Source organism: Tatumella sp. JGM118, from assembly GCF_018257515.1.
In the GTDB taxonomy this organism is placed as follows: domain Bacteria; phylum Pseudomonadota; class Gammaproteobacteria; order Enterobacterales; family Enterobacteriaceae; genus Tatumella; species Tatumella terrea.
This window is the reverse complement of sequence record NZ_JAERJR010000001.1, coordinates 403,700-461,370: the sequence shown is the minus strand read 5'-3', so window position 1 is coordinate 461,370 and position 57,671 is coordinate 403,700. Positions and strand designations below refer to the sequence as shown.

At 53.8% G+C, this 57,671-nt stretch carries 51 protein-coding genes, 1 tRNA gene and 1 other RNA gene (1 of these 53 cut by a window edge); 17 read left to right on the top strand and 36 right to left on the bottom strand.

Features of this window, described 5'->3' with window-relative positions; genetic code table 11:
- The 3 genes from prc to JK223_RS02105 form a co-directional block, all read right to left on the bottom strand.
- Positions 1 to 78: the start of a carboxy terminal-processing peptidase gene (gene prc / locus JK223_RS02115; RefSeq protein ID WP_212712556.1), read on the bottom strand. It extends 1,962 nt beyond the left edge of the window; the window shows 78 of its 2,040 coding nt (coding positions 1-78); the start codon lies at positions 76 to 78; its stop codon lies beyond the left edge, outside the window.
- A gap of 19 nt (positions 79 to 97) precedes the next feature.
- Complete coding sequence (gene proQ / locus JK223_RS02110) at positions 98 to 778, bottom strand: RNA chaperone ProQ (protein ID WP_212712555.1); 681 nt, start codon at positions 776 to 778, stop codon at positions 98 to 100.
- Between the two features lie 95 nt (positions 779 to 873).
- Positions 874 to 1,374 (bottom strand): GAF domain-containing protein, encoded by a 501-nt coding sequence (locus tag JK223_RS02105; protein WP_212712554.1) that lies wholly within the window; start codon positions 1,372 to 1,374, stop codon positions 874 to 876.
- A 221-nt stretch (positions 1,375 to 1,595) separates the two neighbouring features.
- Between JK223_RS02105 and yebS the strand changes: the two genes are divergently transcribed.
- The 3 genes from yebS (at position 1,596) to rsmF (ending at position 6,943) form a co-directional block, all read left to right on the top strand.
- The gene (gene yebS / locus JK223_RS02100; protein WP_212712553.1) at positions 1,596 to 2,840 is read left to right on the top strand and encodes a membrane integrity lipid transport subunit YebS; all 1,245 of its coding nucleotides are present in this window, start codon (positions 1,596 to 1,598) and stop codon (positions 2,838 to 2,840) included.
- Positions 2,809 to 5,436 (top strand): PqiB family protein, encoded by a 2,628-nt coding sequence (locus JK223_RS02095; RefSeq protein ID WP_212712552.1) that lies wholly within the window; start codon positions 2,809 to 2,811, stop codon positions 5,434 to 5,436. The genes yebS and JK223_RS02095 overlap by 32 nt, the downstream gene beginning before the upstream one ends.
- Positions 5,437 to 5,515: 79 nt before the next feature.
- On the top strand, positions 5,516 to 6,943 hold the full coding sequence (gene rsmF, locus JK223_RS02090) for a 16S rRNA (cytosine(1407)-C(5))-methyltransferase RsmF (RefSeq protein WP_212712551.1): 1,428 nt from the start codon (positions 5,516 to 5,518) through the stop codon (positions 6,941 to 6,943).
- A gap of 183 nt (positions 6,944 to 7,126) precedes the next feature.
- On the opposite strand, the gene JK223_RS02085 is transcribed toward rsmF, so the two are convergent.
- Positions 7,127 to 7,465: a DUF2511 domain-containing protein gene (locus tag JK223_RS02085; RefSeq protein WP_212712550.1), complete on the bottom strand. Its 339-nt coding sequence runs from the start codon at positions 7,463 to 7,465 to the stop codon at positions 7,127 to 7,129.
- A gap of 38 nt (positions 7,466 to 7,503) precedes the next feature.
- Positions 7,504 to 8,376, bottom strand: a complete 873-nt coding sequence (copD, locus tag JK223_RS02080; RefSeq protein WP_212712549.1) for a copper homeostasis membrane protein CopD — start codon at positions 8,374 to 8,376, stop codon at positions 7,504 to 7,506.
- A 232-nt stretch (positions 8,377 to 8,608) separates the two neighbouring features.
- Here copD and JK223_RS02075 point away from each other — a divergent pair, with 232 nt between their 5' ends.
- Together JK223_RS02075 and exoX are read left to right on the top strand one after the other, a co-directional pair.
- Entirely contained in the window at positions 8,609 to 8,842 is a 234-nt protein-coding gene (locus tag JK223_RS02075) for a DNA polymerase III subunit theta (RefSeq protein ID WP_212712548.1), read from the top strand.
- Positions 8,842 to 9,516, top strand: coding sequence for an exodeoxyribonuclease X (gene exoX / locus JK223_RS02070; RefSeq protein ID WP_212712547.1), 675 nt, complete (start codon positions 8,842 to 8,844; stop codon positions 9,514 to 9,516). The genes JK223_RS02075 and exoX overlap by 1 nt, the downstream gene beginning before the upstream one ends.
- Before the next feature lie 4 nt (positions 9,517 to 9,520).
- Here the strand turns inward: exoX and JK223_RS02065 are convergent, their stop codons facing one another.
- A complete protein-coding gene (locus JK223_RS02065) occupies positions 9,521 to 11,578 on the bottom strand; it encodes a S9 family peptidase (protein WP_212712546.1) in 2,058 nt (685 codons plus the stop codon).
- Between the two features lie 277 nt (positions 11,579 to 11,855).
- Between JK223_RS02065 and purT the strand changes: the two genes are divergently transcribed.
- Entirely contained in the window at positions 11,856 to 13,034 is a 1,179-nt protein-coding gene (purT, locus tag JK223_RS02060) for a formate-dependent phosphoribosylglycinamide formyltransferase (RefSeq protein ID WP_212712545.1), read from the top strand.
- A gap of 126 nt (positions 13,035 to 13,160) precedes the next feature.
- Here purT and JK223_RS02055 read toward each other — a convergent pair whose 3' ends face one another.
- Both JK223_RS02055 and zwf read right to left on the bottom strand, forming a co-directional pair.
- Positions 13,161 to 13,736: an Ail/Lom family outer membrane beta-barrel protein gene (locus JK223_RS02055; protein ID WP_212712544.1), complete on the bottom strand. Its 576-nt coding sequence runs from the start codon at positions 13,734 to 13,736 to the stop codon at positions 13,161 to 13,163.
- A gap of 487 nt (positions 13,737 to 14,223) precedes the next feature.
- Positions 14,224 to 15,699, bottom strand: coding sequence for a glucose-6-phosphate dehydrogenase (gene zwf / locus JK223_RS02050; RefSeq protein ID WP_212712543.1), 1,476 nt, complete (start codon positions 15,697 to 15,699; stop codon positions 14,224 to 14,226).
- Positions 15,700 to 16,261: 562 nt separating this feature from the next.
- Here zwf and pyk point away from each other — a divergent pair.
- The gene (gene pyk, locus JK223_RS02045) at positions 16,262 to 17,704 is read left to right on the top strand and encodes a pyruvate kinase (RefSeq protein ID WP_212712542.1); all 1,443 of its coding nucleotides are present in this window, start codon (positions 16,262 to 16,264) and stop codon (positions 17,702 to 17,704) included.
- Between the two features lie 76 nt (positions 17,705 to 17,780).
- Here pyk and lpxM read toward each other — a convergent pair whose 3' ends face one another.
- The 3 genes from lpxM to znuA form a co-directional block, all read right to left on the bottom strand.
- Positions 17,781 to 18,743 (bottom strand): lauroyl-Kdo(2)-lipid IV(A) myristoyltransferase, encoded by a 963-nt coding sequence (lpxM, locus tag JK223_RS02040; protein ID WP_212712541.1) that lies wholly within the window; start codon positions 18,741 to 18,743, stop codon positions 17,781 to 17,783.
- A gap of 119 nt (positions 18,744 to 18,862) precedes the next feature.
- Positions 18,863 to 20,197, bottom strand: a complete 1,335-nt coding sequence (gene mepM / locus JK223_RS02035) for a murein DD-endopeptidase MepM (RefSeq protein ID WP_212712540.1) — start codon at positions 20,195 to 20,197, stop codon at positions 18,863 to 18,865.
- A gap of 15 nt (positions 20,198 to 20,212) precedes the next feature.
- Positions 20,213 to 21,181: a zinc ABC transporter substrate-binding protein ZnuA gene (znuA, locus tag JK223_RS02030; RefSeq protein ID WP_212712539.1), complete on the bottom strand. Its 969-nt coding sequence runs from the start codon at positions 21,179 to 21,181 to the stop codon at positions 20,213 to 20,215.
- Between the two features lie 77 nt (positions 21,182 to 21,258).
- On the opposite strand from znuA, the gene znuC reads away from it, so the two are divergent.
- The gene (gene znuC, locus JK223_RS02025; RefSeq protein ID WP_212712538.1) at positions 21,259 to 22,011 is read left to right on the top strand and encodes a zinc ABC transporter ATP-binding protein ZnuC; all 753 of its coding nucleotides are present in this window, start codon (positions 21,259 to 21,261) and stop codon (positions 22,009 to 22,011) included.
- Complete coding sequence (gene znuB / locus JK223_RS02020) at positions 22,011 to 22,796, top strand: zinc ABC transporter permease subunit ZnuB (protein ID WP_212712537.1); 786 nt, start codon at positions 22,011 to 22,013, stop codon at positions 22,794 to 22,796. The genes znuC and znuB overlap by 1 nt, the downstream gene beginning before the upstream one ends.
- Positions 22,797 to 22,824: 28 nt before the next feature.
- Here the strand turns inward: znuB and ruvB are convergent, their stop codons facing one another.
- The 6 genes from ruvB to aspS form a co-directional block, all read right to left on the bottom strand.
- On the bottom strand, positions 22,825 to 23,832 hold the full coding sequence (gene ruvB / locus JK223_RS02015; protein WP_212712536.1) for a Holliday junction branch migration DNA helicase RuvB: 1,008 nt from the start codon (positions 23,830 to 23,832) through the stop codon (positions 22,825 to 22,827).
- A gap of 8 nt (positions 23,833 to 23,840) precedes the next feature.
- On the bottom strand, positions 23,841 to 24,458 hold the full coding sequence (gene ruvA, locus JK223_RS02010; protein WP_212712535.1) for a Holliday junction branch migration protein RuvA: 618 nt from the start codon (positions 24,456 to 24,458) through the stop codon (positions 23,841 to 23,843).
- 93 nt (positions 24,459 to 24,551) lie between these two features.
- The gene (gene ruvC, locus JK223_RS02005; protein ID WP_212712534.1) at positions 24,552 to 25,073 is read right to left on the bottom strand and encodes a crossover junction endodeoxyribonuclease RuvC; all 522 of its coding nucleotides are present in this window, start codon (positions 25,071 to 25,073) and stop codon (positions 24,552 to 24,554) included.
- A gap of 33 nt (positions 25,074 to 25,106) precedes the next feature.
- Positions 25,107 to 25,850, bottom strand: coding sequence for a YebC/PmpR family DNA-binding transcriptional regulator (locus JK223_RS02000; RefSeq protein ID WP_212712533.1), 744 nt, complete (start codon positions 25,848 to 25,850; stop codon positions 25,107 to 25,109).
- 78 nt (positions 25,851 to 25,928) lie between these two features.
- Positions 25,929 to 26,375 (bottom strand): dihydroneopterin triphosphate diphosphatase, encoded by a 447-nt coding sequence (gene nudB, locus JK223_RS01995; protein ID WP_212712532.1) that lies wholly within the window; start codon positions 26,373 to 26,375, stop codon positions 25,929 to 25,931.
- Complete coding sequence (gene aspS, locus JK223_RS01990) at positions 26,375 to 28,165, bottom strand: aspartate--tRNA ligase (RefSeq protein ID WP_212712531.1); 1,791 nt, start codon at positions 28,163 to 28,165, stop codon at positions 26,375 to 26,377. The genes nudB and aspS overlap by 1 nt, the downstream gene beginning before the upstream one ends.
- A gap of 239 nt (positions 28,166 to 28,404) precedes the next feature.
- Between aspS and JK223_RS01985 the strand changes: the two genes are divergently transcribed.
- The 3 genes from JK223_RS01985 (at position 28,405) to cmoB (ending at position 31,070) form a co-directional block, all read left to right on the top strand.
- Positions 28,405 to 29,226, top strand: a complete 822-nt coding sequence (locus tag JK223_RS01985) for a DUF72 domain-containing protein (protein WP_212712530.1) — start codon at positions 28,405 to 28,407, stop codon at positions 29,224 to 29,226.
- 150 nt (positions 29,227 to 29,376) lie between these two features.
- Positions 29,377 to 30,105, top strand: coding sequence for a carboxy-S-adenosyl-L-methionine synthase CmoA (gene cmoA, locus JK223_RS01980; RefSeq protein WP_212712529.1), 729 nt, complete (start codon positions 29,377 to 29,379; stop codon positions 30,103 to 30,105).
- Positions 30,102 to 31,070, top strand: coding sequence for a tRNA 5-methoxyuridine(34)/uridine 5-oxyacetic acid(34) synthase CmoB (cmoB, locus tag JK223_RS01975; RefSeq protein WP_212712528.1), 969 nt, complete (start codon positions 30,102 to 30,104; stop codon positions 31,068 to 31,070). The genes cmoA and cmoB overlap by 4 nt, the downstream gene beginning before the upstream one ends.
- 1,144 nt (positions 31,071 to 32,214) lie before the next feature.
- Here cmoB and cutC read toward each other — a convergent pair.
- Entirely contained in the window at positions 32,215 to 32,955 is a 741-nt protein-coding gene (gene cutC, locus JK223_RS01970) for a copper homeostasis protein CutC (RefSeq protein WP_212712527.1), read from the bottom strand.
- A gap of 94 nt (positions 32,956 to 33,049) precedes the next feature.
- On the opposite strand from cutC, the gene JK223_RS01965 reads away from it, so the two are divergent.
- Positions 33,050 to 34,198 carry a MalY/PatB family protein gene (locus JK223_RS01965; RefSeq protein WP_212712526.1) on the top strand — a complete coding sequence of 383 codons (1,149 nt, stop codon included), beginning with the start codon at positions 33,050 to 33,052 and terminating at the stop codon, positions 34,196 to 34,198.
- Between the two features lies 1 nt (position 34,199).
- Here the strand turns inward: JK223_RS01965 and JK223_RS01960 are convergent, their stop codons facing one another.
- Positions 34,200 to 34,769 (bottom strand): VOC family protein, encoded by a 570-nt coding sequence (locus tag JK223_RS01960; protein WP_212712525.1) that lies wholly within the window; start codon positions 34,767 to 34,769, stop codon positions 34,200 to 34,202.
- 270 nt (positions 34,770 to 35,039) lie between these two features.
- On the opposite strand from JK223_RS01960, the gene argS reads away from it, so the two are divergent.
- Positions 35,040 to 36,770 carry an arginine--tRNA ligase gene (argS, locus tag JK223_RS01955; protein WP_212712524.1) on the top strand — a complete coding sequence of 577 codons (1,731 nt, stop codon included), beginning with the start codon at positions 35,040 to 35,042 and terminating at the stop codon, positions 36,768 to 36,770.
- On the opposite strand, the gene JK223_RS01950 is transcribed toward argS, so the two are convergent.
- The 16 genes from JK223_RS01950 to otsB form a co-directional block, all read right to left on the bottom strand.
- The gene (locus tag JK223_RS01950) at positions 36,748 to 37,227 is read right to left on the bottom strand and encodes a flagellar protein FlhE (RefSeq protein ID WP_212712523.1); all 480 of its coding nucleotides are present in this window, start codon (positions 37,225 to 37,227) and stop codon (positions 36,748 to 36,750) included. The genes argS and JK223_RS01950 overlap by 23 nt on opposite strands.
- 3 nt (positions 37,228 to 37,230) lie before the next feature.
- Positions 37,231 to 39,309, bottom strand: a complete 2,079-nt coding sequence (gene flhA / locus JK223_RS01945) for a flagellar biosynthesis protein FlhA (protein WP_212712522.1) — start codon at positions 39,307 to 39,309, stop codon at positions 37,231 to 37,233.
- Positions 39,302 to 40,441, bottom strand: coding sequence for a flagellar biosynthesis protein FlhB (flhB, locus tag JK223_RS01940; RefSeq protein WP_212712521.1), 1,140 nt, complete (start codon positions 40,439 to 40,441; stop codon positions 39,302 to 39,304). Before flhB ends, flhA begins: the two co-directional genes overlap by 8 nt.
- A 561-nt stretch (positions 40,442 to 41,002) precedes the next feature.
- Entirely contained in the window at positions 41,003 to 41,644 is a 642-nt protein-coding gene (gene cheZ, locus JK223_RS01935) for a protein phosphatase CheZ (protein ID WP_212712520.1), read from the bottom strand.
- 9 nt (positions 41,645 to 41,653) lie between these two features.
- Positions 41,654 to 42,043, bottom strand: coding sequence for a chemotaxis response regulator CheY (gene cheY, locus JK223_RS01930; protein ID WP_212712519.1), 390 nt, complete (start codon positions 42,041 to 42,043; stop codon positions 41,654 to 41,656).
- A 28-nt stretch (positions 42,044 to 42,071) separates the two neighbouring features.
- Positions 42,072 to 43,121 (bottom strand): chemotaxis response regulator protein-glutamate methylesterase, encoded by a 1,050-nt coding sequence (locus JK223_RS01925; protein ID WP_212712518.1) that lies wholly within the window; start codon positions 43,119 to 43,121, stop codon positions 42,072 to 42,074.
- Positions 43,121 to 43,990 carry a protein-glutamate O-methyltransferase CheR gene (gene cheR, locus JK223_RS01920; protein ID WP_212712517.1) on the bottom strand — a complete coding sequence of 290 codons (870 nt, stop codon included), beginning with the start codon at positions 43,988 to 43,990 and terminating at the stop codon, positions 43,121 to 43,123. Before cheR ends, JK223_RS01925 begins: the two co-directional genes overlap by 1 nt.
- A gap of 129 nt (positions 43,991 to 44,119) precedes the next feature.
- A complete protein-coding gene (locus tag JK223_RS01915; RefSeq protein ID WP_212712516.1) occupies positions 44,120 to 45,787 on the bottom strand; it encodes a methyl-accepting chemotaxis protein in 1,668 nt (555 codons plus the stop codon).
- A gap of 133 nt (positions 45,788 to 45,920) precedes the next feature.
- Entirely contained in the window at positions 45,921 to 46,400 is a 480-nt protein-coding gene (cheW, locus tag JK223_RS01910) for a chemotaxis protein CheW (RefSeq protein WP_343870749.1), read from the bottom strand.
- 28 nt (positions 46,401 to 46,428) lie between these two features.
- On the bottom strand, positions 46,429 to 48,387 hold the full coding sequence (gene cheA, locus JK223_RS01905; protein ID WP_212712514.1) for a chemotaxis protein CheA: 1,959 nt from the start codon (positions 48,385 to 48,387) through the stop codon (positions 46,429 to 46,431).
- Positions 48,388 to 48,398: 11 nt separating this feature from the next.
- The gene (motB, locus tag JK223_RS17100) at positions 48,399 to 49,778 is read right to left on the bottom strand and encodes a flagellar motor protein MotB (protein ID WP_212712513.1); all 1,380 of its coding nucleotides are present in this window, start codon (positions 49,776 to 49,778) and stop codon (positions 48,399 to 48,401) included.
- Positions 49,775 to 50,659, bottom strand: coding sequence for a flagellar motor stator protein MotA (gene motA, locus JK223_RS01895; RefSeq protein ID WP_212712512.1), 885 nt, complete (start codon positions 50,657 to 50,659; stop codon positions 49,775 to 49,777). The genes motB and motA overlap by 4 nt, the downstream gene beginning before the upstream one ends.
- A gap of 120 nt (positions 50,660 to 50,779) precedes the next feature.
- Positions 50,780 to 51,343 (bottom strand): flagellar transcriptional regulator FlhC, encoded by a 564-nt coding sequence (flhC, locus tag JK223_RS01890; protein ID WP_212712511.1) that lies wholly within the window; start codon positions 51,341 to 51,343, stop codon positions 50,780 to 50,782.
- Between the two features lie 29 nt (positions 51,344 to 51,372).
- Positions 51,373 to 51,690 carry a flagellar transcriptional regulator FlhD gene (gene flhD, locus JK223_RS01885; protein ID WP_212712510.1) on the bottom strand — a complete coding sequence of 106 codons (318 nt, stop codon included), beginning with the start codon at positions 51,688 to 51,690 and terminating at the stop codon, positions 51,373 to 51,375.
- A 798-nt stretch (positions 51,691 to 52,488) separates the two neighbouring features.
- Positions 52,489 to 53,868, bottom strand: coding sequence for an alpha,alpha-trehalose-phosphate synthase (otsA, locus tag JK223_RS01880; RefSeq protein WP_212712509.1), 1,380 nt, complete (start codon positions 53,866 to 53,868; stop codon positions 52,489 to 52,491).
- Between the two features lie 12 nt (positions 53,869 to 53,880).
- Complete coding sequence (gene otsB / locus JK223_RS01875) at positions 53,881 to 54,645, bottom strand: trehalose-phosphatase (RefSeq protein WP_212712508.1); 765 nt, start codon at positions 54,643 to 54,645, stop codon at positions 53,881 to 53,883.
- A gap of 482 nt (positions 54,646 to 55,127) precedes the next feature.
- Between otsB and msrA the strand changes: the two genes are divergently transcribed.
- The 3 genes from msrA to JK223_RS01860 all read left to right on the top strand — a co-directional run bounded on the left by msrA (position 55,128) and on the right by JK223_RS01860 (position 56,097).
- Positions 55,128 to 55,661 carry a peptide-methionine (S)-S-oxide reductase MsrA gene (gene msrA, locus JK223_RS01870; RefSeq protein WP_212712507.1) on the top strand — a complete coding sequence of 178 codons (534 nt, stop codon included), beginning with the start codon at positions 55,128 to 55,130 and terminating at the stop codon, positions 55,659 to 55,661.
- A gap of 170 nt (positions 55,662 to 55,831) precedes the next feature.
- Positions 55,832 to 55,919 (top strand) — tRNA-Ser (locus JK223_RS01865).
- A gap of 52 nt (positions 55,920 to 55,971) precedes the next feature.
- A non-coding RNA gene (locus JK223_RS01860) (RtT sRNA) lies at positions 55,972 to 56,097 on the top strand.
- A gap of 611 nt (positions 56,098 to 56,708) precedes the next feature.
- Here JK223_RS01860 and JK223_RS01855 read toward each other — a convergent pair.
- Entirely contained in the window at positions 56,709 to 57,641 is a 933-nt protein-coding gene (locus tag JK223_RS01855) for an alpha/beta hydrolase (RefSeq protein ID WP_212712506.1), read from the bottom strand.
- Between the last annotated feature and the right edge of the window lie 30 nt (positions 57,642 to 57,671).

Genomic DNA, 57,671 nt, shown 5'->3' with positions numbered 1-57,671 from the left:
GCGGGTAATGGTATCTGACGCGAAGGTCTGGCCTGCAAAAAGCAGGCCAGCAATCATACTTAACTTAAAGGTGTTCATGCCCTGGTCATTCTCCGTTTCAGAACTGCAAGTGTTCTGCGCGTACTATCATTGCCATGCCGGATGCAAGCTGAACCCGAACACCCTCTTTTGATACTTCAAGGACAGTGGCATCCATTGCGTTTTGCCCGGCCTTGACTTTAATAGGCTGGCCTGCGTGCAGTGCAGAAGTATCTGTTACCGGTTTCAGCGGTGCTGCAGCCGGTTTGGCTGAACGAGGGGTAGCAGATTTCTTAGCATTATCGCGAGGTTTGCGTGGCGCATCTGCCGATGGGGTCGCACGGGATGCTGCTTTACGTGGCTTACGGGGTTCGCTGTCGGTTTCACCATTTTCCGTTTTACGGGCACGCTGCTGTGCGCGGTGGGCCTGTACACGGGCTTTGGCTTCTTCCAGCTGTTTACGTGCGTGCTCGACATGTTGCTCATCAAGCTCACCGCAGGCGTTGCCATCCAGGTCAACGCGTTTCGCACCGGCTTTGATACCGTGCAGGTAACGCCAGCTGGAGGTATATAAGCGCAGTGCTGAACGCAGCCGGGTTTTACTGATCTGCGATTCTGCCGGTACACGTTCAACAATATCCTGAAAAATACCGATTTTCAGGGGCTTCGCTTCACCTTCAATGCAGAAACATTGCGGGAAACTCTCGGCCAGGAAGGCGATGACTTCTTTACTGCTATTCAACTTAGGTTGATTTTCCATGAAATTTCCTGATTACAACGGTTTTGCCGACCAACGCGGACATGAACAGGCGTCATTATAATGACAACGTTGCTAAATGCTATGCATCCTGTCAATTAGCTGCCGTTCTGTTGCAAAAATCTTTCGATTTCTGTCCCGGGCAGTGCCGCTGACAGGCTTTCGGCCAGCTGACACAGCCCTTTTTCGTCTTCCGCATCGAAGCGGTCATATTCCGTACTATCGATATCCAGTACCCCAATCACCCGGCCATTCACGGTGACCGGCAAGACGATTTCAGAATTACTGGCTGCATCGCAGGCAATATGACCGGCAAATGCATGGACATCTGCCACCCGTTGAACCGCATTTTCGGCCACAGCCGTGCCGCAGACCCCCCGGCCGACAGGAATACGCACGCAGGCAATTTTCCCCTGGAACGGTCCGAGTACCAGTGTGTCAGGTTCACTCAGCAAATAAAATCCGGCCCAGTTAACCCCTGACAACCGCTCAAACAGTAAGGCACTGCAGTTTCCCAGCAGGGCCAGGAATGATGTTTCACCGGAGGTCAACGCGTTGAAATCCCGGTTAAGCTCATCATAAAATGCTTGTTTGCTCATAGACCAACCATATACATTAACAAAGTATTACTTTCTTCCGTATGTTTCTGAATAGCACAAAAACATACACAGGCATAATGAATCAATAGCAGAGTTACTATACTCTTAGCAATCCGTTGTCCGGGAAATCTCTTCACTATCGTCCGCAGTAATATAGCAGACTACCCCTGGGATAATTCAGGATTTTTAACAACTCCACCGGATAACCATAAATTTCGTTTATGAAAATTAACACAATCAGGCCGGCATTATCCCCTGTCGCCGCCCACCGGTGCCCTCAATGTGATCTGGTTTTCAACCTGTCACCGTTAAATGCGCACGAAAGTGCTTACTGCCCCCGGTGTCTGGCTAAAATTGTCAGCGGCAATGCCTGGCCCCTCTCCCGTCTGGTGATCCTGGCCATTGCGATGATGATCCTGATGCCATGTGCTTTCAGCTGGCCATTGATCAGTATCCGTTTGCTGGGCATGAATATCAATGCCAGTGTGCTCGGGGGCATTTATCAGATGGTCTCTGCCGGCAATGTCCTCACCGCGGCAATGGTCACTTTCGGTGCGATTGGCGCCCCCGTCACCCTGGTGCTGGCCATTCTCTATCTGCGTATCGGTCACTGGCTTGGCATGAATCTGCGGCCGGTCTTACTGATGCTGGAAAAACTGAAAGAATGGGTGATGCTGGATATTTATCTGGTCGGGATCGCCGTTGCCGCCATCAAGGTGCAGGATTACGCCGCCCTGAATGCCGGCTACGGGTTGGCTGCTTTTATTACACTGACCGTACTGAGCCTGCTGACCCTGATCAATCTGAACCCTCAGTCGCTGTGGCAAACGTTTTACCCGCAAACGCCCGTCACTGCCGCCCCGGATAAGATAAGCGTCTGTCTGCATTGCCATTTCAGCGGGTTACCCGATCACCGTGGCCGTTGCCCGCGCTGCCATACGCCGCTGGATAAACGTCGCCCCTACAGCTTACAGAAGACCTGGGCGGCACTGATTGCCTCGATTGTGCTGCTTTTCCCGGCCAACCTGTTACCGATTTCGGTGATCTACCTCAACGGCTCTCAGCAGGCCGATACGATCTTTTCCGGTATTTTATCCCTCGGCGCCGGGAACCTCCCGGTGGCGATGGTGGTATTTATCGCCAGTATCCTGGTGCCGTTCAGTAAAGTTTTAATTATGATTTCTCTGCTACTCAGTATTCATTTTCGCTGTGTTCAGGGGCTGAAAACGCGGATCCGCCTGCTCAGAGCCATCAAATGGATTGGCCGCTGGTCAATGCTCGATCTGTTTGTCATTTCGCTGACGATGTCACTGGTCAATCGTGACCAGTTGTTAGCTTTTACTATGGGGCCGGCCGCTTTCTATTTTGGCTCCGCCGTTATACTTACCATACTGGCCGCCGAATGGCTTGACAGTCGATTACTCTGGGATGCCCATGCAACAGGAAACGCCGAATATGCCGATTAATTCAGCGGTGACAAAGAAACGCAAGATCTCCCCCTTCTGGTTACTGCCGCTGATTGCCCTGCTGATCACTGGCTGGCTGCTGTGGCAAAACTATCAGGACCGGGGAACGACCATTACCATTAATTTCCAGTCTGCGGACGGTATTGTCCCAGGGCGCACGCCAATCCGCTATCAGGGAGTGCAGATTGGTACGGTCGAAGGGATTATCCTGAGCGATGATTATCGCACCATCCGCATTCGGGCCAGCATCAAGAACGATATGAAAGATGCGCTGCGCCAGAACACCAAATTCTGGCTGGTCACACCGCAGGCTTCACTCGCCGGGGTTTCCGGACTGGATGCCCTGGTCGGCGGAAACTATATCTCGATGATGCCGGGCGACGGTAACCGTCAGGAAAACTTTACCGCGCTCGACTCTCAGCCCCGCTTCAGTACCAACACCACCGGTTTGTTACTGCATCTGAATGCACCGGATCTTGGCTCACTCTCCACCGGCTCTGTGGTCTATTACCGCAAAATCCCGGTCGGTAAGGTGTATAACTACAGCATCAATAACGATAATCACGGTGTCGTCATCGACCTGCTGATTGAACGCCGCTACAGCTCGCTGGTGAAAAAAGATAGCCGGTTCTGGAATGTGTCAGGCGTGGACGCAAGCTTCAGCCTCAGTGGCGTAAACGTAAAAATGGACAGCCTGCCGGCCCTGATCAATGGCGCTATTGCCTTTGATTCACCGTCGGACAGCCAGCCTGCCCGTGCCGATGACCGTTATCCGCTTTATCCGAATCTGGCAGAGAGCCACAGAGGGGTAAAAATTCAGCTGGATCTGCCGGATGGCAACAATCTGACGGCCGGATCTACCCCGCTGATTTATCAGGGCTTACAGGTAGGTACCCTGACCCGTCTGAACCTGGCTGATCCGCAACATGTCAGCGGCGAACTGATTATCGACCCTTCAGTGGCCGGACTGATGCGCAGTGAAACACGTATCGAACTGCATAGCCCGAAACTCGGCCTGACGGATACCTCACTCAGCAGTCTGCTGACCGGAGATACCCTCGAACTGGTGCCTGGAGGGGGACAGCCGCAAACGCGTTTCAGTGTCTATCCCGCCACCCAGACTCTGATGCATACCCCGGGCAGCCTGAACATCCGACTGAAGGCCTCCGACAGCTATGGCATTGCTCCGGGTCAGCCCGTGGTGCTGAATGGTGTCACTATCGGGACGGTCTCCGAACGGCAACTGACCAATGACGGGGTCAGTTTTATCGTCTCCATCGCGCCGGATTATCGCCGCTTTGTCCATGGCAACAGTAAATTTGTTGCCGACAGTCAGATCCGCGTGAATGTCAGTCCGGACGGTATCCAGATGGTCGGTGCTACCCCAGGCCAGTGGCTGCAGGGAGGCATCCGGCTGGAAGCGGGTAACCGTGGGGCTCCGGCGGCCAGCTATCCGTTGTATGCCGATGCCGGTAAAGCCGCCGAAGGTGTGACCGGTGATAACCCTTCCACCACTCTTACACTGACGGCCAGCAGCCTGCCGGATATCCAGGCCGGGTCGGTTGTGCTTTATCGTCGCTATCAGGTCGGCGAAATTGTGGCCGTGACCCCGCATGCCGATAACTTTGAGGTGGCGGTACATATTTCCCCGGCATACCGTAACCTGATCACCCGCGATACCGTGTTCTGGGCTGAGGGCGGAGCCCGCGTGCAGATCAATACCAGCGGTATCACCGTGCAGGCGACCCCGCTTAACCGGGCCCTGAAAGGGGCGATCAGCTTCGATAACGTGCCGGGCGTCGTACATCAGCAGGGGCAGACACGTACCCTGTTCCCTTCAGAGACAGCCGCCCGCGCCATCGGCAGTCAGATCACCCTGAAGACCTATGACGCCAGCAAGCTCTCCAACGGAATGCCCATCCGGTATCTGGGCATTACTATCGGTCAGATAGAATCCCTGTCTCTGAGTGCCGATAATAACCAGGTGCTGGCAAAAGCCGTGTTGTACCCGGAATATGTGAACGATTTTGCCCGGACCGGCAGCCGGTTCTCGGTGATCAGTCCCGAGATCTCATCCACGGGTGTCAGTCATCTGGATTCCCTGTTACAACCTTACGTTAACGTGGATCCGGGTAAAGGCGCATCAATGCGTACCTTCGAACTGCAGCAATCAACGATCACCGATTCACGGTATCTGAACGGGAAAACTTTCTTCGTCGATGCGCCGGAAGCCGGTTCGCTGACCATCGGTACGCCGGTTCTGTTCCGTGGTGTGGAAGTCGGGACGGTCACCGGTACCTCACTGGGAGCCATGGCAGACCGGGTACAGATTGCGATGCGTATCAGCCAGCACTATCAGTATCTTGTACGCAATAACTCTGTGTTCTGGCTGGCATCCGGCTACTCGCTGAACTTCGGTTTAACCGGCGGTGTGGTAAAAACCGGGACCTTCCAGCAATTTATCCGCGGCGGCATTCAGTTTGCTACCCCGCCAACGGTACCGCTGGCACCGGAAGCCACAGCCAGCAAGCATTTCCTGCTGCTGAGTGAGGCACCGAAAAACTGGCAGCAATGGGGGACTGCGATCCCCCGCTAAGCCGGTGTGATGATAACGGGAAGCAGCGCTTCCCGTTATCATGTTACACTGCGGCATTATTTTCTGACGGAACTCCGCTGTGTCCGATTCATCCCTTTTTTTACCTGACGATTTCCTGGCGCAGATGCAACAACTGCTCGGTGACGGGGTATCTTTTGAAGATTTCAAAACTTATTGCCGGTTACCGCTGCGCCGCAGCATTCGCGTTAATACCCTGAAAATCTCTGTCGCTGCATTTCTGGATAAGATCGCCGGTTATGGCTGGCAACTGACGCCGGTTCCCTGGTGTGAAGAGGGATTCTGGATCACCCGTGAAGATGAATCCCTGCCACTGGGCAGTGTGGCTGAGCATCTGAGCGGACTGTTTTATATTCAGGAAGCCAGCTCAATGCTGCCGGTTTCCGCCCTGTTTGCCCATTGTGAACGCCCTCAGTCGGTTATGGATATGGCGGCCGCTCCCGGTTCCAAGACCACCCAGATCGCTGCACGAATGGGCGACGATGGTATGATCCTGGCGAATGAGTATTCGGCCAGTCGGGTCAAAGTACTGCACGCAAATATCAGTCGCTGCGGTGTCACCCGTGCGGCTATCACACATTTTGATGCCGCCGTCTTCGGGCCGGCCTTACCGGAGTATTTTGATGCTGTACTGCTGGATGCCCCGTGTTCAGGCGAAGGGGTTATCCGTAAAGATCCGAAGGCCCTGAAAAACTGGAGCCCGCAGAGCTGTGAGCAGATAGCCGGCACTCAGCAGGGACTCCTGGAAAGTGCTTTTCAGGCCCTGAAACCGGGGGGAACACTGGTCTATTCGACCTGCACCCTGAACCGGCTGGAAAACCAGCAGGTGATCGACTCACTGCTCGCCCGTTATCCGGATGCGGCAGAAGTTATCCGGCTTGATACCCTTTTCCCGGGCGCAGAACAGGTCGCCACCCCGGAGGGTTATCTGCATGTCTTTCCGCAGATATTTGACAGTGAAGGTTTCTTTGTTGCCTGCCTGCGCAAAACCGGCAGTGTTCCTCCGCTGCCGGCACCGACCTATAAAGTCGGCAAATTCCCGTTTTCCCCGTTATCCCGTAAACAGGCAGAAGAAGTACGTCAGCTGGCGGCCGCTTCCGGGCTTATCTGGCCGGCAGACCTGGAACTCTGGCAACGGGATAAAGAAATCTGGCTTTTTCCTCAAGCGACCGTCCCTTTGTTTGGCCGGATCCGCTTTTCGCGTATCGGAGTGCGGCTGGCAGAAACGTTTGCCAAAGGTTACCGCTGGCAGCATGAGGCGGTGATCGCGCTGGGAAACCCTGACCATTCACTGATCTACACCTTCTCTGATGAAGAAGCAGAAGAGTGGTATCGGGGACGGGATATTCATCCTGACGGTCCGTTACCGGGTAATGAAATGCTGGTGATGCATCACGGACAGCCACTGGGCCTGGCTAAAAAGGTCGGCAACCGGATTAAAAACAGCTATCCGCGGGATTTAGTCAGGGACGGACGTCTGTTCCGCTGACAGTGCCGAAAAAAAGACCGGACACAACTCCAGTGACCGGTCCAGGGAAATGGCTCAGAGAGCCGTGCGCTAAAAAATGATGAGCGGTAACCTATGGCAGTTGCATGGGTTAGTATCAGTAATCATAGTTCAGATCCTGATAATTTCCAGCGCCCCCCTTTTTCAGGCCATCCGGGCCGTCAGTTAATGACCGCACAGCCCGCCGGCTTTTTCAATCAGCGGCTGCAGGCTCATCTTTTGCCCGCTGTGTGCTTTATCGTCCAGCACCAGCGGCGTAATAGACTCCCCGCTCGCCAGTCCCTGACTGACTTTCTGTTCCGCCTTTGCATTCAGCGGATAGTTCATCAGAGTGGATGGATTGATCGCAAATAACGACCCGTCTTTTTCACAGGTCAGCATGATTTCTTCGCGGTTAAGCGGCCAGGTGGCCTTTCCGGTTTCAAAACGACTCACGGTGATGACCTGGGTCGCCAGCACAGGCGTGCTCAGTGCCAGCAGCAGCCAGGGTAATTGTTTCTTCATTTCAGTCTCAGCCTTTAATATCACGTAATAAAACAGAATCAGCCCGGTGACAGTGTAGCAAACAGGCTGACGACCGCGATGGCGCCCAGCGCCAGTCCCATTTCGGCCTGTGTCAGACGAATAAACCGGCGCCGACTCTCTGCCGGGGATTGCCTGAACCGGGGAACCAGCCAGTAGCGATTCAGTAATGCCAGCATCACCATAGCCGCCACCAGCACACTCTTAACCAGCACCCCCGTTAGCCAGAACGAAAAATGTCGGGGGATCCCGGAGATTAGCAGGGTATTACTTACGCCACTGAGAATAACCAGCGCGACCGCCCAGTGACCATAGCGGGAGAATTTCATCATGGTTAAAGCGGCCGTGTTATCTTGCGGGTCCCGCTGTCCTTGCTGCATCAGCAATAAGAGCGGATACAGGCCGCCACACCAGAAAGCGGCGGCGAGCACATGCAGGCTCTGGCTTACCTCTCCTGCCACACCACGCCAGCCATCATGCATCGCGGCATGGCCTGTCATTGCCGTCAGGATCAGTTGCAGTATCAGGGTGACCAGCAGCAGATAACGGGCGGCCTCCCCGCCGGCCCGCAACAGCATGACCGACACGGCGGCAAGGATCATCTCCGGCAGCCAGGCATGGCCGAAACGCGTACCCGCCACCGCTGACCAGATATCAGGCTGACTAAGGGCGGTAATTTCACCGCTCATCATGACCGTCTGCAGTGCAAACAGGGCGATGGCAGAGAACAGTGCCACCCCTGCACTGCTCCGCAGGGCTGGCGATAAGCGTATTTCCAGGCGGTTTCTGTAACCGGCCGGCGTCAGCAGCATCAGATATGTCAGACATCCGGTCAGCAGCAACAGACTACTGAAATGAAAAAATCGCAGCAAAATGTTTAAAAAATCAGTCACCGTCACTCCGGCTACGGGGTGTAATGAAGCTATAATAACCTGTCTGTATCCACGGATAAAATTCGTTTTTACTGCCTGAGACACCGGATCCCACAGGTAATTTGCCGCCGGTGCGCCGGTTTTCGTCAGGAACACGCTGCTGCCCTGTGCGTATCGGCTTTGCGGAGGCAGGAAAGGGTTGATCGCCCCGACAGAAAACATTATTTTTGCGGCTGATAACATGGAGTCTACGATGAGCTTTAATTTAGCCCTGCTCAGTGCAGAAGAAAAAGATCGCATTAATACTGACTTAGCCGCCTCCGGCGTGGCGTTCAAAGAGCGCTACAATATGCCGGTCGTCGCAGAGATTGTTGAGCGGGAACAGCCGGAAGCCCTGCGTGAATATTTCCGGCAGCGGCTGGGCGTTTATCGTCAGACGGCGCTGACCCTTTCCCGCCTGCCTTACGAACCTAAACAGAGAAGCTGATGTTCAGGGTCATTGATACGGAAACCTGTGGGTTAGAGGGCGGCATTGTTGAAATTGCGTCGATAGACGTCATCGACGGTAAGATGATGAACCCGATGAGCGATCTGGTCTGTCCTGACCGGCCCATCAGCTCCCGGGCGATGGCTATCCATCGGATAACCCCGGCAATGGTTGCCGGAAAACCCTATATTGAGGATGTCATCGGTCGTTATCAGGGAAGCCCCTGCTACGTGGCACATAATGCCAGCTTTGACCGCCGGGTGCTGCCTGAAATGGGCGGCGAATGGCTGTGCACGATGAAAATGGCACGGCAACTCTGGCCGGGCCGGAAATACGGTAATCAGGCACTGCGCCACAGTCTGCAACTTGATGTGACGCCACCTGCCGGACTGCATGCCCACAGAGCCCTGTATGACTGTTATGTCACCGCGGCACTGCTACTGCGCATTATAGAAGAGTCAGGCCAGCAGTTAACTGGCCTGCGTACGCTGGCTCAGCCCGCCTCCCGGGACGTGGCCGCCGATATTTTCCCGTTCGGGAAGTACCGGGGTCAGCCGGTCGCCCTCATTGCACGCAAAGATCCCGGCTATTTACGCTGGATGCTGGATAACCTGACAGATCTGCGTCCGGCGTTTCGCCAGACGCTGCAACGCTATCTGAAAGGACAACCCTGAGCCCTCAGTGGCCCAGGGTGCCCTCCGCCAGCCCCAGCAGGAATGCCATTTCCAGCGCAATATCTTCATAGGCTTTAAAACGGCCTGACTTCCCGCCGTGACCTGCCTCCATATCGGTCAGCAGCAATAACAGCCGATCATCCTGTTTAATCTCACGGAGTTTTGCTACCCATTTGGCGGGTTCCCAGTATTGCACCTGTGAATCATGCAAACCGGTGGTCACCAGTAAATGCGGATAACTGACCGGGGCAATATTATCGTACGGGCTGTAGGCGCGGATGGTCGCATAATCTTCCGCCCTGTTCGGGTTACCCCATTCATCATATTCACCGGTGGTCAGCGGAATACTCTCGTCCAGCATGGTGGTCAGCACATCCACAAACGGCACCTGTGCAACAACGCCATGATAGAGCGACGGTGCCTGATTGATCACCGCGCCCATCAGTAACCCGCCTGCACTGCCGCCCATAGCGTAGCAGCGGGTAGCCTCCCCGTACCCCTGCGCCAGCAACTGCCGGGTGGCATCGGTAAAATCGCTGAAGCTGTTCTGTTTATTGGCCAGACGTCCGGCGTCATACCAGGCCTGTCCCAGCTCCCCGCCGCCACGGATATGTACCAGCGCATAAACGAAACCACGGTCCAGCAGGCTCAGACGACTGCTACTGAAATCTGCCTCCATACTGCTGCCATAGGCCCCGTAACCGTATACCAGTAACGGATTTTTACCTGGTGAGAACAGGGATTTCCGATAAACCAGGGAAACCGGAATACGACAGCCATCTTCCATGGTCAGCCACAGATATTCACTTTGATAGTGTTCACTGCTGAAGCCTTTGACCGCCGATTGTTTCAGGATCTGGCGTTCACCGCTGTCCAGATCCAGCTGATAAGTGGTGACCGGGGTGGTCATCGACGAGTAACCGTAACGTAATTGTGAGGTTTCCGGTGACGGGTTATACCCAAGCCAGGCTACCCGCGTCGGGTCATCGAAGGTAATCTCCCGTGTTTCATCCCGAAAGCGGTGATACTGTGTCAGGCAACTCAGTCCATTTTCACGTTCCCCGGTGACCAGCCAGTCACGGAAGATCTGAAAATCTTCCAGCACCCGATGTTCACGGGCAGGCAGCAAGGTTTGCCAGTGTGATTCCTGAGGTGTCGCCTCTTCTGCCATAAACAGCGCAAAGTTGATCCCTGCCGAATTTGAACGGATATAAAAATGGTTCTGATAGTGGTCAAGGTCATACTCATGGTCTTCCCGGCGCGGCAGGAAGCAACGGGCGGGTGCGGACGGCTGTCCTGCATCCACCAGCCAGATCTCGCTGGTCGTCGTGCTATCGATAATGATTTCAATAAACGCTTCGGACGTGGTTTTCCCAAGGCTGACATAAAAACTATCATCCGATTCCTCATACACCAGCTGGTCATCGGTGACCGGGGTACCGGTCTCGTGACGCCACACCTGCCACGGCAAAAGTGTGTCGGGATCCTGCCGGACATAGAATAAGGTTTTGCCGTCATTGGCCCATATCAGCGAAGGCGACACCCCGGTCAGTACCTCCGGCAGCCAGCAGTTTTGCTGTAAATCATACAGGCGGATCTCATACTGACGTCGGGACAGAAAATCTTCAGCCACCGCCATCAGCCGGTTATCAGAGGTAATATCCAGCGCCCCGAGATTATAAAACGGATGATTTTTCGCCCGCTGATTACAGTCAATCAGACATTGCCAGTCCGGCTGTAATCCCTCTTCATCGGCCGCACGGAACCAGAGTGGATATTCCCCCCCTTTTTCGTAGCGCTGCTGATAAAGATAACCATTCTTGCAATAAGGCACCGAGTGATCCTTTGGCGGGATCCTGGACACCATTTCTTCATAAAGTTTCCGCACCAGCGGCGCCACGTCGGATAGCTGTTGCCGGCAGTAGCTGTTCTCAGCCTGCAGATAAGCCAAAACGTCAGGATCCGAGCGCTCGTCATCCCTGAGCCAGTAATAATCATCGACACGGGTTTCGCCATGAAGGGTCATGGTATGGGGGTGTTTCGCTGCTTTAGGTATTGTCATTCTCTTTTCCTGGTCATCGTATGGCCTGTCCACCGGGGCCAGCCATTCAGGGAGGGTCCCGGGCTGCGCGTGACTGGCTATGACGGTATCATTCTGGCGATTTCTGCGCGCCGCCGGGTGCCTGTCTGCCCGCTTATGTGACAACGTCACCTGGATACGCACGGCCCTCTGCTGCTGAATGTAGCATTATAAAAAAGAAATCGCCCGTTAATGCCTGCGCAATCGTTTTCGTTTATACTGCCCGCCGTGTTTATGATCAGATTTAATGGGTGGAACAATGGTAACTCTTGGCACGGCACTGCGTCCTTCAGCTACGCGCGTAATGTTATTAGGCTCAGGTGAACTGGGAAAAGAAGTGGCGCTGGAATGCCAGCGACTGGGAGTGGAAGTGATTGCCGTCGATCGCTATGCGGATGCCCCGGCAATGCATGTGGCGCACCGTAGCTATGTCATCAATATGCTTGATGGTGCAGCACTGGCGGAGATCATCGCTAAAGAGAAGCCGGATTATGTAGTACCGGAAATTGAGGCAATTGCCACCGATACTCTGCTGGAACTGGAACAGCAGGGACAGCGCGTGGTGCCGTCGGCACGGGCGGCAAAACTGACCATGAACCGTGAAGGGATCCGTCGTCTGGCAGCCGAAGAGCTGCAACTGCCAACCTCCGGTTACCGCTTTGCCGACAGTAAAGAGGCCTTTTTTGCCGCCGCACAGGACATCGGTTTTCCCTGTATTGTCAAACCGGTAATGAGCTCCTCCGGTAAAGGTCAGAGCTTTATTCGTGATGCTGCCGGACTAGAAAAGGCCTGGGATTATGCACAGGAAGGCGGCCGCGCCGGGGCCGGACGGGTGATTGTGGAGGCGGTTGTCGCTTTCGATTTTGAAATTACGTTACTCACCGTGCAGGCGTCAGACGGGATCCATTTTTGTGACCCCATCGGACATCGTCAGGAAGACGGCGATTACCGGGAATCCTGGCAGCCTCAGGCGATGAGCCCGGCAGCCCTGCAACGTGCTCAGACAATCGCCGCTTCTGTGGTCGGCGCACTGGGAGGTTATGGACTGTTTGGCGTGGAACTGTTTGTCTGCGGTGATGAGGTTATCTTCAGCGAAGTCTCTCCGCGGCCACATGATACCGGTATGGTAACGCTGATTTCCCAGGATTTATCAGAGTTTGCCCTGCATGTCCGTGCTTTCCTTGGCCTTCCGGTCGGCGCCATCCGTCAGTATGGTCCGGCGGCTTCCGCCGTGATCCTGCCGGAACTGAACAGTAGTGACGTCCGCTTTGTCGGGGTAGATCAGGCCCTGTCTGCCGGGGGGCAACTCCGTTTATTCGGAAAACCGGAAGTGGCCGGCCGACGTCGTATGGGTGTGGCACTGGCCTGTGCCACCACGACCGACGAAGCTGTCAGCAAAGCCATTGCCGCCGCCCGGGCGGTAACCGTCAACGGCTGATCCGCTCCCGGGGCCCGGGAGTCGCCGGCCGGAAATTTCCGGCCGGCACCTCACCCTTTCCTGCCTGCCAGTAATGGCTTGTTAAACCGTATCAGACAAATTTCTGTGTCCGCAGGGCCGCGCCGGTCAGAATGCCACCCCGGCTCCGAGATTAAAGCTACTGAAGGTCTTCGTCTCTCCCGATACCTTCGGCCGGGCAATGTCATAGGACAGGTCGAGGACGATACGGTTAAGCGGGTTAATCTGCGTCCCCAGGCTTACCATCGGCACCGTAGAGCGACTTTGTTTGTGGAACATATAGGCCAGCCCTCTGTTTAACGGAGGAGTAAACACATTCAGCCAGTTAACTTCCGTTTTATTGACGGTGATCCCTGCCTGACCATAGACACTGAAGAATTCATTAAACCGCCAGGCGGGACCTGCCAGGAATGAATATTCCCGGATGCGGGTTTTGCTCTCATAGGACTGGTACAGGCGATGATGTTCATAATAGGTCGTGGATTTCAGGTAACTGGCTGAAACAATGAGGCTGAGCGGGGTATTCCATTCATAACGGTATTTCAGGTTAAGACCGCGCAGATTATTCACATCTGCAACCTTCGCACCGGTATAACCCAGAGAAACGCTATGCCGGGCCGCATTTACCGGCATCGTCACCAGTACGCCGGCTACCAGCGTCAACAAGACAGAGTATTTTTTCATTCGTTATCATCCATAATCCTGAATACATCAGGCCCGGCGTCGGGCTTCCTTTAACGCAGGCAATTGCTCTGGCTCTGACCGTGGTCAGGCCGGGCGGGCTGGCATACTGTCACTCCCCTTACCCCGTCCGGGGATAACGCGCAATCGCTGCATTGCGCTCATTATATAAAGCTGACTCCGGGAGTCATTAGCTAACCTGCTAATAACAATGAAAATAATTTTATCGTTACCGGAGTTTCTCCGTTTAACCGGTTAACGGTGGCCCGCAGAACCGCGATCCGTATGGCGGAGGTTCCCACAGGGGCCGGTACGGTAAAGGCGAATGACGATACCCCCAGGTCGTGGAGAACAGAACATCGTCTTCTGACTCCAGAGAAACCGAAGAGGCCGGGTCTGGCAGTCAACCCTTCGGGAGAGTCTTCATAGGCTTAAATAAAAAACGGCCTGCTTAGCAGGCCGTCAGTGAAATCATACGCAGAGGCAGATGTTATTCAAATTCGTTCCAGGAACGTCCGTCACGGGTGATCATCGCGACTGAGGCTACCGGCCCCCAGGTGCCAGCCTGGTAAGGCTTCGCACTGTCGCCATCGGTTGTCCAGGCATTGATGATGGAGTCAACCCAGGTCCATGCGGCTTCCACTTCATCACGGCGGACAAACAGCGCCTGAATGCCACGCATGCTCTCCAGCAACAAACGCTCATAAGCATCCGCCAGGTGAGATTCGTTGAAGGTTTCTGAGAAGCTGAGATCCAGTTTGGTGGTCTGCAGTTTATGTTTATGATCCAGACCCGGGACTTTGTTCAGGATCTCGATATCCACCCCCTCGTCCGGCTGCAGGCGAATGGTCAGTTTGTTCTGCGGCAGCTCTGAATAGGAATCTTTAAACAGATTCATTTCCGGATTTTTAAAATACACCACCACTTCCGAACACTTAGCTGGCAGACGTTTCCCTGTTCTCAGGTAGAAAGGGACCCCGGCCCAGCGCCAGTTATCGATATCCACACGGATAGCGGCAAAAGTCTCTGTGCTGCTGGTTTTATTCGCGCCCTCTTCTTCCAGATAGCCCGGTACTTTCTTGCCCTGTACAAAGCCTGCAGTGTACTGACCACGTACCGTTTTCTCACGGACGTTGGTTTGATCAATCGGACGTAACGAACGCAGGACTTTCACTTTTTCATCACGAATGCTGTCCGCACTGAGATCAGAAGGCGGAGACATCGCAATCATGGTCAGGATCTGCAGCAGATGGTTCTGGATCATATCGCGCATCTGACCGGCTTTATCAAAATAGCCCCAGCGCCCTTCAATGCCTACCTCTTCAGCGACCGTGATCTGTACATGATCGATCGTCCGGTTATCCCAGTTATTCACGAAGATGGAGTTTGCAAAGCGCAGCGCCAGCAGGTTCAGCACCGTTTCTTTACCCAGGTAATGGTCGATACGGAACACCTGACTCTCATCGAAATACTCGCCCACGCTGTCATTGATTTCACGCGAGGTTTCCAGTGAGGTCCCCAGCGGTTTCTCCATAACAACACGAGCCGGTTTTGCATTCAGTTTTGCCTGGCCCAGGCCCTGACAGATGGCGCCGAAGGTCCCCGGCGGCATCGCGAAATAGTTGATGGTGACACGTTTTTTCTGGTCCAGCATTTTACCCAGACGGGAAAAGTGTGCGGCATCGTTCACATCCAGATTACAAAAATCGAGACGACTGCTGAGTTTATCCCACAGCGCTTCATCGATTTTTTCTTTCATGAAGGTTTCCAGTGCTTCACGCACTACTGCGACATACGCTGCTTTATCCCAGTCTGCACGGCCTACGCCGATAATGCGGGAATCGTCATGGATCTGACCGGCTTTTTCCAGCTGATACAGGGAAGGCAACAGTTTGCGGCGTGCGAGATCGCCTTTGGCACCGAAGATGACCAGATCACATGCCTGGGCCTGATGGGTTACCGCCATTCTACTCTCCTCATTGCAGAGTTACCGTCACGGTCTGCTGATAGTGCCGGTCTCTTTTCACTTTTAATTTATTTGCGTGACACTGTACTTCTTTTTAGGCCATCAGGTAAATACACAGATAGTTACCTGGTGTGTGAGTCTGTTCAGCCCGTCAGATAATCTTAACACACTGACTGCACTGAAAATTAACTAACGTACACCGCCACCTGTTGAGCGCGTCCTGTACCGGAGTTTACCATCATCCTTGCAGGGTGGCTTTCAAGGGAACACTGTTATTCCCTTTTTGAATAATAGACGATGACATTCAATTGCGGAGAAATTGCCGTTATTTTCCATTTTTAGCGCCTGTTCCGCACGAATCCTCCCCTATCCACCGATATGTTGTACCGTATCAAAGAACTCATGCGGAAATGGGGTTGAGATAAGTATTAAGAATACTGCGCGAAATGTTAACAAAATAACAACATTTAAGCTCGAAACAGCACTTCCGGATCAGTTAGAATGTGATCCGGTTGCCCGGCGCAGACCACTCATGCTGCTTTATTCGCCAACGGAGTCTTTCATGCCAAGACGTCTCAGAAGAACCAAAATTGTTACTACCCTCGGCCCCGCCACTGACCGCGATAATAATCTGGAAAAGGTCATTGCTGCCGGGGCGAATGTTGTGCGTCTTAATTTTTCTCATGGCAGTGCCGTGGATCATCAGACACGGGCCGATAATGTGCGGGCAATTGCCCGTAAGCTCGGCCGTCATGTGGCTATTCTTGGCGATCTCCAGGGCCCTAAAATTCGCGTCTCGACCTTTAAGGATGGCAAAGTTTTCCTGAATATCGGCGATGATTTTGTGCTGGACGCCACGCTGGACAAAGGGGAAGGCAATCACCAACAGGTCGGGATAGATTATAAAGATCTGCCACGGGATGTGGTGCCTGGAGATATCCTGCTGCTGGATGATGGCCGTGTGCAGCTTAAAGTGACACAGGTGAACGATGTTCAGGTCTTCACCCGCGTGACCGTTGGCGGCCCGCTGTCGAATAATAAAGGCATTAATAAACTGGGTGGCGGACTGTCGGCGGCAGCACTGACCGAAAAAGATAAAGCCGATATTCATACGGCCGCCCTGATCGGCGTCGACTATCTGGCGGTATCGTTTCCACGTACCGGAGAGGACCTGCGCTACGCACGTCAGCTGGCGGAGGCGGCAGGATGCGATGCCCAGATAGTGGCAAAAGTTGAGCGTGCCGAGGCGGTTGCCAGCCAGCAGGCCATGGACGATATTATCCTAGCCAGCGATGTGGTGATGGTGGCCCGTGGCGATTTGGGGGTCGAAATCGGTGACCCGGAACTGGTTGGTATTCAGAAAACACTGATCCGACGCGCGCGCCAGCTCAACCGGACCGTCATTACGGCCACTCAGATGATGGAATCGATGATCACGAACCCGATGCCGACCCGCGCCGAGGTGATGGATGTGGCTAATGCGGTACTGGATGGCACCGATGCGGTGATGCTCTCTGCAGAAACCGCCGCAGGACAGTACCCGGCGGAAACCGTCAGCGCGATGGCAAATGTCTGCCTGGGGGCAGAGAAGATCCCCAGTGTGAACGTCTCCCGACACCGGCTTGACGTACAGTTTGATAATATCGAAGAAGCCATCGCCATGTCAGCGATGTATGCAGCCAACCACCTGAAGGGGGTGACGGCCATTATAACGATGACCGAGTCGGGCAGAACAGCATTGATGACCTCCCGGATCACCTCCGGATTGCCGATTTTTGCGATGTCGCGTCACCCGAAAACACTGAGCCGGACGGCATTATACCGGGGGGTGACGCCGGTAGAGTTTAAGAGTTATACCGATGGTCTGGCTGCCGTGCATGATGCCATCACTCTGTTGCGCGAAAAAGGGTATCTGATGTCCGGCGATTTAGTCATTGTAACTCAGGGAGATGTGATGGGTGCCAGCGGGACGACAAATACCAGCCGGGTACTGCGGGTGGAATAATCTCTGGCTACCGTGCTCCACGCAACGTTAAGCGTTCGGGAGCACGGACCCTGCAGAGACTCAGGTTCAGGCCGGGTTATAAATCCTTGCGGACATAAGGTTCAATGTCCCCTTCCCGCCGCGTTTTCAGCAGCTTCAGTATCCAGGTATATTGTTCCGGATTCGGACGAACAAAAACTTCAACCTCTTCATTCATCCGGCGCGCCAGCGTTTTATCATCGGCGTCCATCAGGTCATCCATCGGCGGGCGGACATAAATATCCAGCTGATGTGTCTTGCCGTTGTAAACCGGAAATAACGGGACGACCCGGGCGCGACAGACCTTCATCAGCCGCCCGATAGCCGGCAGGGTCGCTTTGTAGGTCGCAAAGAAGTCCACAAACTCACTGTGTTCTGCGCCATGATCCTGGTCGGGAAGATAATACCCCCAGTATCCCTGACGGACTGAACTGATAAAGGGTTTAATTCCGTCATTGCGGGCATGCATCCGGCCGCCATACACCCTGCGCAGACGGTTCCAGACATAATCCATTAACTCATTTTTCTGGTTATGGAACATAGCGGCCATTTTTTGGCCTTCAGAGGCCAGCAGCATCGCCGGAATATCAACACCCCAGCCATGCGGTACCAGAAAAATGACATTCTGCTGTTCATCCTTCATCTGCCGGATAATGTCATCGCCATGCCATACGACGCGTTTGCGGATCGCTACCGGGTTTTTGATTGCCAGTTCGGCCATCATGACCATCGCCTGGGGGGCGGTGGTAAACATCTGGTCGATGATCTGCTCACGCTCCTGTTCAGGGAGCTCCGGCAGACAGTAATGCAGATTAATACGCGCCCTGCGCCGGGCACTCTTCGCCACCCGACCAACCCATTTGCCCAATGTCCCCAGCACAGGGTCACGCACGGTCACCGGCAATAATGCCATCGTGCCTAATGCGGCTATCGCCAGCCAGTTACCCCAGTAGACGGGTTTCAGAAATGCCGGTCTGAAAACCGGAATAAATTCTTTCGCGTTTTTCTTATCATTCTTCATGCACTGACCTCTGTTTTGACCGGCTTATGATAGTGCTGAAGGGATTATTTGCAATATTCATCTGCACAAATGCAAAAAGCCGGGTAAAAAATACACCGGCTTTTCAGTGAGTCACGGGATCAGTTCAGGGTAAGGCGCGACTGCCAGTCATTCACCTGTGCCAGATACGCTTTACGGGATTTACCGCTGAGACCTTCCATTTCCGGTAAACGCGCGGTCAGCGGATTGACCGCCTGGTTATTGATCCAGACCTCAAAATGCAGGTGCGGGCCGGTCGAACGTCCCGTATTACCCGAAAGCGCGATACGATCTCCGCGCTTTATCTTCTGGCCTGGTTTTACCAGCAGACGACTAAGATGCATGTAACGGGTCATATACTGCCTGCCATGACGCAAGGCAATATAGTTGCCGGCCGCGCCGCCATTCTTAGCCACCATGACTTCACCGTCACCGACGGCCAGCACCGGTGTACCTATCGGCAGGGCAAAATCCACTCCCCGGTGCGGAGCAATACGACCGGTGACCGGGTTCAGCCGGCGCGGGTTAAATCCGGATGAAACCCGATACTGTTTCACCGTCGGAAACCGCATAAAGCCCCGTGCCAGGCCCGACCCGCTCCGGTCATAATATTTACCGTCGTCGGCCCGGAACGCATAGTAATCCTTACCGCCGGAACGCAAACGTACGCCGAGTAACTGGCTCTGCATCGATTTTCCGTCGAGGTTTTCCCGTGATAACAGAATGCTGAACTTATCGCCGGCACGCAGTTTGCGGAAGTCCATCTGCCACTGCAGCGCCTTCACGACGGCACTGGCTTCGGCAGGGCTCAGCCCTGCTTTCTGCACACTGGCCCCGAAACTCCCCTTTACCGCGCCCTGCAGGACCGTATCCTGCCAGACACCCTTCTGGACAGACGGGGTCATAGTAAAGCCACTTCGGGCATCCCGTTCATAATTACGGGTTTCCCGGCGGGAAATTTCCCAACTCAGCGACTGTAACTGCCCCTCGGTATTCAGTGACCAGCTCAGGTTTTGGCCGACGTTCAGATTACGCAGATCCTTATCGCTGGCCACCAATGCATTGATATCCTGCAGATCGATGCCATACTGATTAAGTACGCTACTGAGGGTATCACCGGATGACACGGTATAGTCCCGGGTCGTCGGGACATCATTGTCCTCCGGCGTATCCGGCGGAACATCGTCTTCCGGAGCCGGTGTACTTTGATCTATGGGCTCACTGGCCTCCGGTAACATGGTGCGTAAGCGATCGGTATCGCTTTCAATATTCCTGACAATCGTTCCTGTGACATCAGTGGGTTCCTGATGATGATAAAACGGTGGCCGCCAGACGGCGACGGCCAGAGTCACCACGGTCAGCGACCCCAGAATAACACGATGGGGACGCGGCAAATTATTAAATGCCAGGGCGACAGAGCGGGCAATCTGTTGCACTTATCTGATTTCCTTCTATGCTCCTTTCAGGCAGCTCTCATACTGGCCGGACAATTGGGACAGGAACCTGACGTAACTATCCTGTGTCAGACTGATGCCCATACCCAGAGGATCCAGCGTGCCTTTGCGGACATGAGTACCTCTGGCTACCGCATCAATGACGGCTGGCCTGAATTGTGGCTCAGCAAAAACGCATACCGCTTTCTGCTCAACCAGCTGTGTTCTTATCTGATGTAATCGCTGGGCTCCGGGCTGTATTTCCGGATTCACGGTAAAGTGGCCCAGCGGTGACAGGCCAAAGGTGTGTTCAAAATAGCCATAGGCATCATGAAACACAAAATAACCTTCCTGCGAAACCGGCGACAGGCGCTGACGGATTTGTTTATCGGTCAGCGACAGTTGTTGCCTGAATAATTTCAGGTTCGCATCCAGTTTGTCTCTGCGATCCGGCATAAGTTCCGATAATTTATCGTGAATAGCAACCGCCGACGCTTCAGCTATCTGCGGAGACAGCCAGATATGCATATTATATTCACCATGATGGTGATGACTATCAGAGTTCTCCCGGCCTGCTTCTTCGCCGTCATGGTCATGATGTTCATGTTCATGCCCGTGATCTTCGTCATCATCCCCTTTCATCAGCTGGCTCTGCACAGACGGTAACGCCGCCAGTTGCAGGGTATTTTCCGCCGGGAGAGAAGCAGACACCGGGGTGATAAAGCTTTCCATTTCAGGCCCCACCCAGACCAGTAAGTCTGCGTTTTTTATACGTTTTACGTCAGAAGGCCGCAGTGAATATTCATGCTCAGAGGCGCCGTCCGGCAGGACCACTTCTACCGGTGTCACCCCGTCCGCGATGGCTGCAGCAATAAAGCCCAGCGGGCGGATGGAGGTCACTACCGCACTGTTCGCCATAGCCGGTAAAAATGAGCCAATTCCGGCCGCCAGCAGAGCCGGTAAATATCGCCGCTTAAAATGTAACATTTTAATTCAATCCTTCGTAGAACCGTAAGAAAGTGTGATATTATAACATAATGTTTCTGTTGCAAACTGTAAATACTATGTCTGCCTTAGTCGCACTGGATAATATCTCTGTTTCTTTCGGACAGCGTAATGTGCTCAGCCACATTTCCTTGTCCCTCGCGCCCGGACGTATTCTGACCCTGTTAGGCCCTAACGGCGCGGGTAAATCGACACTGGTTCGTATTGTGCTCGGGTTACTTACGCCGGATGAAGGCAGGATAACCCGAAGTCCCGGGTTACGTATCGGCTACGTACCACAGAAGCTTCATATCGACCCGACATTGCCGCTGAATGTCACCCGTTTTATGGCGCTATCCCCGGGCGTGAGTAAATCCGAAATACTGCCCGCCCTGGAACGGGTTCAGGCCGGTCATCTGGCCCGTTATCCTTTACAGAAGCTTTCAGGCGGCGAAATGCAGCGGGTGCTGTTGGCCCGTGCCCTGCTGGGTAATCCGCAGTTACTGGTGCTGGATGAGCCCACTCAGGGCGTGGATGTGAATGGTCAGGTCGCACTCTATGATTTGATCAATCAGTTGCGCCAGCAGATGAACTGCGGCGTGCTGATGGTTTCTCACGATCTCCATCTGGTGATGGCCAGAACCGATGACGTCCTGTGCCTGAATCACCATATCTGCTGTTCCGGGAAACCGGAGGTCGTTTCACAGCATCCTGAATTTATAGCGATGTTTGGCCCGCGTGGCGCACAGGAACTGGCCATCTACCGGCATGACCATAATCACCGTCATGACCTTCACGGCAGGATCGTACTGAAAAAAGGGAACAATCACTGATGCTGGAATTACTGCTTCCGGGCTGGGCAGGTGGCATGCTGCTGGCACTGGCCGCCGGCCCGCTCGGCTCGTTCGTCGTCTGGCGCAGGATGTCCTATTTCGGGGACACGCTTGCCCACGCCTCATTACTGGGCGTCGCGTTTGGTTTACTGCTGAATATTAATCCGTACTACGCGATTATTGCCATTACCCTGTTACTGGCTCTGCTGCTGGTGCTGCTGGAACACCGGCAGCATCTGGCGATCGATACCCTGCTGGGGATTATGGCGCACAGCTCACTCTCGCTGGGTCTGGTGGTTGTCAGTCTGATGTCGAATATCCGCGTGGATCTGATGGCCTATCTGTTCGGTGACTTACTGTCGGTCACCCCGCAGGATCTCTGGCTTATCGGTACCGGCGTGGCGGTTGTGGTGGGGATCCTGCTCTGGCAATGGCGCTCACTGCTGTCGATGACTATCAGCCCGGAACTGGCTCAGGCAGACGGGATTAATTTACAACGTTGCCGTTTGTTGCTGATGCTGGTCACCGCACTGACTATCGGGGTGGCCATGAAGTTTGTCGGCGCGTTGATTATTACCTCATTGCTGATCATACCGGCCGCGACCGCACGCCGCTTTGCCCGCTCCCCGGAACAGATGGCAGGTTATGCCGTACTGTGCGGAATGCTGGCGGTTACCGGCGGAATGGCATTTTCAGCGGGTTATGATACACCGGCAGGCCCTTCGGTCGTGCTGTGTGCCGCCGCCCTGTTTGTGCTGAGTATGATGAAAAAAACGGCCAGCTAGTGCTGGCCTGCGGGCGCGTCGCCGGTGATCAGGTTTCATCCCGGACGATATTAAAATGGCGATAGGCATGTTGTGTCGCCATTCTTCCCCGGGGGGTACGCTGAATAAAACCCTGCTGGATCAGGTAGGGTTCAATCACATCTTCGATGGTTTCCCGTTCTTCACCAATCGCTGCCGCCAGGTTATCCAGTCCGACCGGACCGCCGGTAAATTTATCGATGATCGCCAGCAGTAACTTCCGGTCCATAAAATCAAACCCTTCGCTGTCAACATCCAGCATATCCAGTGCACTGCCGGTGATAACACCGCTCATCTCACCGCTGGCTTTCACTTCGGCATAATCCCGTACCCGGCGTAAAAGCCGGTTAGCAATACGCGGGGTACCCCGCGCCCGGCGGGCAATTTCCAGTGCGCCTTCACTGCTCAGTGGCAGCCCCAGACAGGCCGCACTGCGACCGACGATATGCTGCAGATCACTGACCTGGTAAAACTCCAGACGCTGAACGATCCCAAAACGGTCACGTAACGGCGACGTCAGAGAACCAGCCCGCGTCGTCGCACCAATCAGGGTAAACGGCGGCAGGTCGATCTTGATAGAACGTGCTGCCGGGCCTTCACCGATCATAATATCCAGCTGATAATCTTCCATTGCCGGATACAGTACCTCTTCCACCACCGGCGACAGCCGATGGATCTCATCGATAAACAGCACATCATGAGGTTCCAGGTTAGTCAGCATCGCCGCCAGGTCACCGGCTTTTTCGAGCACCGGTCCGGAGGTGGTCCGCAAATTCACGCCCATCTCATTGGCAACAATATTGGCCAGAGTGGTTTTCCCGAGCCCGGGAGGCCCGAAAATCAGCAGGTGATCCAGTGCATCATTACGCATTTTGGCAGCCTGGATAAAAATTTCCATCTGCTCACGGACCTGCGGCTGCCCGACATACTCTCCGAGTAATTTAGGCCGGATAGCACGATCCAGACTCTCTTCTTCGGTCTGAGGTGTCGCAGAGATCAGTCGGTCAGCGTCAATCATAACGATCCTTATATCGCAGCACGTAATGCTTCACGGATTAATGTTTCGCAGTCAGCGCCCGGCTGACCCACCTTACTGATCATACGGCTGGCTTCCTGAGGTTTATAGCCCAGCGCCACCAGCGCCGCCACCGCTTCTGATTCCGCATCATTATTACCTGCAGGGGCCGATGAAGGTGCCGATAACTCAAAGGGGGTTTCCCCGGAGAACAGATCGCCGTGCAGACCTTTGAAACGATCTTTCATTTCGACCACCAGACGTTCCGCCGTTTTCTTGCCGACGCCCGGTAGCTTGACCAGCGCACCGATTTCCTGATGCTCTACCGCCTGAACAAACTGTTGTGCCGACATCCCGGAAAGGATAGCCAGCGCCAGTTTCGGTCCGACGCCGTTCACTTTGATCAGTTCCCGGAACAGGGTCCTCTCCTGCTTGCTGTTAAAGCCGAACAGCAGCTGTGCATCTTCACGTACCACAAAGTGGGTAAAGATGGCAGCTTCCTGATGCAGTTCCGGCAATTCATAAAAACAGGTCATTGGCATATGGACTTCATAGCCGACACCATTGGCTTCAATCAGAACCAGCGGCGGTTGTTTTTCCAGAATGAGACCCCGTAGACGACCAATCACTGTGCATATCCTTCTGTTATCTTCACTGAACAGGGTTATAACATAAAAAAGGCTGGATGAATATCCAGCCTTAATCACTGACGTGCGACAGACTCAGCGTAACCGTCCCCTCGCCATCAGCAGAGGATTCTCACTGACCCGCAGGCTGTTCTGACTGATATGGCAATGGGTAATGGCTATCGCCAGGGCATCGGCGGCATCCGCTTGCGGATTCGCAGGCAGTTTCAGCAGGTTACGGACCATATGCTGCACCTGCGATTTTTCCGCTGCCCCTGTGCCGGTGACAGTTTGTTTCACCTGCCTGGCCGCGTACTCAAAGACCGGCAGCGCCAGATTGACCGCCGCTACGATGGCGGCACCGCGGGCCTGTCCCAGTTTAAGTGCCGAATCTGCATTCTTCGCCATAAACACCTGCTCAATGGCGAAGTAATCCGGGGAGAATTGCGTGATAATTTCGCTGACTCCCGCATAGATAAGCCGCAGTCTTTCCGGCAACTCAGGGGTATTGGTCCGGATACAGCCACTGCCAAGATACGTGAGTTGTCTGCCCGTCTGGCGGATAACACCATACCCGGTGATCCTTGACCCCGGATCGATACCCAGAATTATCGCCATACATACTCTCGCTCGGTCAACGCCTCAGACCGGTTACAGCGTCGCCGCAACCTCATCAGAAATTTCACCGTTATGGTAAACTTCCTGTACATCATCACAATCTTCCAGCATATCCACCAGACGCAGCAGTTTTGGTGCCGTTTCGGCATCCATTTCCGCTTTGGTCGACGGGATCATGGTGACTTCAGCGCTGTCTGCCGTCAGACCGGTCGCGTCCAGTGCATCACGGACTTTCCCCAGTTCTTCCCAGGCAGTGAAGACATCGATAGCGCCATCATCGTAGCTGACAACATCCTCGGCACCGGCTTCGAGTGCCGCTTCCATTACGGTATCTTCATCCTGGCCCGGCGCATAAGAGATCACCCCTTTCCGGCTGAACAGATAAGCAACAGAGCCGTCGGTTCCCAGGTTACCGCCGGTTTTAGTGAAGGCATGACGCACTTCAGATACCGTACGGTTGCGGTTATCACTCAGACATTCCACCATGATCGCACTGCCGCCCGGACCATAGCCTTCATAAACGATGGTTTCCATGTTGGCATTGTCTTCGCCACCGGCACCCCTGGCAATCGCACGATCCATAGTGTCACGGGTCATGTTATTAGATAATGCTTTATCCATCGCCGCACGCAGACGCGGGTTGGAGGAAGCATCCGCGCCCCCCAGTTTGGCTGCAGTCACCAGCTCACGGATAATTTTGGTGAAAATTTTACCCCGTTTAGCATCCTGAGCCGCTTTACGGTGTTTGGTGTTAGCCCATTTACTATGTCCAGCCATATTAATTCTCTCACTATCTCGTTATTAGATAATCGGGTACAGCGCGCTCTGCAGAACCACAGGGACTTTATCCCGGCATCATGGCGGATCCATCAGGAATCTTTCGATAGCCTCACGGTTACTCCAGGATTTTGTCAGCACCGCCGCCTGTTCCGCAGGTAACCACTGACAGGATAAATGTTCGGTCAATGTCACCGGTAAGCCGGTAGGTAACGGTAACAAAAACCAATGCTCCTGATTATGAGTCACCCCGGGGGCATAACGGTGCCGGTAGTGGGGGAAGATCTCAAAAGTAATCTCCTGCCGGCAATCCACCAGCGGAAACCCTTCGGCATCGATATCGAGGCCTGTCTCTTCCCGTACTTCACGGCGGGCCGCCTGCGCAGGGCTCTCCCCTGGCTCCAGGCTGCCGGTGACCGACTGCCAGAAGCCGGCGTCATCCCGGCGCTGTAACATCAGCACCCTGCCGGTATCCTGCGCATAAATGACGACCAATACCGAGACCGGGTGCTTATAATTTGTCATCAGTGACCGGCCGGTTCCGCGGGTTTTTTCTCTTTTTTCACTACCTGCAATGCCAGCTCTTCCAGAGCCTCCGGATTTGCTTCGCCCGGTGCATCGGTCAGCAGACAGGCAGCAGCCGTGGTTTTCGGGAAGGCAATAACATCACGGATGTTATCTGTTCCGGTCAGTAGCATGGCCAGACGATCCAGACCGAAGGCCAGACCGGCATGCGGTGGTGCACCATATTTCAGCGCATCCAGCAGGAAGCCAAATTTCTCCTGCTGCTGTGCTTCATCGATGCCCAGCAACGTAAACACAGCCTGCTGCATGCTGCCATCGTGGATACGGACCGAACCGCCCCCGACTTCATAGCCGTTGATGACCATGTCATAAGCATTCGCGATCGCTTCTGCTGGCGCAGCCATCAGCGCCTGTGGCGACAGATCACGCGGTGCGGTGAACGGATGGTGCATGGCCGCCAGGTGCCCTTCACCATCATCCTCGAACATCGGGAAGTCAACCACCCACAGCGGCGCCCAACGGGAAGTTTCGGTGATCTCCAGATCACGGCCGGTTTTCAGACGCAGCGCACCCATGGCGTCGGCTACCACACCGGCTTTGTCTGCGCCGAAGAAGATCAAATCGCCATCGGTCGCTCCGGTACGTTGCAGGATAGCTTCGAGGATCTCTGCACTCAGGAACTTCGCCACCGGGCTCTGAATACCTTCCGGCAGCGCATCACGCTGGTTCACCTTCATCCAGGCCAGGCCTTTCGCACCGTAGTTACCGACAAATTTCGTGTATTCATCAATCTGTTTACGGGTCAGCTGAGCACCGCCTGGCACACGCAATGCCGCCACACGGCCTTTGGTATCATTGGCCGGTCCGGCAAAGACAGCAAATTCAACGTCTTTCAGCAGGTCAGCCACATCTGTCAGTTCCATCGGGTTACGTAAATCCGGCTTATCAGAACCGTAACGGCGCATGGCTTCTGCGTAAGTCATCTGCGGGAAATTGCCCAGATCGACGTTGAGAATTTCCTGCCACAGTTCACGGATCATACGCTCCATGATTTCACGAACCTGAGGCGCCGTCATAAACGAGGTTTCCACGTCTATCTGAGTGAACTCAGGCTGACGGTCCGCACGCAGGTCTTCATCACGGAAGCATTTCACTATCTGGTAATAACGGTCGAAGCCGGAGATCATCAGCAATTGTTTAAACAGCTGAGGAGACTGCGGCAGCGCGTAGAACTCACCTTTATGAACACGGCTCGGCACCAGATAGTCACGTGCGCCTTCCGGTGTGGCTTTGGTCAGCATCGGAGTTTCAATGTCGAGAAACGCATTATCGTCCATAAAGCGACGTACGAAGCTGCTGATACGGGCACGGGTCTTGAAACGTTGAGCCATTTCAGGACGACGCAGGTCCAGGTAGCGATATTTCAGACGGGCTTCTTCAGAATTGACGTGGTTTGAGTCCAGCGGCAGAGGTTCAGAACGGTTGATAATGGTCAGGCCGGTAGCCAGCACTTCCACTTCACCGGTCGCCATTTCGCTGTTTTTATTACGCTCATCACGGGCACGAACCACACCTTCCAGCGAGATGCAGAACTCGTTACGCAGTTCTGACGCCAGAGAAAAAGCCTGTGCATAGTCAGGGTCGAAGAAGACCTGAACGATACCTTCACGATCGCGCATATCGATAAAAATCAGGCTTCCCAGGTCACGGCGGCGGTTTACCCAGCCGCAAAGAGTGACTTTCTGTCCTACATGGGACAGGTTGAGCTGTCCGCAATATTCTGTACGCATTACGCTATCCTTTTTGACCTTGCCGCAGCGGTCTGAAAATGTGTCCGGAGTGTGTGCCGGCAAATCAGCCGGCTACAAAATGGGGCGTATTATACTGGAAAATCTGCCCGAGGATAAGTAGAGGCGCGTGAAAGCGGTTGATTCCTCGCCATTCGGTCGCAGCCCGTTTCGCTGCCGGCAGGATCCGGGCTATTCTTGCGCGATATTTTATCTGGTCAGTCACCGAAGAAGGATGCCCCGTGAGTCTGCGCATCGGATTACCTCAATGGCAACACCCGAACTGGAAACGGGCGGGCCTGCATACTTTGGAAGAGTATGCCCGGCATTTTAACTGTGTGGAAGGGAATACCACGCTTTATGCTCTGCCGGAGGCAGAAACCGTCCTGCGCTGGAAAGCCATGACGGGAGAGGACTTCCGCTTTTGCTTTAAGTTTCCGGCCTCCGTCAGTCACCACGCACAATTACGTCACTGTGACGATTTGCTCAGTGAGTTTTTACGTCGCATGGATCCGCTCAGCGAGCGTATTGCTCAATACTGGTTACAGTTACCGGCGAGCTTCGCTCCTGCTCAGTTACCGGATTTATGGCAGTTTCTGTCTGCCCTGCCCGGGGCGTTCAGCTACGGGGTGGAAGTCCGTCATCCGGAGTTCTTTGCCCGGGGAGAGGCCGAACGGGTGCTGAACCGGGGACTGGCCGATCGCGGTGTCAATCGGGTGATCCTCGACAGCCGGGCGGTACATGCGTCACCCTCGCAAACCGCAGCCGCACGGGATGCCAAAGCCAAAAAGCCGAAAGTCCCGGTTCATGCCGTACGGACCGCCGACGCCCCGATGATCCGCTTTATCGGCAGTGATGATGTCAATGATTCCGCCGCTCTGTTTTCTGACTGGTCCGCGCGGTTACAGGAGTGGCAGGCAGCCCACTCGCCGCTGCTGTTTATCCATACCCCGGAGATGGGTGACGTTTTTCCGCTACTGCACCGTTTATGGCCGCAGATCCAGCCATACAGCGACGGGTTACCGCCCCTGCCCGAATGGCCGGACCAGGCGACCCTGTTCTGAGACGTGCCCGCTACAGCCCGTGATAAAAGCGCTGTTTTTATACGCTGCAGCCTGAATTGACGCTGAGATGCGTGAAAAGTCACGCAGGTGGGTGCAGGCTGCGCCAGTTTCTGCGAGAATAGTCGTTTTCTGGACCTTGCGGATAGTGTGATGTCTGACCGTGATACCCTTTTTTCAGCACCTATTGAACGATTAGGTGACTGGACTTTTGATGAACGGGTTGCCGAAGTCTTCCCGGATATGATCCAGCGCTCAGTGCCCGGATACTCAAATATTATTTCCATGATTGGGATGCTGGCAGAACGTTTTGTCCGCCCGGATAGCCGTGTCTATGACCTTGGCTGTTCGCTGGGGGCCGCCACCCTCTCCGTCCGCCGTAACATTCACCATCCCGGGTGTGAAATTATCGCCGTGGATAACTCCCCCGCCATGGTGGAGCGCTGTCGTCGTCATATCGATGCTTTCAGGGCAGAGACACCGGTACAGGTGATTGAGGACGATATTCGTTCTGTCGATATCAGTAATGCGTCGCTGGTGGTTCTGAATTTCACTCTGCAGTTTCTTGACCCCGCAGAGCGTCTGCAACTACTGGAAAAAATCTACCGGGGTCTGAATCCCGGCGGTGCGCTGGTGTTATCAGAAAAATTCAGTTTTGATGATCAGAAGACCGGTGAGCTGTTGTTCGATATGCACCATGACTTTAAACGTGCCAACGGTTACAGCGAACTGGAAATCAGTCAGAAACGCAGCATGCTGGAAAATGTCATGCTGACAGACAGCGTCACGACACATAAATCACGGCTGGCACAGGCCGGATTCCGTCATGCGGAACTGTGGTTTCAGTGTTTTAATTTTGGTTCACTTGTGGCTTTAAAATGATTGATTTTGGACGTTTTTATCAGCAAATCGCCACGGGGCCTCTGGCACCCTGGCTGGAAGTGCTGCCGGCTCAACTGAGCCAGTGGCAGCGTGAAAGTTTACATGGTCATTTCCGTCACTGGAAAAAAACCATTGACCACTTACCGTTGCTGACACCACAACGCCTGGATCTGGTCAACGGCGTCACGGCGGACCGCGATGACCTGACACCACGTCAGCGCCAGGGGATCGAGACGTTACTGCGCCAGCTGATGCCCTGGCGCAAAGGTCCTTTCGCGTTGTACGGCACCGATATTGATACGGAGTGGCGTTCAGACTGGAAATGGGATCGGGTACTGCCGCATATTTCCCCGCTGGAAGGACGGACGATTCTGGATGTCGGTTGCGGCAGCGGTTATCACATGTGGCGGATGCTGGGCGCCGGCGCTTCGATGGTGGTCGGTATCGACCCGATGCAGCTGTTTTTATGCCAGTTTGAGGCGGTGCGTAAACTGCTGGGTGATGACCCGCGTGCGCATCTGTTACCGGTGGGTATCGAGCAGTTGCCTGAACTGAATGCCTTCGATACCGTGTTCTCGATGGGCGTACTTTACCACCGCCGATCTCCGCTGGAGCACCTGTGGCAACTGAAGAGCCAGTTGGTCAGCGGTGGCGAACTGGTGCTGGAGACGCTGGTCATCGAAGGTGATGAAAACGCGGTCCTGGTACCGGGTGAGCGATATGCACAGATGCGAAACGTCTATTTTCTGCCCTCCGCCGTGGCGCTGAAGCACTGGCTGGAGAAATGTGGTTTTGTGGATGTGCGGATTGCCGACCATGTGCTGACCTCGACCGATGAGCAGCGCCGGACCGGGTGGATGACCAGCGATTCACTGGCAGAGTTTCTTGACCCTGAAAACCCGCAACTGACCGTTGAGGGATATCCTGCGCCGTTACGTGCAGTGCTGATTGCCCGTAAACCCTGATACTGTTAACGGAGCCCGTCTGGCGGCTCCGGACGGGTTGCCGGTGAGGTGACCCGTCGTTCGTCAGGCTGTTACCCGGGCAGTTTCCGGACGTATCGGTACAAACCCCGGTCGAACTTTCGTGGCCCGCGCTCACCCTCCCGTCTCTCGGCAATCACGGTGCCTCCATTCTTTGTGCGTGACACCGGCCAATAAAGTGACAACGTCACTACCACCCCGACCTCTTCTCACTCTGTCGTCACAATATCCGCCTTGCAGCGTTATTCCGCCCATACTGCGGGGAGAGGCCTGCCGGATGACAGCCATCCCCTTTAATGCTATCACCCGCGGGATACACCACAGCAGAGCGTGAGACGATAAGACAGCAAGACAGCAAGACCGTAAGACTGTAAGACTGTAAGACTGTAAGACTGTAAGACTGTAAGACTGTAAGACTGTAAGACTGTAAGACAGCAAATCTGCTCTGCCAGAACCCTGTCAACGGTAAATATTTCCGGACGAAAATCAACCACGCACGTCAATGGCCCGCATGGCATACCCGCGTCTGCCCCGGAAGAGAGTCAGGGAGTCAGGGAATCAGGGAATCAGGGAATCAGGGAATCAGGGAATCAGGGAGTCAGGGAGTCAGCACTGCTGTACACTGTCAACGGCGAACACCTCCGGACGCCCCTTAATCACTACCGTGAATACTTTGCACGGCATCTCTGCGTGAGTGCCAGAGTGCCAGAGTGCCAGAGTGCCGGAGTGTCGGAGTGTCGGAGTGTCAGAATGTCAGAATGTCAGAATGTCAGAATGTCAGAATGTCAGAATGTCAGAATGTCAGAATGTCAGAATGTCAGGCAGTGAACCGGCTCTGCTGCAGTCGGTCAACCGAAAAACGCCCCCGGACAACAGCCAGCCATACCGTGAGTGCTTTACACAGACCCGTTGCACCTGTGCGGCCAATCCGTTGGTTCTGTATGATGATAAGTGACGCTGTCACTAATAATACTGAGGAATATTCCGCCTGCCCGCGCTTTTACCACCGTCGGCAGAACGGTCAGACTGTCTTTGCTGATAGCCTGTCGCCAGCAGATCAGTGAAGGATTACATTCAGGTAAACCGCCATCGCCGGCAACCCGCCGCTCGATGGCCGGAGACAGCTTTACTGCAGCATACTCTTCATCGCCGACACCATCTCTTCATCAACGACATAGCGGGTAAATTCATCGGCCGGCCCGAGGGCACTCATGCTGACCCCCGCTTTACGATAATGCATCGGTGAACTGACCGGTTTCCCGGCTGAACTGTGAACTTCGGTCAGTCCGGCATCCACAAACCGTTGCAGGTTACTGAGCCTGACGCCGGCACCGGCCATAATCACCGGTCCGCCCATGGCCTGACTCCGCTGGTTCAGCGCGGTTAACAGCACCAGCCCGTTTTCGGCACACTCCTGCTGCCCGGAGGTCAGTATCCGGTCCACACCCAGCCCGGACAACTCTTCCAGTGCGCGGTAAGGGTTATGACAGAGGTCAAAAGCCCGGTGGAACGTGACCGAAATCCCGTCGCAAAGAGTCATTACCTCTTCCATCCGTTGCAGGTCGATATGCGCGCCGGCATCGAGCAGACCGATCACCAACCCCGGGAACCCCATTTCACGCACCAGTGCGATATCTGCTTTCATCACGCGGAACTCCGTTTCGCTGTAACAAAAATCGCCCCCCCGCGGGCGGATGATAGGGTGTACCGGGAGGGTCACCTGAGAAATGACCGTCTGCAGAAGGCCATAGGAGGGCGTGAGGCCCCCCTCCGGCGGGGCTGCACATAACTCGATACGATCAGCGCCAGCCTGCTCAGCATTCAGGGCACACTCCGCACCGTAGCAACAGATTTCCAGCGTAGCCATGACATTCTCCTTATAAAAGTTCGGGCTGATTGTTACAGTGTGATATTGATGCGAGGAATAACGTTTAGCCGTCCTGTAAACGGGAGGAGTAATAATGACATTCAATTTCAGGGAAAGGATCGACCGGGTTCACAGTGATAGCGTTAAATGGGCGAAATATGCCGGAAAAGATATTCTCCCCCTGTGGATCGCCGACAGTGATTACCGGACCGCTCCCTGCGTCATTGAAGCCTTACAACAACGGGTCGAGCACGGTATTTTCGGCTACCCGGTCGCGCCGGAAAAAGTGGCTGAGGCCTGTATGGCCTGGCTTGCCCGGCATCACCAGTGGCAGGTGCCGCGGGAATGGCTGGTCGTGCTGCCGGGGACACAATGCGCGATTGAGATAATTTTGCGCTATCTGAGTCGTCCCGATCAGGCGTCAATCACAACCTCCCTGCACTACCCGCCTTTTAGTCAGTTCGCACACCGCCTTCAGCGACGGCAATCTCTGATGCCGGTCAGGCAATCGGGTCAGCACTGGCAGATGCCGGTCTCTGTTCCGGAAACAGAGATGCGGGGTGACGAAAAATGGCTGTTCCTCTGTAATCCGCACAATCCCGGCGGCTATGTGTATGAGCGGGAAGAATTACTGCAGCTGCAAGCGTTTGCCCGCCGCCATGATCTGCTGGTGTGCAGCGATGAAGTTCATGCTGACCTGGTACTGACCGCGGGTAAAAAACATCAGCCGTTTGCTGCGCTGAATGAAGATGCCGCACAACGGACCATTACCCTGTTCTCGCCGGCAAAAACCTTTAATATTGCCGGGCTGGGGCTCTCGGTCGCCATCATCGCTGACCCGCATTTACGTGGCCGCTTTTTACAGGCTACAGAGGGCCTGTTAGCGCCGCCGGCAATCACGGGAATGATTGCCGCCGAAGCCGCCTGGGAGCACGGCGATGACTGGTTACAGGCTCAGCAGGAGTTTCTGCGTATTAACCGTGACCAGCTGGCCGATGCGGTCGGGAAAATCCCTGGCATTAACATGATCACCCCGCAGGCCACCAGCCTGGCCTGGATTGATGCGCGTGGTCTGGCGGTGGACTCTCCGGCACTCTGGTTCGAACAGCACGGGTTGGGGTTTAGCGCCGGTGGCCCCTTCGGTGACCCGCAATGCGTTCGGATGAACTATGCCTGCCACCCGCAAACCCTGGCACAGGCTATCGGGCGGCTTGCCCTCGCGGCACAGGCGGCAATCGGCTGAATTAGTTCGCCTGCTCGCTGGCGACGATGGCTTCCAGCGTATGCGGATGGAATTTGAGGGTGGTTTTACCATCCGTCACCGCCAGGGTGGGATTAGGCAGCACATCCTGATCCCCTGCCGGGCGACTGGTTTTAAACGAAATCCCCGGGGCGGTCAGCCCGTGATCGGCAATCAGAGCCATCGCCCGTTGCCCCAGAGTCTCAGGATCGCCCGGCAGGACCACCTCAATATGTTCCCACCCTTCATGCGGGTAACGTTTATTGCCGGGCCAGGGTAATTCCACCACCCGAATCTGCCAGCCCAGTAAACTGATCGGTTGGTGCAGGCGGAACAGACAAATCGGCCGCTGATTAATTTCAGCCTGTGAAAACATCTCCCCCAGTTGTGAGAATCCCGCAGCCCAGCGTTCTGCGGTCGTGTTCTGATGGCAACGCACAGAAATATGATCTGGCTTTAATATTGCCAGGGATAATCCCAGTCGCTCCGCAAGCGTGGTCAGGTCACTGGAAAAACGGGTTAAATCGGCTGCCAGGTCCGGCAGGCATTGGGAAAAAGTTGGCTTGTCAGTCATCGTCGTTTATCAGAATAGGATCCGGGGCGCTATTTTTGCGGCTTACCCGCCGTATGTAAAGCCACCGGATAAAAATCGTGTCGTCCCGGCGACAGGCCGGTACAACGCGGCGCGGCAGGAAGACACCATCAGACTACTGACGTCACCCGCGGTTTCACGTATACTGCCGCACTAAATTTCGATTAACACCCTTTGCGCTTTTTTGCATGCGTGCGCCTGCCAGTCTTTTGCTGTCGGGTCAGGGGTTTAACAGCTTATGAAGGTAATTCGGTGAATATTCAGGCTCTTCTTTCAGAAAAAGTCAGTCAGGCAATGATCGCAGCAGGAGCTCCTGCTGACTGTGAACCGCAGGTACGTCAGTCTGCCAAACCACAGTTCGGTGATTATCAGGCCAACGGTATTATGGCTATTGCTAAAAAACTGGGTCAGGCACCGCGACAATTCGCAGAGCAGGTTCTCAGCCATCTGGATCTGAAAGGTATCGCCGGAAAAACTGAAATCGCCGGTCCGGGCTTTATTAATATTTTCCTGGAGCCTGCCTTCCTGGCAGAACAGGCTGAGCTGGCACTCAGCCACGATAAACTGAATATTTCTCCGGTAGCCACACAACGTATCGTTGTCGACTATTCTGCGCCGAATGTCGCCAAAGAGATGCATGTCGGTCATTTACGTTCCACCATTATCGGCGATGCTTCCGTACGGACGCTGGAGTTTCTCGGCCATGACGTGGTCCGTGCCAACCATATCGGTGACTGGGGAACTCAGTTCGGTATGCTGATCGCCTTCCTGGAAAAGAAACAACAGGAACAGGACACAGAAATCGCCCTCGCCGACCTGGAAGCATTTTATCGTGAAGCCAAGCAGCTTTACGACCAGGATGAGGCCTTTGCCGAACGTGCCCGCGGTTATGTCGTTAAACTGCAGGGTGGCGACGAATACTGTGCGCAGATGTGGAAAAAGCTGGTGGATATCACCATGGCTCAGAACCAGCACAACTATGACCGTCTTAACGTCAGCCTGACCCGTGACAATGTGATGGGTGAAAGCCTGTATAACCCGATGCTGCCGGGAATTGTTGCTGACCTGGAAGCAAAAGGTCTGGCCGTGGAAAGTGAAGGTGCCGTGGTTGTTTTCCTTGATGAGTATAAAAATAAGGAAGGCGAACCGATGGGAGTGATCATCCGTAAAAAGGATGGCGGCTACCTGTACACCACCACGGATATTGCCTGTGCCAAATACCGTTATGAAACGCTGAAAGCGGACCGCGTGCTTTACTATATCGACTCCCGTCAGCATCAGCACCTTATGCAGGCATGGACCATTGTCCGCAAAGCCGGGTATGTACCGGAAAATATCCCGCTTGAACACCATATGTTCGGGATGATGCTGGGCAAAGACGGGCGTCCGTTTAAAACACGTGCCGGCGGTACCATTAAACTGGCTGACCTGCTGGATGAAGCGCACGATCGCGCACTGACGCTGGTCAGAAGCAAAAACCCGGAAATGGGCGAAGATGAACTGCAGAATCTGGCGGAAGTCATCGGGATCGGTGCGGTAAAATATGCTGACCTGTCGAAAAACCGTACCACGGATTACATTTTCGACTGGGATAATATGCTGGCCTTTGAAGGCAATACGGCCCCTTACCTGCTGTATGCCTATACCCGGGTGCTGTCCGTGTTCCGTAAAGCCGGTGCCGATGTGCAGACCGTGGAAGGTGATATTCTCCTGACCGAAACCCGCGAAGCTGCGCTGGCGACCCGCCTGTTGCAGTTCGAAGAAACTCTGTTGCAGGTTGCCCGTGAAGGGACTCCGCATGTGATGTGTTCTTACCTGTATGACCTGGCTGGCCTGTTCTCCGGGTTCTATGAGCATTGTCCGATCCTGGCCGCCGCCGACGAGAAAACCCGTCAGAGCCGCCTGAAACTGGCAAGCCTGACCGCGAAGACCCTGAAGTGCGGTCTGGAGACTCTGGGCATCAGAACGGTTGACCGGATGTAACTGCCGTCGTCGCCCCGGCCTTTACCGGGGCTGACTGCTGACCGGCAGCCGATAGCTGCCGGTAACTGATCGTCACCCCCGCACTGATCACCCGCAATTGCGGACGGATAGCCTCACCACTGAGGACCCGAAAGCTGAACCGGAAGGTTCCCGATACCGGAGCATCGGTAAAATACCCCGTATTTCCCCGTCCACTGTCCAGTGCGATACATACCGTCCCCCTGCATAACTGCGCCTGAAACCCCGCGGGGATCGGGCCATTTAACCGGTAAAACCAGCGGGTCTGTTGTATTCGGCCCTCCGGTGGGCCCCTGAAAACCAGCGGCTGTGACGTGGCCCATTGTCCGCGCACACTTAATGCCGGCCCGGCCAGTGTCTTGCTGAGTGTGATATCGGCCGCCAGCGCTGGCGCAACGGCCAGTAACCCCGCCGACAGCCACCTGCTGAGCCGGCTCATCCGTTAGTCCCCCAGTGATGCGGTCTGACGGATAGGTCGCCGGGCGTTCAGTTCCGCGACCGACAGCACGACCAGTTGCGGATAGCTCCGGCGCAGATAGCGGGATAACATCGCCCGTAGCGGATGCTGAACCACCAGTACCGGAGTCACCCCCAGCGTTTCCTGGTGTTCGATCGCTATCGCCGCGCGGCTGTCAAGTTGTCCGGCCAGCCCCGGCTCCAGAATCCCGCCATTCTGTTCGATTTGCAGCAGTAAAGTTTCCATGTTCGGGCCCAGCCCGATGATCTGCATTTCATCCTGGCCCGGAAACCAGTGCTGGGTTATCGCCCGTCCCAGGGCAATACGCACCACGGCCGTCAGTTGTTCAGCATCGGTGGTCAATGGGGCATGTTCTGCCAGGGTTTCCAGAATGGTACGCATATCGCGTATTGAGACCTGCTCCTGCAGCAGATTCTGCAATACCTTGTGCAGCAGAGTCAGCGGGAACACCCCGGGTACCAGGCCCTCGGTCAGTAATGGCATTTCACGGCTGACTCTGTCCAGCAGTTGCTGGGTTTCCTGACGTCCCAGCAGTTCGCTGGCATACTGACCAATCAGATGATTCAGATGGGTCGCCACCACCGTACTGGCTTCGACGACGGTATAGCCCAGGGTCTGCGCCTGTTCGCGTAATGTCCCGTCTATCCATCGGGCTTCCAGACCGAACGCCGGATCCCGGGTGAGCTCTCCCGGCAGTTCTCCGGTCGCACCGCCAGGATTAATTGCCAGCCAGCGTCCCGGCCAGACATCGCCGCGGCCGATCTCCACACCTTTCATCAGAATACGGTAAGCCGGGGCTGCCAGGGTCATATTGTCGCGGATATGCACCGCCGGCGGCAGAAACCCTGTCGAGGCGGCAAATTTTTTACGAATGCCGCGGATACGGCCAGGCAAATCCCCCTGCTGAAGCTCATCCACCAGCGGGATCAGCCGGTAACCGACCTCCATGGCCAGTGGGTCTTCCGGAATGACATCCTGCCAGGTGACCTCCGGTGCCGGCGGCAGGGCAGCCTCTGTCTGCCCTGACGAACCCGGGGTACTGAGGCCGGCTTCTTTTCCTTTCAGCCACCAGGCAAGGAACAGCAATATCCCTGTAAAAAGTAAAAATACCAGGTTGGGCATACCAGGCACGATCCCCAGCAGGCCCAGCACTGCGGCACTCAGCAGCATCACCCGCGGATGGGTAAATAGCTGAGTCACCATCTGCTCGCCGACATTGCTGTCGGTGCTGACCCGGGTCACGATCACCCCTGCCGCCGTCGAGATAACCAGCGCCGGTATCTGGGCGACCAGACCGTCTCCGATGGTCAGCAGTGTGTAACTGGTCGCTGCCTGGCCGATATCCAGCCCGTGCTGGACGACGCCAACCAACAAACCGCCAATGATGTTAATGACCATAATCAGTATGCCGGCAATCGCATCTCCCCGCACAAACTTACTGGCTCCGTCCATCGAGCCATAAAAATCAGCTTCCTGAGTTACCTCGCTGCGGCGGGTTTTAGCTTCATCTTCGCCGATCAGTCCGGCATTGAGATCGGCATCGATCGCCATCTGCTTGCCGGGCATCCCATCCAGGACAAAACGCGCTCCGACTTCCGCGATACGTCCGGCTCCCTTGGTGATCACCATAAAGTTAATCACCACCAGGATCACGAACACCACGATACCGATAGCAAAGTTACCGCCGACCAGGAAATGGCCAAATGCCTCGACGACCCGGCCGGCCGCGGCCGCCCCTGTATGTCCCTGCAGCAGAATAATACGGGTGGAGGCGATATTCAGGGCCAGCCGAAGCAGGGTCGCAAACAGCAGTACGGTAGGAAAAGCCGCAAATTCGAGGGTTTTACGGGTAAACATCGCCACCAGTAACACCATAATCGACAGCGCAATATTAAAGGTAAACAGCATATCCAGCAGAAACGGGGGTAACGGCAGCACCATCATGGCTAAAATCATCAGGATCAGCACCGGGCCTGCCAGAATCTGCCACTCAACCTCTTTCCAGTGAGCAGGAAGGCGCAGCTTTTTAGCCAGATTATCCATGGGGTTCTGTGACTCCTTTTATATCCATCTCTTCGGGGACCGGAACATGATGCGGGGTAGCCGGCTTTTCTCCGCCATCGGTTTTCCAGCGACGGACTTGCCAGACCCAGGCGAGCACTTCAGCCACCGCACCATACAGCGCGCCAGGAATAAATTCCCCGGGTTCCGTATGACGGTAAAGGGCCCGGGCCAGTGGCGGGGCTTCAAGGGTGGGGATCCGGTGCTCACTGGCGATATCGCGGATCCGCGCGGCAACCTTATCCGCACCTTTGGCAACCACCTTCGGGGCCTGCATTTTGCCTTCCTGGTATTGTAATGCGACAGCAAACCGGGTCGGGTTGGTCACGACAACATCGGCTAAGGGCACAGCAGCCATCATTCGTTGCCTGGCAGCCGCACGCATCTGTTGCCGGATACGGCCCTTGACCTGGGGATTACCTTCCTGCTGCTTATACTCATCACGAATATCCTGACGTGACATACGGAGCTTTTTAAAATAACTATAGAATTGCCAGAAAACATCAAACACCACCATCGGGATCATCCCCAGCACGACCCACAGTGCACAGGGCAACAGCAACTGTAACCCCCGCGGGATGGCACTACTCAGCGGCAAACGGATTAGCAGCAGATAATCCTGCAGGTGCTGATACAGATATTCCCCCGTGATCACCATCGCGATAATCACTTTCAGTAAGGCTTTACTTAACTCAGCAAAAATTTGCCCGCTGAAGAGCCGCTTAATCCCACTGACGGGGTTCATGCGGCCCGGCTTTAAAGTCAGAGACGAGGCACTCAGCGAAAATCCGCCAATGAGCATCGGGGTACAAAGCGCCACCAGCATTGTCCCCAGCAGTACCGGAAGTACGGCAAACACCACCTGCCATATCAGTACAACATTCAGTTGCCCGGGTTCACCCGCAGCTAACCCTGCCCCCAGAAACCCGCGCATGGCCCGGGTTAAGGCATCCGCCAGTGCGCTGATATTACTGCTCAGCAGCAAAAAACCGGCCAGTAGCATCAGTAATGATGTCAGCTCCCTTGATCGCGGGATATCCCCTTCTTCACGGGCTTTTTCTATCCTGTGGGCGCTGGGCGCTTCTGTCTTATCTTCCTGGTTTTCGTCGGCCACGGTATTATCGGTTCCGTCACTAAAAGACCAGCATGCCAGAGAACAGGCCCGGTTATCGGTCCTTCAGTCAGCAAAGCCTGGGGTTATTTCCGGGATAAGCCCGTACGGCGCACAAGCGAAGAACACTGAATAGCCACACCCTGTAAAAGCTTTCCGGTTACCCGCGCCATTCTGTGAATGGCGCGGGTAATGCCGCGGCGGGGATCCATCAGAGGAACCCCGGCAGGTTGCGGCGGGATCGTCGTGTGGAAACCCTCCGGGCTCTGGCCCGGAAGCACAACCGCGCACGTGACAAAACTTCAGCCGTACCCTTTTCTGCAACGAAATAATTTAAGCGCCTTAGAACGCCGGGATCCTCCCCTGGCCTCTGCCCTGTAAAGCCCACGCGCACGTGACAAAACTTCAGCCGTACCCTTTTCAGCAGCGGAATAAAGTAAGCGCCCTGGAACGCCGGAATCCTCCCCGGCCACTGACCGGGAATAAACCGGTGCAAACAACACTGTCCGCACCGGATCAGAGTGAGGCAAAGATTGTCAGTCGTGCGACACCGATGGGGGTGTTTCAGAACCCCAGACTGTCGAGTAAATCATCGACCTGGTCCTGATTAGCGATGACGCCGCTGACATTGCTATTGATTTGTGGTCCGTTCAGTAAGGCGTCTTTTTCGGTTTTCGATGACAGCGCAGACTCCGGAATATTATCCAGCAGCACCATCAGCAACTGATGCTCTATTTCCTGAATCACTTCCATCATCCGTTTGATGACCTGCCCTGTCAGATCCTGAAAATCCTGCGCCATCATTATGGATAACAGTTGCTGACTGGTGAAGGTCGTATGTTCTCTCGTCTCTGTAAGAAAACTGCGGGTGTCGGTTACCAGTTGCTTTGCTTCAGCCTCTTCGAACGGCGCCTCAAACCAGTTATCCCAGCGTGAACTGAGAGCCGTTGCCTGCTGTTGCATACTGTCCTGATGAGGCTGGGCGGCTTCGACGCAACTCAGTACCCTGTCTGCGGCCTGGGCTGTCATCTGTACGACGTAATCCAGCCTGTCGCGGGCATCGGGAATAGCTTCAGCAGCATCCGCTATCGCCTGCTCCAGACCCATTTCACGCAGATTATGCCTTAACATACGGGTCAGCGAGCCGACCTTACTGATGATTTCCTGCACGGCTCTTTCACCCTCAGGGAGTGGTATACGGTTCATGATCCCCCCCTACATTCCGAGTTTTTCGAAGATCTTGTTGAGCTTCTCTTCCAGAATGGCGGCGGTAAACGGTTTAACCACATAGCCACTGGCGCCGGCCTGTGCCGCCGCAATAATGTTCTCTTTTTTTGCTTCGGCTGTAACCATTAATACCGGCATCGCTTTTAACTGTTCGTCGGCACGAATATTTTTCAGTAACTCCAGCCCGTCCATATTGGGCATATTCCAGTCTGTTATGACAAAGTCGCAGGTCGTCGTCCGTAGTTTATTGAGCGCATCGGCACCATCTTCGGCCTCTTCAACGTTGGTAAAACCGAGTTCTTTCAGAAGATTACGGACAATACGCCGCATGGTATTAAAATCATCTACCACTAAAAAATGTAAGTTACTGTCTGCCATAATAGATACCTTAGACTTCCTTTAAAGACTAGATACGGAGCGCTTGTCCGTGACTGATATGGGCCAGCATCTGCTGACTGATATTTTCAAGGTCGACCACATCGCAAGCCGCATCGAGCAATATGGCTTCCCGCGGCATCCCGAAAACCACACAGGTCGCTTCACTCTGTGCTATCGTCCAGGCATTGGCCTGACGCATTTTCAGTAAACCGGCGGCCCCGTCACTGCCCATCCCTGTCAGGATGACCCCCACGGCATTTCTTCCGGCATATCTGGCCACGGAATTGAACAGGACATCGACAGATGGCCGATGGCGGTTAACGAGGTCGCGTTCATGGAGATGGATCTGATAGTTTGCCCCGCTACGGCACAGTTCCATATGTAAGGATCCGGGCGCGATATACGCAAAGCCGGGTAATACGCGTTCGCCATCCTCCGCCTCTTTCACGGTGATCTGACAGAGACGGTTCAGGCGTTCGGCAAAGGAGTGAGTAAATCCGGGGGGCATATGTTGAGTGATCAGTATCGCCGGAGAGACCGCCGGCAAACGTTCCAGCACCCGACGGATCGCTTCAGTGCCTCCTGTCGAGGCACCGATAGCGATCAGTTTCTCACTGCTGAGAATAGGGGTAGCCGCCAGTACGCCGGCAGGCCTGGTCCGGGCTGGTTTCTGTAGCCGTGCACGGGCCGCAACGCGAATTTTTTCCGCAATGGTCTGGCAATAGGCCAGCATCCCGTCCCGCAGGCCCAGCTGCGGCTTAGTCACAAAATCCACCGCCCCCAGTTCCAGCGCTTTCAGGGTCACCTCTGACCCGTTACCGGTCAGCGAAGAGACCATGATCACCGGCATGGGCCGCAAACGCATCAGTTTTTCAAGAAACTCCAGACCATCCATCCGCGGCATTTCCACATCCAGCGTCAGCACCATCGGATTGAACTGCTTAATCAGCTCTCTGGCTACCAGTGGATCCGGTGCCGTGGCAATCATCTCCATATCCGGCTGGCTGTTCACGATTTCAGTCATCAGCTGTCGCATCAGTGCTGAATCATCCACACTCAGTACAGTAATTTTACTCATCACTTTTCCTTTGCCAGACTGTAGACCGTTTTACCCCGCAACCAGAATGCCCGGGTTATCTGACTGAAGTTTTCAGAATGCCCGGCGAATAACAGGCCACCGGGTTTCAGCGCGAGCTCCATCTGACGAAGGATCCTTGCCTGTGTTTCTTTATCAAAATAAATCATGATATTACGGCAGAAGATGGCATCGAATTTCTCCGGTAACTTCCAGTCAGGACTTAGCAGATTCAGTTGTTCAAACCGGACCATCCCCGCAAGTTCCGGACGAATACATACCTGACCCTGCCGGGTGCTCTTTCCTTTCAGGAAATAGCGCTGTAATTTCTCCGGTGACAGCATATCCAGCGCCTCCTGCCGGTAAATGCCTTGCTGCGCTTTACCGAGCACCTGCGTATCGATATCTGTGGCATAGACATGAAACTTACCCGGAGCCATCCCCAGGGTCTCAGCCAGCGTCAGCGCAATAGAATAAGGTTCTTCCCCGGTCGATGCGGCACAACTCCAGGCACTATAACTGCCTTGCCTGGCGGCGGCATGTTCAGCCAGAATCGGAAAGTGGTGGGCTTCGCGAAAGAACGAGGTCAGATTGGTGGTCAGTGCATTAATAAATTCCTGCCATTCACCGCTGGCCGGCTGACTTTGCAGCAAAGCCAGATAGTGACTAAAATCATGCATCCCCAGTAAACGTAACCGGCGCATCAGGCGGTTATACACCATCTCCCGTTTATGGGGCGCCAGGACAATACCTGCACGCTGGTAAATAAGCTGACAAATACGCTGAAAGTTCGCTTCAGATAACACCAGCTTTGGGGCGTTACTGCCGGTGGTTCTCTTCGGCTGCGGGGAGTTATCCGGTAATTTGGCCATCGGTGCAGGGCTACCTTTTTCTGTCACACACAAACGTCCACTCGCCCGGAGCGGCAGACGCCGTCATACCCACCGGCCGGTCCGAAGTGATGCAACGGACCGGCCCGGCGGATAACTACCACAACGGGGTCAGAACGTTTCCCAGTTATCTGCAGAAGGCAGCGCTGCCTGTTCCGGACGTACCGGTGCTTTCTGACTTTCACTGTTAGCCAGTAATTTCACTTCATCCTCCCCCCGCTGTGTCTGCCCGATACGGAAGACGGCAACGGCTTGTTTCAGTAATCCGGCCTGCTCTTCGAGCTTCGCCGCTGCTGACGCGGATTCCTCGACCAGGGTTGCGTTTTGTTGGGTAACCCGGTCCATTTCGGTCACTGCGGTACTGACAAGGTCGATTCCCCTGCTCTGCTCTTCGGAGGCTGACGCAATTTCGCCCATGATATCCGTCACCCGCGTCACCGCATTGACGATCTCACCCATGGTTATTCCTGCGTTTTCGACCAACTGAGATCCCGAATCGATACGATTGACTGAATCTTCGATCAGCGTTTTGATCTCTTTTGCGGCCTGGGCACTGCGTTGTGCCAGATTACGCACTTCGCCGGCGACAACGGCAAACCCCCGTCCCTGCTCACCGGCACGTGCCGCCTCAACGGCCGCGTTAAGGGCCAGAATATTAGTCTGAAAAGCAATGCCGTCTATCACACTGGTTATGTCGGCAATCTTTTTCGAACTGCCGGCAATGTCTTTCATTGTCAGTACCACATTATCAACGACCGAACCGCCGTGACGCGCAGTTTCCGAGGCATTCAGAGCTAACTGAGACGCCTGACGGGCGTTTTCGGCATTCTGTTTCACGGTCGCGGTCAGTTGCTCCATACTGGAAGCCGTTTCCTCCAGAGAGGCCGCCTGCTGCTCGGTCCGTGCTGACAGATCAGTATTTCCGTTAGCAATTTCGCTGGCGCCTGAAAAAATTGACTCGGAACTGTCACGTACCAGACCGACCGTATGCCGGAGTTCCTGTTGCATATACCTGACGCTATTCAGTAACTCACCCATTTCATTTTTTGTCATGACATCAATGGGATGCGTTAAATCGCCGTTCGCCACCTGACGGATATGCTCAATACTTTCCCGCAGTGGCCTGATCAGGATACGGTGTAACCCTATCCAGACCATGATCACCACAATCAGGGTGATTATCAGCACACCGATGATCATCCATAACGCATGCTTATAATCGTTCTGCCCCTGAGAGATGCCTTTATCTGTCAATGCGTCATTAGCCTTTACCCAGACAGCAAGGGCATTTTCGAACGTCGTTTGTTTATCCACGACCGGTAAGGATAAAAGACCGCTGATATTTCCGCTCTCTGCCATCGATAACAACTCTGTCAGCCCGCTGCGGTAGTCCTTGTAAGCCTTACTAAGTTCCTGCTGACGAGGGTCACGAACTCCGCTTTCTGTCAGCGCATTTCTGTAGGCATCAAAACCTGTATCAGCTTTTTTGAGTTCCTTTTCGGCATCTTTCAGCATCCCTTTTATCTGCTCAGGTGTCTCTTCATCACCGCTTTGCAAAATACTGATGACGGCCAGACTGACATTATTCCTGCTTTGAAGCAGCGCATTATTGACGCCGGTAATATATTGCTGCTGATCTCTTAATGCCTGACTAAATGCCGATTTTTCATTACTGTTACTCAGCATATGAAAAAATATTCCACTGCTGGCAAACTGAAATATTGCCATCAGGCAAATGACGCACAATAAACTGGTGACAATTTTTATCCGACTGAACATAACGACCTCTGTGATAAGCATGACGATGCATATATCGGCCTATTGCTGAAAATCTTTATGATCCGGAGAAAAATATGCGAATGCGGTGCCGGGGAAAGGCACACATAGGTTGTCTCATTGAGCATCACCACCATCAGTCTTGATTCAGATTATCCACCAGCGCCATTTCATCGCTGTTCAGCAGCTTTTCAATATCGACCAGGATAAGCATCCTCTCTCCACGGGCACCCAGCCCGGTCAGATATTCTGTCGACAACGTCACGGTAAATTCCGGGGCCGCTCGTATATCATCTTTACTGAGTGCTAATACATCAGACACGCCGTCAACGACAATCCCCACGACACGATTTTTAAGATTAAGTACAATGACGACCGTATTTTCATTATAAGAGACATTATTTTGCAGAAATTTAATCCGCATATCGAGAATAGGCACAATAACGCCCCGTAAATTCGTTACCCCTTTAATAAACGCCGGGGTATTCGCAATCCGGGTCACATGATCATAACCCCGTATTTCCTGAACTTTAAGAATATCAATTCCGTATTCTTCTTCTCCCAGTGTAAAAACAAGGAATTCCTGCGCTGCAATTTCTTCGGCTTTATTTTCCACATTCACTCCGCAAACGGATCGGTAACGATTAACCGGCATTCGCCGCCAGGCACTTATCGCGATTGAAAGACTGAAGTACGGCAATATCAACAATTAATGCCACGCTGCCATCCCCCATAATCGTTGCCGCAGAGATACCTGCGACTTTGCGGTAATTACTTTCCAGATTTTTTACCACAACCTGATGCTGCCCCATCAACTGATCAACCAGTAAGGCATAACGTTTACCCGCGGTTTGTAAGATGATGGCTATCCCCCGGGTCGGATCCTGATGTGCATTACTGACCTCGAACACTCCGGACAGGGACACCAGCGGCAGATATTCGCCTCTGACCTCTAAAACACGCTCCCCTCCCGCCAATGCTTTAAGATCCTGACTTTGCGGCTGAAGAGACTCCATCACCGCATTCAGCGGCAGAATAAAGACCTCCTTGCCGACCCGGACTGACATTCCGTCGAGGATAGCGAGTGTCAGCGGTAACAGGATGCGGATGGTTGTCCCGGCACCTTCCCGGGAATTAATCTCCACATGGCCGCCCATTTGCTGGATATTCCGTTTCACGACATCCATGCCCACACCACGCCCGGAAACGTCGGTTACCTGCTCGGCCGTGGAAAAACCAGGTGCAAAAATCAGCAGCCCCACCTCTTCATCGGTCATATGGTCATGCACAGGAATACCGGAGGCTTTGGCTTTGCTAAGGATTTTTTCACGATTCAGCCCGGCACCATCATCCGTCACTTCAATGCAGATATTACCGCCGCGATGCTCAGCAGACAGGACCAGATTACCGGCGGCTGCTTTACCGGCTTTCAACCGTTGTTCCGGTAACTCAATTCCGTGATCAAGGCTGTTGCGGACCAGATGTGTCAGCGGGTCAACAATTCGCTCTATCAGACTCTTGTCCAGTTCGGTCGAACTCCCCTCCAGGGTCAGCTCGATTTTCTTTTCCAGCCTGGCCGCCAGGTCACGCACCAGTCGGGGAAAGCGACTGAAGACATATTCCATCGGCATCATCCGGATAGACATCACGGATTCCTGCAGGTCGCGGGCATTCCGCTCCAGCTGGCTCATACTGGTCAGCAGGTCACCATGAATTCCGGCTTCCAGCGTATTCGCGTGCTGTTGTAACATCGACTGGGTGATCACCAGCTCCCCCACCAGATTGATCAGTTGATCGACCTTCTCAACGGCCACACGAATACTGGCTGACTCGCTGGCTTTGACTGCCACGGAGGGTTGTCTGGCCGTTCTCGCGGAAGGGCTTCCCCCGGCTGTGGTCGTTTCATCCGCAGGATCCTCCGCGCGTGCGACCGGCAACGGCGGAAACGTGACCTGCTCTTCATCCACGATAAAACAGAGCACCGCCATCAGGTCATCCGCGCCTACCCCGGTCATGGTGGCTTCCAGCCGGTTTTCCTGCTGACAGATATCACTGACCTGACCGAGGTTACGCATCTCTTCCAGCAACCGACCCGGTTCTCCGTCTTTCAGATCACTCAGACATACCCGAAGTCCGCAGGACGTTTTCGCCGGCATCGTCGCCCCGGGGGCGTTATCTTCTGAACAGAGTAACATCGGGGAGTCTTCATGAGGGTCAGACGTTGTCAGGGCTATCTGACGCAACATATCGCAGATATAGCGAAAACTCTCTTCGTCGGGTTGCTGTGAGTTTTTGTAGGCATTCAGCTGTTCTTGCATGATGTCTTTTGTTTCCAGAAACAGATTAATAATATTACTGTTCAGGATCTGTTCACCGCGACGAGCGGTGTCCAGAATATTTTCCAGAATATGGGTCGTTTCCTGTAACACACTGAATCCGAACGTGGCTGCCCCGCCCTTGATGGAATGTGCTGCCCGAAAAATAGCATTCAGTTGTTCCGCATCCGGCGCCCCGGGGTCGAGGTCCAGAAGATGTTGTTCCATATCCGCCAGTAATTCGTCGGCTTCATCAAAAAAAGTCTGGTAAAAATCACTGATATCCATAGTCCGATTGACTACCTCTGTGGCGCAATAGGGAGGGTGGCAGGGGACGACGCCGGACTCTGCCGTTGATTCTCAGCCGGAAGAGCGCTCGCCGGAGGGCGCTTCTCCCCTCCGGCGGGGGGCATCTCCGCCGTAACCGACACTGGCGAACCGTTCGGGGAGGCTGCAGATACCGCTTGTGCCGCCGCCGGGTCAGCCCGTTCTCCTGACGCGGAAAGTGGCGGGGTCGCTACTGACCCGGGTGACGCATCCGTGGCCACGACTGACGGGTGCGCTACGGATCCCGGCGATGCAACGGGGGCCGGAACCGGCGGGGTCGATACCGGTCCCGGTGGTGCACCCGGGGCCGGGACTGACGGGGTCGATACCGATCCCGGCGATGCAACCGCGGCCGGGACTGACGGGGTCGATACGGATCCCGGCGATGCACCCGGGCTCACGACTGACGGGGAGGTTACCGATCCCGGCAGCCCACCGGTCGCCGGTGCGGTAGCACTCTCAGTTTTCGAAGATAAATGAAGTTCAGCAGGGTCAGAAAGTGTGATTCCCTGCCCCTCTCTGTTTTCTGCTTCAATTGCATGTTCAGCCTGCAGGTTTAAAACCAGAAGACTAATTCGCCGGTTCTGGGCCTCGTCACCCTGCCGGTGACTCAGTTTCATGGTGTCCGCCATCCCCAGCACTCTGAGCACTTTACCGCTGTTAAGCCCACCCCGGACCAGTTCACGACGTGAAGCATTCGCTCTGTCGGCTGAGAGTTCCCAGTTACTGAAGCCTTTATCACCGCCCTGATACTGATAATCATCTGTATGCCCGGCAATACTGATTTTGTTCGGTACATCGTTCAGTATGGGCGCTATCGCCCGGAGAATGGTGCGCATATAAGGCTCAACTTCGGCACTGCCACGACGAAACATAGGCCGTTGCTGGCTATCGATAATCTGTACCCGTAGCCCCTGGCTGGCCATGGTGATCAGTAAATGCGGTCGTAACTCTTTGAGTCGCGGGTCAGAGAGCAATAAAGTTTCCAGCCGCTGTTTCAGTTTCTTTAACGGTCGATCCTCAGCACGGCGTACGCGGCTTCTCGCTGCGTCTGTTTTATCGACCTCGCCTTTCTTACGCGTAACATCCTGCCCGCCCCCGGGCACCGGACTTTCACTGTCGCTGCTGCGCTGACCGCCCGATAAAGCGACGCGGAGGGGCATGCGGAAATATTCCGCGATCTTCTCTAATTCTTTCGGCGTGGAGATAGAAATCAGCCACATCACCAGAAAGAAAGCCATCATCGCTGTCATGAAATCCGCATAGGCAATCTTCCAGGAACCATGTTCTTCCTGGTGAGCTGAGGATCGTTTTTTCCTGACAACCACGATCCTGGATTCATTCTGCTTCATGCATCCTGTTCCGCTGAAGTTTTAACCGATTTATTATCCCGCACATATTCTTCCAACTCACTGAAGGAAGGACGCTCGCTGGAATATAAGACTTTACGGCCAAATTCCACCGCAATTTGCGGCGGATACCCATGCATGCTGGATAATAAGGTCACTTTTATACACTGCATCATCTTGGTATTTTCAGCGTATTTCTGCCGTAATACCGCCGCCAGAGGAGAGACAAAACCATAGGATAATAAAATACCTAAAAACGTCCCGACCATCGCACGAGCAATTAATTCTCCCAGTTCGGCTGCAGGCCGGTCTGCGGAGGCCAGTGCATGCACGACTCCCATCACCGCCGCAACAATACCAAACGCCGGCAGCCCATCACCGGCTGCAGACAGACTTTTCGCCGGACCGTCACTTTCATATTCGTAGGTTTCTATTTCCCCATCCATCAATGATTCGATTTCGAAAGCATTCATATTTCCGCTAATAATCAGACGAAGATAGTCCGTAATAAAATTAACGATCATCTCATCCCCCAGTAAGGCCGGGTAGGATTTAAATATCTCGCTGTCCGCCGGGCTTTCAATATCTTTCTCCAGCGCCAGCACCCCCTGCTGCCGGGCTTTAGATAACAACCGGAACTGTAATGTCATCAGATCAAGATAATGTTTTTTGGTATACTTTGAGCCGCGAAATAATAACGGAATCGCCTTCAGTGTTTTATTGATCGATTTTCCACAATTACCGACAAGGAAAGCCCCTACTCCCGCGCCACCAATGATGAGCAATTCTGTAGGCTGAAATAATGCGCCCATTTCGCCACCTACCAGCGTGTAACCTCCCAATACGGAACCGATAACTACAATATATCCCAGAATAATTAACACGGAGACTCCCTTACACCCTCGTTCTGTTATGCAAAATATCCCTATGCTGGCAGGAATGGATTACACTCCCCGGTTCCATACGGATAACTGACGATTAAAACAATCTTTTATTACCGCGAGTTATTTATCAGCAGGTAACTTATCCAGGTTATCGGCACCGTCTTCGGGAAGTTTACGCCTTTTCACCGCCCTGGAAGGTGGCTGGCATAAGCTACAGATAAAACTCCCTTTTGGCTGGTGTGCATGATTGATAAACTGGCCGTGACAACAGCGACATGCCACCAGTTCAAGCATTCCGCTTTCCGTAAACCGGATCAACGTCCATGCCCGGGTCAGAGCCAGTAATGGTCCGTTTTCCCCGGGCGGACACTGCTCAAGATACAGACGGTAAGCCGCTATCAGCGCATCCACACCCCGGGTAAGATGAGTTTTTTGCATAAATAGCCAGGCATGGAAAAATACCGTTGCATGAATGTTATGCTCCCAGGTCATAAACCAGTCGGTGGAAAAAGGAAGCATGCCTTTAGGCGGCGGACAGCCTTTAATTTCTTTATATAATTTAATCAGACGCCCGCGACTCAATATTGTTTCATTTTCAAGTAATTGTAGTCTGGCACCCAGATGAATAAGTTCAGTCGCCAGCTGAATATCATGACCTTCCTGTATCACACTGTGTGTTTTCATACTGTTCTCCCGTCATTGCTTCGGAATATCTAAGAAACCGACTGTAAGAGATTGCTGGCCAGCATAATACCGGTATGAATTTGCTGAAGATCATCGACTCGCGAATCCTGCGTCAGACGTTCAATATCCAGATAATCATTGAACCGGATTTTACATATCAACTGGTTAGTCTCTGCAAGTTTAACCAGTCCCTGAAGTGTGAGTTCTGACAACTTATCTGCCATTAACTCATCAATGCCCAGACGAAACATTGCAGAGGACTTATCCAGACGGATCAATTGTTGCGCAAGTAATAAATATGAAAGATTTATATCATAAATATTTTTAACCAGGTTGGCCGAATTCATTATAGTTTCCTCTGCGTTTGAAATTATATTCCGGGAAATAGAGCAACGACATGTATCGACTATCTCTCTGTAAAATATGCCAGAAATTTACCTCTGGTTACCGGGATAAGGAAGAGCAGGTAATAAAAACCCTCACAGAACACTCAATATATCCTCACTTATTGTTAGCCTGATGATTCAAGTCTTCTCTTTTTACAAATCGTTGGGATTTATCTTATTTGAATTTAACCGCTTAATAGCCGTCATACAATGATTTTTTTCATTCATTCGTTGTGGGAATTGATACAGATCATCAACAACAGCGGGATAATTACTTTTAAAGAGTCATTTATCTATTTATATTTTTTTATCAAAACCTGCTGACCTCTTAAAGAAAATAACCACACAAAATATCAGGTTTTTTATCCGTACAAAGTAACATTAAAATATTCTACCTCTTGATATTTATAATAAACAAAACTGGCTAACGACCGCATTGAATAATCATTCATACTTATTCAAAGAAACAGAATGGTTTTATTTATTCTCCGGGAATAAGAATAGATTATGAAAAGAAAAGGTTTTAACTAAAATCGCATGGGCATTTTAATTGAGTAACGTTGGAAAACGTTAACGCAGGGCAAGCAGGTCATTAATGAAATAAAATCGTTAGATTGACCGGTGGGGTAACAGATTCTGCCGGAAGACACGTGAGCCAGTAAATCATCAAAGAGGCTTGTGAAACTTTGGAAGATGTGGTCGTTTCTTTAGACAGCCAGGCCCCGTTCAGCCGGAGCCTGGCTGTGATTGATGACTCAGTCAGACAGCCAGCGAGCGGAGATCCTGCAGGAAAACATCCCGCCAGCGATCTATCGTCTGATGCGTCAGTACCGCCATCATCTGCTGATAACGTTCGATACGTTCACTGAGGGGCATCGTCATCGCCTGGTCGATGGCAGCAGCCACTTCCCCGCGATCGTATGGATTCACTATCAGCGCTGAGGTCAGTTCACAGGCCGCCCCGGCAAAGCGCGACAAGATTAACACACCCGGGTTTTCAGGATCCTGTGCGGCAACATACTCTTTAGCTACCAGGTTCATCCCATCCCGGAGCGGAGTGATCAGTGCAATATCAGTCAGGCGGAATATTTTCATCAGCAGACGTCTGTCGAAGTGCTGATTAAGATAATACAGAGGTGTCCAGCTTAGGGTTCCGTATTTACCATTAATCCTTCCGGCTTCGGTTTCCAGTTTATGACGGATTTTCTGATACGCCTGGACTTCCCCTCTGGAAGTCGGTGCTATCTGGGTATAGCGGATATGACCACGGTGATGGGGATAATGCTCCAGCAGGGCTTCATAGGCCAGAAACCGCTCCGGTAAGCCCTTGGAATAATCCAGTCGTTCGCAGGCGATAATATTTTTCGCATCCCCCAGTTCTTCCCGGATTGCCACCATTTTCGGCGGTAAAGGCCCTGAGGCGATGCGCTGAATACTGTCAGGCTCGATCCCGATAGGGTAACACGCAACGCTGAAAGTCCGGCCAAAGGCCTGATAGCGGCCCTCCTCCGTCGTACTCAGTTCGGTGACCTTTGACAGGCTGCTCAAAAACGCGTGCTTATCATTTTCCGTTTGAAAGCCCAGCAGATCATAGCTGCAGAGCATTTCAAGGATAATTTTATGATCCGGCAATGCATTAAAAACATCCGGGGCCGGGAAAGGAATATGCAGAAAAAAACCAATGGGTGGGTTTTTACCGGCCTTACGTAATTCTGCGGCAAAGGGCAATAAGTGATAATCATGGGCCCAGACAATATCATCGTCATTGAGTAAAGGGGTAAGCCGTTCGGCCAGTAACTTATTGACCCGGCAGTAGCCTTCCCAGGCTGTCCGCTGATAGTCGACCAGATCCAACCGATAGTGAAAAGCGGGCCAGATCACCGTATTAGAGTACTGGCTGTAATAGAGGTCATAATCATTCTGATTAAGGCTGAATGAAGCATAACTGATACCTTCATGTGATATCAGTGTCACCGGCTCCTCTTCTCCGGAAATTTCCGCTATTTCACCATTCCAGCCAAACCATAATCCACCGTACTTTTTTAATGCATCCAGAATGCCCACGGCCAGCCCGCCTGCACTACTTTTTCCGTTAACCGGCAAGGCTATCCGGTTAGACACTACGACTAATTGACCCATCCTGAAGACTCCTTATGAGTGAGGATTACCGGCACCAGGTGAAAGCAACTGCTTTATCCAGGTGTAAACAGCATCGTTATTCTGCAAACGGTAGTGTGCGTGTGTAGGTCCCTCACCAATTTTCACCGAGATCCCTTTTAACTGGTTAACCAGAATGAACCCCTGTTCGTCAGTCAGGTCATCTCCCAGGAATACCGGTACCCTGCCCGCAAAAGGCGGACTTTCCATAAATTTTTTGATAGCGACGCCTTTATTGACACTTTCAGGCTTAAGCTCGATAACACATTTCCCCTGCTGAACTTCGAGTGCCGGAAAATGTGCCGCCACCTGTGTTGCCAGCGCCCGGACGGCGTCCCTGTGCCGGGGGGCCTGCCGGTAATGCAACGCAAAAGCGACGCGTTTTTTTTCCAGTACGACCCCCGGTAACGGGATAATGCCTTCGGTGAGCGAGTGTTCAATAGCGGCCAGTATGCTACTGCCGACCGGGGTACCGGTCAGCCTTCCATCGGTTTCACGACGCTCCGCGCCATGGATCCCTGCCGCAGGCAAGCGTAGAGGAGCAAGCAAGGCATCAATTTGCGCCAGCGGGCGACCGGAGATAATGGCTAACGCACCGGAGGTGTTCCGGTGAAGAAGACAAAGGTCATCCCTGACATGTCCGGGAACCGAGACCAGATCAGGTTCCGGTTGCAGGGAGGCAAGAGTTCCGTCCAAATCGAAAAAGAATGCTGCATGTTCACTGCTAATCTCTGGCAGAGCCTGTTGACTCTCTTGCACAATTTCCTCCTGGTGGAAGCCGTCGCTTTGTTATAGTGAAATTCACAGGGTTTCAGGCTTCCTGAGCCACTCTTCCGCCCCACGCGATAACGATATCCGCGAGGGCCATTCCGGCCGGCCTGTCGACGGGCAGTATTAAACATTGCAGGACGCCACGATAAACTACGGCGTTCAGAAATGTTCACCTGCGCTTAACTTTTGTTACTTTATTGTTAATAATAGACTGCTTTCCGGAATTTATCCTGTCACAGGCGTCTGTTCTTTCCGCTGCGTGGCGACAGAACAGTGACTGACTGGCGACATTTCCTGCGCGGATAGGCAGGATCCAGTGTGCTGGAAAACTGATGAAAAATCGTTCAGATAACACCGGAAGTCCGGGCTGCTGACGGCATTTAATGCCGGAACGGGTTGAAAAACGGGTTATTGCGCGCATCTGATATACTCAGAAGCACAATGAAGCAGTACACAAGAGAGAATTAATTATGACTATTGAATATGCAGTAATTGCCGGGGGCTGCTTCTGGTGCACCGAAGCGGTATTTAAAAGCATTAATGGTGTGGTTTCGGTCGAAAGCGGTTACACCGGCGGAACCACCGTGGATCCTACCTACCAGAAGGTCTGTGAAGGCACGACAGGCCACGCTGAAGCCATCCGTATCGGCTTCGACCCGGCTCTGGTCAGCTACGGGGATCTGCTGGATATCAGTTTTGCGACCCATGACCCTACCCAGCTAAACCGCCAGGGGAATGACATCGGTACACAGTACCGTTCTGCTATTTTCCCGGCCAGTCCGGCGCAGGAACAGGAAGCAAAAGCCGCCATCGCCCGCGCGGCCTCTGAGCACAGTGCGCCGATAGTCACCACGGTGGAACCGTTACAGACCTGGTATCCGGCTGAGGATTATCATCAGAACTACTGGGATGGTGAAGGTCAGCGCAACGGTTACTGTCTGGCCGTGATCCCGCCTAAACTTCAGAAACTGCGTAAGCGTTATTCTGAACAACTGAAAGACTGAGTTGGCAACCGCAATTCCTGCGTGAAAATGCAGCGAATTGCGGTCATATAAAGCAATTCGTTCATTCGCTAACCGGGTAAAACAAAAGAGAAAAATAATTCTTGACCGTTTGCGACTGACTCCCTATAGTAGCGCCCCGTTAGCCGCTACAGCGACTGACAACAAAAAGTGGTGAGGTGTCCGAGTGGCTGAAGGAGCACGCCTGGAAAGTGTGTATACGGCAACGTATCGAGGGTTCGAATCCCTCCCTCACCGCCATCATTCTTTAAGAGAGCCTGAACGAAAGTTCAGGCTTTTTTATTGCCTGTCAGCAGGTATTCTCCCGGGAGGGTGAGAACCCTCGCAGGGTTCGACAAAACCTGACGGGTTTTGCAGGGCCTCCGGCCCCCCGAAGGGCGAGCTGCAGCGCAGCGAGTGCATCCCTCCCTCACCGCCATCATTTTTTAAGAGAGCCTGAACGAAAGTTCAGGCTTTTTTATTGCCTGTCAGCAGGCACTCTCCCGGGAGGGTGAGAACCCTCGCAGGGTTCGACAAAACCTGCCGCGTTTTGCAGGGCCTCCGGCCCCCCGAAGGGCTAGCTGCAGTGCAGCGAGTGCATCCCTCCCTCATCGCTATCCGGCCATCTCTGTGTTTTTGAATAGGAGATAGCATGCAGAAACCTTACTTCCCGGAACCCGCATCTGTTCCTGCTTTTCATAACAATATTAATGTTTGCTTCTTACCTGATTTCAGCACCGCGTTAAGGGCGACATGACGCCATTGAGTGGGAAAAGGTACCACGCAGCGAAGGGCTGGCTTATTGCAAAGCGGAGCGTGCAGAGAATACGGCCAGGCGCCCTTTTCCCGGTCGGCCACATCGGGGCAAAGGCGGTATGGCTGACAATGCAGCGAACGGAATATTCACCAGGATAAACCGAATAAACCACAAACAGAAAACTCAGCAGCCTGGTATCAAAAACCTGCGGAAAAGTGGGATATTCACCCCTCTGATCCTGCAAAACCTCAGTTCCCTGCCTGTTCACTCAGAAGAAAAATCTCTCCTGCCCCTTAATTTTCAGCACGCCGCCAGGCCGCCAGCCACTGCGCATAATGTGCAGGCCACTCCACCGTCGGTGTGCCGGGTTTTCCCATACCAAATCCATGCCCGCCCCGGGAATAACGAAACAACTCCACCGGGACATGTTCACGCTGACAGGCAGCCTGCATGATCAACGTATTTTCGGGATCTGACACCGGATCATCTTTTGCCTGTACCAGAAAAAACGGAGGAGACTGCGGCGTTACAAAATTCTGTACTGACCACTGAGCATCCTGCCGCAGAGAAGCCCCGGTCCCGGCGAGAATACGATGGGTAGAGGTATGTGTATAGGGTGGTTCGAGCGTGATCACCGGATAGATTAATGCGGCCCGGTCAGCTTTTGCGGGAAGTGTATCGATAGCATCTGTCGGAGGGTAACTGACAAAATCACTGCGCACAGCTGCCAGCCCCAGTAAATGTCCCCCGGCAGAAAAACCTAATACACTCAGATGCTTTTCCCGTTGCCTGATAACACGTAATGCCCGTTGCGCATCCTGCAGCGCAACCAGCGATCCCTCACCCCAGCCTTCGTCAGGTAACCGATAGGTGAGAACATAGGCAGTAAAGCCACGAGCTGTCAGCCAGGCCGCGGCGGGTAATGCTTCTTTACGCATCTCTATTCGTTTGTAGCCACCACCGGCAGCAATCAGGACCGCATAACCATTTGAGCGGGCCGGCGAATAAACACTCAATGTAGGGTGGGCAATATGGCTCAGTGCGCCACCCGCGGAGCTTATCAACCTGCCATCGGGGCCTCCGCCTCCCGGGGGGGTTCCGTTCCAGAGTGGTATCACTTCTGCAGGCGACAGTGGCACGGCGTCTGCCTCACTGGCGGAACTCAGGCTCTCTCGCCCGGTGATCACAGCGGCGATAACATACGCCAGAAAAGAACGACGATGCATAGCGGGATTTGTCCAGTTCGAGTGTCAGTT

Coding starts and splice junctions, on each gene's coding strand:
- msrA (WP_212712507.1), top strand. CDS start 55,128: ATGACTATTGAATATGCAGTAATTGCCGGGGGCTGCTTCTGGTGCACC.
- JK223_RS02075 (WP_212712548.1), top strand. CDS start 8,609: ATGAGCTTTAATTTAGCCCTGCTCAGTGCAGAAGAAAAAGATCGCATT.
- JK223_RS01965 (WP_212712526.1), top strand. CDS start 33,050: ATGACATTCAATTTCAGGGAAAGGATCGACCGGGTTCACAGTGATAGC.
- znuB (WP_212712537.1), top strand. CDS start 22,011: ATGCTGGAATTACTGCTTCCGGGCTGGGCAGGTGGCATGCTGCTGGCA.
- yebS (WP_212712553.1), top strand. CDS start 1,596: ATGAAAATTAACACAATCAGGCCGGCATTATCCCCTGTCGCCGCCCAC.
- pyk (WP_212712542.1), top strand. CDS start 16,262: ATGCCAAGACGTCTCAGAAGAACCAAAATTGTTACTACCCTCGGCCCC.
- flhD (WP_212712510.1), bottom strand. CDS start 51,690: ATGAATTCGGCCAACCTGGTTAAAAATATTTATGATATAAATCTTTCA.
- JK223_RS02085 (WP_212712550.1), bottom strand. CDS start 7,465: ATGAAGAAACAATTACCCTGGCTGCTGCTGGCACTGAGCACGCCTGTG.
- JK223_RS02105 (WP_212712554.1), bottom strand. CDS start 1,374: ATGAGCAAACAAGCATTTTATGATGAGCTTAACCGGGATTTCAACGCG.
- JK223_RS01915 (WP_212712516.1), bottom strand. CDS start 45,787: ATGTTCAGTCGGATAAAAATTGTCACCAGTTTATTGTGCGTCATTTGC.
- proQ (WP_212712555.1), bottom strand. CDS start 778: ATGGAAAATCAACCTAAGTTGAATAGCAGTAAAGAAGTCATCGCCTTC.
- cmoB (WP_212712528.1), top strand. CDS start 30,102: ATGATTGATTTTGGACGTTTTTATCAGCAAATCGCCACGGGGCCTCTG.
- nudB (WP_212712532.1), bottom strand. CDS start 26,375: ATGACAAATTATAAGCACCCGGTCTCGGTATTGGTCGTCATTTATGCG.
- cheY (WP_212712519.1), bottom strand. CDS start 42,043: ATGGCAGACAGTAACTTACATTTTTTAGTGGTAGATGATTTTAATACC.
- cheZ (WP_212712520.1), bottom strand. CDS start 41,644: ATGAACCGTATACCACTCCCTGAGGGTGAAAGAGCCGTGCAGGAAATC.
- cheA (WP_212712514.1), bottom strand. CDS start 48,387: ATGGATATCAGTGATTTTTACCAGACTTTTTTTGATGAAGCCGACGAA.
- aspS (WP_212712531.1), bottom strand. CDS start 28,165: ATGCGTACAGAATATTGCGGACAGCTCAACCTGTCCCATGTAGGACAG.
- JK223_RS02095 (WP_212712552.1), top strand. CDS start 2,809: ATGCAACAGGAAACGCCGAATATGCCGATTAATTCAGCGGTGACAAAG.
- motB (WP_212712513.1), bottom strand. CDS start 49,778: ATGAAGCAGAATGAATCCAGGATCGTGGTTGTCAGGAAAAAACGATCC.
- JK223_RS02065 (WP_212712546.1), bottom strand. CDS start 11,578: ATGACAATACCTAAAGCAGCGAAACACCCCCATACCATGACCCTTCAT.
- zwf (WP_212712543.1), bottom strand. CDS start 15,699: ATGGCGGTAACCCATCAGGCCCAGGCATGTGATCTGGTCATCTTCGGT.
- cmoA (WP_212712529.1), top strand. CDS start 29,377: ATGTCTGACCGTGATACCCTTTTTTCAGCACCTATTGAACGATTAGGT.
- JK223_RS02000 (WP_212712533.1), bottom strand. CDS start 25,850: ATGGCTGGACATAGTAAATGGGCTAACACCAAACACCGTAAAGCGGCT.
- JK223_RS01855 (WP_212712506.1), bottom strand. CDS start 57,641: ATGCATCGTCGTTCTTTTCTGGCGTATGTTATCGCCGCTGTGATCACC.
- znuA (WP_212712539.1), bottom strand. CDS start 21,181: ATGTTACATTTTAAGCGGCGATATTTACCGGCTCTGCTGGCGGCCGGA.
- cutC (WP_212712527.1), bottom strand. CDS start 32,955: ATGGCTACGCTGGAAATCTGTTGCTACGGTGCGGAGTGTGCCCTGAAT.
- exoX (WP_212712547.1), top strand. CDS start 8,842: ATGTTCAGGGTCATTGATACGGAAACCTGTGGGTTAGAGGGCGGCATT.
- ruvC (WP_212712534.1), bottom strand. CDS start 25,073: ATGGCGATAATTCTGGGTATCGATCCGGGGTCAAGGATCACCGGGTAT.
- otsA (WP_212712509.1), bottom strand. CDS start 53,868: ATGGGTCAATTAGTCGTAGTGTCTAACCGGATAGCCTTGCCGGTTAAC.
- purT (WP_212712545.1), top strand. CDS start 11,856: ATGGTAACTCTTGGCACGGCACTGCGTCCTTCAGCTACGCGCGTAATG.
- JK223_RS02055 (WP_212712544.1), bottom strand. CDS start 13,736: ATGAAAAAATACTCTGTCTTGTTGACGCTGGTAGCCGGCGTACTGGTG.
- cheR (WP_212712517.1), bottom strand. CDS start 43,990: ATGGCCAAATTACCGGATAACTCCCCGCAGCCGAAGAGAACCACCGGC.
- znuC (WP_212712538.1), top strand. CDS start 21,259: ATGTCTGCCTTAGTCGCACTGGATAATATCTCTGTTTCTTTCGGACAG.
- flhA (WP_212712522.1), bottom strand. CDS start 39,309: ATGGATAATCTGGCTAAAAAGCTGCGCCTTCCTGCTCACTGGAAAGAG.
- JK223_RS01960 (WP_212712525.1), bottom strand. CDS start 34,769: ATGACTGACAAGCCAACTTTTTCCCAATGCCTGCCGGACCTGGCAGCC.
- JK223_RS01950 (WP_212712523.1), bottom strand. CDS start 37,227: ATGAGCCGGCTCAGCAGGTGGCTGTCGGCGGGGTTACTGGCCGTTGCG.
- ruvB (WP_212712536.1), bottom strand. CDS start 23,832: ATGATTGACGCTGACCGACTGATCTCTGCGACACCTCAGACCGAAGAA.
- lpxM (WP_212712541.1), bottom strand. CDS start 18,743: ATGAAGAATGATAAGAAAAACGCGAAAGAATTTATTCCGGTTTTCAGA.
- flhC (WP_212712511.1), bottom strand. CDS start 51,343: ATGAAAACACACAGTGTGATACAGGAAGGTCATGATATTCAGCTGGCG.
- JK223_RS01925 (WP_212712518.1), bottom strand. CDS start 43,121: ATGAGTAAAATTACTGTACTGAGTGTGGATGATTCAGCACTGATGCGA.